We start from the raw sequence: 49,625 nt of genomic DNA, 5'->3' as shown, positions 1-49,625 counted from the left end.
ATGCGCTGTTTAACGCCACTATCTACGTCTGCCATTGGGATCCGACGTTCAATGAATACCTCGCCAAAAAGCGGGCTGAAGGAAAGCATTATTATGTTGCTGTATCTCATGCTGCCAAGAAACTCGTGAGATTGATATATCAGCTCGAGAAATCGCATCAGCCATACAACAAAGCAGCTTAACTAATTCCATACAAGTCTTCTTTCAAGAGCATCTCAGGCGATGCTCTATTTGTCATACAGTTTTCAAGGTGCTGATTACGATGAATAAGTCATCGTTGCTCTATTTTAAACTTTTCTGTTTCAAATCATTTTTTATTGACAATCTTTAATAGTTAGTCTTTTTTTATGAATTCATCGCCTTTCTGATGGCCATAGGTATCATTTACATGTTTAAGGCCGTTCAGGTCAAAAACGATGATTGCAAAATCTCCGGCATCCCCGGCAGATATATGCCTGTTCAGATCATCTTCAGCAGCTGCATAAGCATGCTTATTCTTTACGCCTGTAAGTTCATCCTTGAATGCCTTATCCTCAGCAGCCAGCAGGTTTACTGCATACTCAGCTTCCTTTTTAACCTGAGCATCAACATTTAGAAGTCCCATTATCAATTGAGGATTATTATTTTCATCAATGATCAGCGCCTTCATTTTTACATGTTTTGGCTCGCCATCAATAACAATCCTAAATTTGTGACTAAATGATCCCTTATTTGCAATCTGCGAAAAAATACTGATTTTTGAAACATTTTCAAAATATTCCTGAAGATCATCCTTATAGACCACGTTCTCTATTTTATGAAAATATGTATTGAAAAAATCCTCACCTTCAATTTTTGAACTCATCAAGGTCTGATCTTCATAAGTTTTGTACACCGTATATTCCCAGGTAGTCATGTTCACAGTACAGAAAGCTATATAATCACCGGCAAGAGCAGCAATCTTTGAGAAAAGACTTTTTTCTTCGATCATACGTCCCATTGCTTCCTGTTGTTTGATCTGACTATCTATATTATTTATTCCAACAATAATATGCTTAGGATCATTTCTTGCCTGAACTGCTTTAAAATTTACATAACATGGGTTATCACCGTCATATACTCTATAATTAAAAGAAAAAGTTCCGTGTTCATCCAGATTTTTTACAATATTATCTCTGGTACATGCCTCTGCAAACAGTTCTAGATCATCTTTATAGATTCGGTTTTTTACATCATTTTGTGCCTCATAGAAAAAATCTTCTCCATTCCTGGCAAGATTCATATCACGGTTCTTTCCATCGGAATTATACTCAACATATTTTCCCGTATCTATATTAACAAAATATAATCTTAAATAATCTGATGATAACGCCCTTGCAACATAATTATAGGTAAGTGCATCATACTCGTGTTTTTTCCCGGATATAGAAAGAACAACAAATGCTATGGCGCTCATACCTGAAACAGCATTATCAGCAAGCTTATAAAGAAGAATCTGTATAGTTTTCCCACTTGGAGTTACATCATCAACGATAAGCTTTTTACTTATTCTGGCACACTGCATAATGGAATTTATAGTATAGGTGCCATTCATAAAACTGGTCTTTTTTATATCCTCATAAAAATGCCTATGCTGTTCCTGGAAATTATTATTCAAAAACATTTTGAAATTTCTGTTGCAGCGCGTAATTCTGATTATATCCTGATCAGTCTCCAATATAGCTATAGGAAGAGCATCAAAATAATCATTCTGTGCACTGTCATCACTCTTGGTAAAAGACAGATCATTTAAACTTACTTTACTCACGATTGAATAATACTCAGATTCGTCCGGATTTTCAAAGCCTATCTGTGTACCTGAATTATATCTCTCAAAAACCTGATCCGCAGAAATCGGCTTGCAATAATAATACCCCTGAAGCATAGCACAACCAATTTCCTTGAAGAATTCAACCTGTTTTTTGTTTTCAACACCCTTTACCGCTGTCTCAATTCCAAAAGCTATAGCAATTCTGATAAGTTCGCTGACAAATACCCTTGTTTTTTCGGCAGACAAAGTCTTTCTTACTTCAAGCATATTTATCTTGACCATATCAAAATCCATCTTCTGCAATATTACAAGTGGCAAATTTCCACTGCCATAGTCATCAAGCCAGATTCGATATCCAAGCTTCTGAAGCTTTATAATTTTATCCAAAATATCATAATTATTCTTTGAAATTGCATCTTCGGAAATTTCGATAGCGATTCTATCTTTTGGAATACCAGAAGTGGTAACTATATCATCGATTTCTTTAACGATTTCTCTTGAATAGAAATCGCCATGGGAGACATTAACAGAAATTGGAACTATATAAAGTCCCAATGACATTTGCATTTTAATCTTTACAATAATCTGTTCAAGTACATAAGTATCAAGAGTTGCTGAGAGCTTTGCATCATCAAGAATCGGAATAAACTCATCAGGACTGATCTGACCATAAACCGGATCTATCCATCGTACAAGTGCTTCTTCAGCGCAAACTCTACCATTAGCAGAGCGAACCAATGGTTGATAATAAACCTCAATCCAACCTTCATGCAATGCCATTTCTATATTACTTAAAACATATTCTTTTTTATAAATAGCATCATCAGTACAGAACATCTACTATTGCCCTTCAAACAACGATATATCAAATACATTATATCACTTTACTGTACATGAGTGCATAGACACAAACCATCAATCATAACATCTAAGATAATTTTAATAAATTTCCCATTTCTTTTATACTTTCATATACTGCATCAGGCTTAACCTCTGAGTCGGGAATATCCTCAATTCCTGCTTCGCCGGTAAGAACAAGTATGCCTTTTGCGCCATTCTTAACGCCTGTAGCAACATCAGTATATAATCTGTCACCTACAAAACTAATTCTCTCTCTTGGAACATTTGTAGCATCCACTACCATATCAACGGTCTCTTTAAACGGCTTTCCGACATACTTAGGTTCTTTTCCTGTAGAAAGAGATATTGCGGCACATATAGCACCACAGTCTATAATAAATCCACCTTTGACAGGGCAATTAATGTCAAGGTGTGTAGCCAGAAAAAGCGCTCCATTTCTTATGTAAGTACATGCATTGGTAAGCTTCTCATAAGTAAGTGTTTTATCAAATCCAACTACAACAATATCGGGAATATTTGCTGTATCTGCCGGAACGAAGCCCTCTTTTTCAGAAATCTCAGGAACAAACAAATCGATTCCACCCTCAACAAAGCTATCCACAAGTGCTTTTGTACCAAGAAGATACACTTTTTTCCCGGGATAAACGCTATTCAAATACCTAATCATAACATCTCCCGACGTCATGATCTGATCTCTTGTGATATGGCAATTCATCCTCTTTAATTTCTCAATATATAGCTCGGCAGATGTAGATGAATTATTGGTAAAAAAAATATACTTCTTACCACTATTCTTTACCGCTTCCAAAAAATCAAGCGCACCATCCAATATATCGTTATCCAGATAAAATGTACCATCCATATCAAGTACAAACAATTCGGTCGTTTCAAGTACATTCTTTTTTGTTTCTATATCGAACATCTAGTTTTCTCCCTTATACCAATACATCTATCTCAAATTAGCATATAAACACAATTATAAAATTAGATAATGAATAGTATTTGTAATCTAATTCATAAACTTATTATAAAAGTTCATTGGTCAAATGCTTCTCATATAAAAGAACAGTATCACCAGCCTTAATTACAAGACTTCCTCTTGGAATTATTGCTTTTCCTCTTCTTCGCAACATAAAAATATAGCTCTGTCTTGAAATATCCAAATCCTTAATTGCTCTTCCATTCCAGGAATGACCTTCATTTATTGTAATTTCCTTAAGATCTATCGGCTGAAGTTCCTTTATCTTTTCGGAGCACATTACGATAATATCATCATTTTCAAGAACGGTCTGCCCTCGAGGAATGATAGTATCTTTTTTGCGCTGCACTGCTACTATCATGACATCTTTAGGCAACCCTATTTCTGATATTTTCTTGCCTGTCCATTTATCATGTGTAGAAAGTCTCACTCGGATAAAATGAATATTTTCTTCTTCTGCATAATCTCCAACAGTCTTAAGTCTCTGATATTGTTCCACAAAACCCGCAGAAATAATACCTGTAGGGATGGCAACCATTCCAACACCAAGGAAACTGATGAATATTCCAAGAACTTTACCGACTATTGTGATTGGATAAATATCTCCATAACCAACAGTCAAAAGCGTTGAAGCTGACCACCATATTCCGGAAAACGCATTCTGAAAAACCTCCGGCTGTGCTTCGTGTTCAACACTGTACATGCAAAGACTTGCTGCCATCATAAGTATGATAATTATGAAGCCTGATGCTAAAAGTTGCTGGCTCTTACTGGCAATAACCTCTGTTATAACATTTAATTGATCGTAATAGGAATTTATCCTGAATAGCCTTAAAATCCTTGCAATACGGAACATCCTAAACACTGATGCTCCTGCTGGAAAGAATACCGGAAGATAATATGGTAAAAAAGATAATAGATCGATTATCCCGGAAAAAGAGAATATATACTTTACTATAGATTTTGCTCCTGTTTCCTTTGGGAACAATTCATTGGCAGTGATAAGCCTAAGAACATAATCTATAGCAAAAAAGAAAGTTGTAATAGCTTCAATAGCAAGGAGGAGCCCTTTATAGTGCTCCTCCATATAATCAAATGTAAATGCAAATGCTGCAAAAAGATTGAGTGCCAGGGCAACAATGCTGACAATATCATAAAAACGGTTTATAGGTTCATCGATCACACCTGTACTGACCATATTAAAAATCTTAGCTCTGATGCGATTGACTTTAAGACTTAAACTGTTATTATTTGTCATTAGTTCCCCTTATTTCCTGCGTTTGCCGAAACTCTCCATAACAAAGTTGCTAACATCCTGCAGGTAGTCAATACTTCTTTTTTTATTCTCAGATTTAATAGCCTTTTTTTCAGCCTTTGAAACATTCATGGTATCTGAGTCTTCATTTTTCCTCTGAGGCTCATCCCCCATGTACCAGGCCTTTGTGGATCCTTCACCCTTGATATTAATACGACCGACATTTTCAAATCCATCATTCTTAGAATGTGATTTTCTGTCATATTTCTTAGCATGGTCATTATAAGATGATTCAGATGCTCCACTATTATTCTTATCTCTGTCAGCCTTAATGCTTGCAATAAGGCTTTCATCCAATCCAACATTTCCCAACGTACTATTATCAGCTAAAGGTTTTGACTTTCTGCGAGGCTTTGGAAAAAGATCCTTTTCTTCTGCTGATTTCTTTTTAGAATAGTCACGCTTTTTATTTTCATGAAAATCTTTTTCTGAATGTCTCTCATCACGAGATTTTCTTGTTTTATCAAAAGATTTGTCAGATCTGTTACCATCATGAATACGGCTGCCTTTATCCGAGCGCCTTCCGTCGCGGTTTCTTCCTTCTCTGTCAGAACGTCTTGAATCCCTTGAATCGCGTGATTTTCTTCCATCACGTCCACGCTCGCCGCGAGTCTTGAAATCTCTTCTTCCTCGTTCACTCTTCTCGAAAAGAACTAAATCTTCCAGTTCCTCACCCATCTTAAGCTTCATAAATCCGGCAGCAAGCTGTTCAACTGTGTACTCGCCTTCTTCAACCTTCTGATTTACAAATTCGAGTGCTGATGAGATATCATTATTCTCAATTATATCGATTACTTCAGCAAAAACTTTCTGTGACTTAACTCTTGTGATCTCTTTTGCAGAAGGAACCCTTCTTTCCTCAATCTTTGTGTGGCAAACTTTCTCAATTTCACGAAGTTTGTACATTTCTCTGCCACCGACTAAAGTAAAGGATTTTCCACTTCTTCCTGCACGGCCTGTACGACCTATTCTATGAACATAGTATTCAATATCCTCAGGAATATCATAGTTAAATACTGCCTCTACACCGCTGACATCAATACCTCTTGCTGCAACATCTGTCGCAATAAGAATATTGATTCTGCCATTCCTAAAGAGATTCATGACTGTATCTCTCTGGTTCTGAGAAAGATCACCATGAAGACCATCTGCCAAGTATCCTTTACCTTTAAGACTTTCTGCAAGTGCATCAACCATTTTTTTCGTATTGCAGAAAATAAGTGATCTTGATGGATTATAATAATCCATAAGTCTGCAGAGCACTTCTTCCTTCAACTTCTGGGGAACTCTGTAGTATGCCTGTTCGATTGCTGCTACAGTTATCTCCTTAGGAGTCATTTTAATGTACTCAGCATCTTTCTGATAAGTTCTTGTAATCTTCAGGATAGGTTCAGGCATTGTAGCTGAGAACAAAGCTGTCTGACGTTCCTCAGGCATTCCCTGGAGAATAGTTTCAATATCTTCTCTAAAGCCCATATCAAGCATTTCATCAGCTTCATCGAGGACAAGAACTTTGACATCCTTCATTTTCATTGTATGTCTTCTCATATGGTCCATAACTCTTCCGGGAGTACCAACCACAATCTGAACGCCATTTGATAATGCCTTTATCTGTCTTGAAATATCCTGACCGCCATAAACAGCCAATACCTTAATTCCGAACATATACTTTGCAAAGTCTCTGATATCGTCAGCAGCCTGCATAGCAAGTTCTCTTGTAGGACACAAAACAACAGCCTGAAGATGTTTATTTGAAGGATCAACCTTCTGGAGAAGCGGAATTCCAAAAGCTGCAGTCTTTCCTGTACCAGTCTGTGCCTGACCAATAATATCCCTGCCTTCGATCATAACAGGTATAGCCGCCTTCTGAATGGGAGACATATACTCAAATCCCATTTCTGTGACAGCGCGGATGATTCTCTCATCCAATCCGGACTCGTCATAACGAATCTTTTCATCAGATTCTTTTTTTGATTTTTTCTCTGATTTCTCTTCCGCGATAATTTCGTCTTCTTTCTCTAAATAATTTTCTAATTCTTTTTCTAAATCTTTACTCATATACTCTCTTAATTCTATAAAACTAACACACGAAATAATTTTCTTGTAAATTGAATTATTAAATGTTCTCAAATCAAACTAATCCAATCAAGAAAAGTGTTATATTTCGTTTACATCTCGCCACTCATGACATCTTTATTCTTAATCAGGTAATCTACCAATGAAATGATTGTAAGCGCAAGTGCAACCCACATGATTATCTGTGTAAAAATGTCATAAAAAGGAACAATTTTTCCAAGATCAGCTATCATAAGGATAACCATGATCATCTGAAAAGTTGTCTTAAACTTTCCCCAATAGCTTGCTGCAATAACTCTTCCGTTATCTGCAGCAATAAGTCTGAATCCACTTATCACAAACTCTCTTGCAATAATTATCACCACAATCCATGATGGAATCTTACCAAGCTCAATGAGACATATCATCGCACTGCAAACAAGAAGCTTGTCTGCCAACGGATCCATAAATTTGCCAAAATCAGTTATAAGATCATATTTTCTTGCAATCTTACCATCAAGCATATCAGTAAGGCTTGCAACAATAAAAATGCATAATGATATCCATTTAAACAAATCATTTCCAGGACTCAATAATAAAAATGCCACAAAAAACGGAATTAAAATCACTCTGCATACTGTTAACTTATTTGGTAAATTCATACTATCATCTCCCCAATCAAATCGTATTCATTAGAACCTGTTATCAGTACATTGACATAGTCGCCGGTCATTAATTCTCTTTGAACACCGGAAATAAACAAATATCCATCAATATCCGGCGCATCCTTATATGTTCTTGCCACATAGGACAGACCATCCTCATCATCTGCATCAGTAATTCGCCCCTCTATGACAGCCTCAACAGTTTTACCAATCATATTCTGAGCATTTTCAAAAGCAATTTTCTGTTGCAATCTCATAAGCTTGTTTCTTCTGGTATTCTTGACACGCTCTGTCACCTGATCTGGCATGGTGGCCGCAGGTGTATCTTCTTCCTGGGAATAAGTAAATACACCTAATCTGTCAAACTTTAAATCTTCCACAAGAGCATAGGTCTCATTGTGGTCTGCTGCAGTTTCTCCAGGGAATCCGCTAATAAGAGTCGTTCTGATACAAATATCAGGAATTTCTTCCCTGAGACGCGTGATCAAAGAACGAATCTCAGCATTATTTGTACGCCTACCCATTTTCTTAAGAATTCTGTCAGAGCCTGACTGAATCGGAATATCAAGATAATGACAAATCTTGGGCTCTTCCTTAATAGTCTGAATCAATTCTTCTGTTATTTCTTCCGGATAGCAATACAGAATTCTGATCCATTTTAAACCGTCTATCTCGCAAAGTTTATGAAGCAGCTCCGGAAGCATCTTTTTGCCATAAAGATCTGTCCCATATAATGTTGTTTCCTGTGCAACAAGCAATAATTCTGTCACACCGGAATCTGCAAGATTTTTGGCATCTGTGAGAAGTTCTTCCATAGGAACACTTCTGTAATTACCTCTAACCTTAGGAATGATACAATATGTGCAGTGCTTATCACACCCTTCTGCAATCTTAAGATAATTGTACAATCCACCAGTCGTCATTACTCTCTTCATACCACCAAGAGGACGCTTATTAATGTCCTCAAAATAGTTCTTATGTGAAAAGAGCTCATTTCTTTTTACAGTTTCATCAACTGCTTCAATTATTTTTTCTATAGCAGAGATACCTATAATCTCATCAACTTCAGGAATTTCTTTCTGAATTTCTTCTTTATATCTCTGTGCAAGGCAACCTGTCACAATCAGAGCCTTAAGCTGACCTGATTTGCGCCTCTCAGCCAATTCAAGAATAACTTCTATACTTTCTTCCTTGGCATCATTTATAAAGCAGCAGGTGTTAACAACTGCTGCTTCTGCCTCTGCTTCATCATCAGTAAAGCTATACCCATGGCTAGCCAGCATTCCCAGCATAACCTCAGTATCAACTCTATTTTTGTCACATCCAAGTGACACAAACAAAATCTTCATATATCACTCAATCTTTCAGGCTTCCTGATCTTCACTTGTTTCTTCAGTAACATCTGCTTCTTCAGAAACTTCAAGTGCTGCTTTTTCCTCGTCACTAAGGATTCTAAGCATATCCTGGTTCATTTCATCAACAGCGATTGAAAGAGGCTTCTGCTTATCCTTTACTCTTACCATTGGCTCGTCGCCTGCAATAATCTGTCTGGCTCTTTTTGCTGTAGCCATAACTACAGAATATCTTGAGCTGATAACAGGTTCTTCGCCTTCCTCAACTCCTTTGTTAACTACTTTCATAAGATCTACATAAGAAGGATGTATCATTTTTTTCCTTTCCGCGGTATATCCGCAAACAAAATTATATATTAACTAATGTTTAGTAATATGCAACAAATCACTCATTACCTGCCACATCGTTCAACTGCTTACGCATATTTTCAATAAACTCCATATTTCTGTCAGGAGTTCCATGCGCTGCTGAAATTATTCCATGTACTCTTTCAACTGCATCTTCAAGCACATCATTGACAACTATATAGTCATAATTTTCAATTCCAACAGCTTCTTTACAGGCAGTCTGAAGTCTCTGTCTGATAACTTCATCAGATTCAGTACCTCTTCCTCTTAATCTCTTTTCCAATTCTTCAGCAGAAGGTGGCATTACGAATAATAATACTGCATCCTTGTACTGTTCCTTAATCTGTAATGCTCCCTGTATTTCAATCTCAAGGATTACATCAATACCAGCATTAAGCTTATCTTCAACAAATTTCCTTGGCGTGCCATAATAATGATTAACATATCCGGCATGCTCTATAAGTCCATCTTCTTTAATAAGTTTCTCGAACTCTTCATTACTTACAAAGAAATACTCTCTGCCATTTTCTTCACCGGGTCTGGGATCACGTGTCGTTGCAGAAATTGACAGCGCATACTGATCATACTTTGCTGTAAGAGCCTTCATGATAGTTCCCTTACCAGCACCGGAAAAGCCTGAAACAACTATAATAATTCCTTTACGTTTCATCTAATACATTCTCACTCTCTGTCTGTGTTCTAGCACATATAGTTTCCGGCAAAAGAGCTGATAACACAAGCATGCCATTTTCCATTACAATAACAGCTTTTGTCTTCCTGCCCTGTGTTGCATCAACACTAGTGCCATCTTCTCTTGCCTTTTGCACCATACGTTTTATTGGTGCAGCCTCAGGACTGACAATACTTATTATCTTATCAGCATTTACAATATTGCCAAATCCAATATGAATGAGTTTACTCAATGTTCTGAATCTGCTCCCTTACTTTTTCAATATCTGTCTTTAGTGCGATACCGCGGTCAGAAATCTTAAGATCTGTTGACTTTGATAAAATAGTATTCGCTTCTCTGTTCATTTCCTGTGCAAGGAAATCAAGCTTTCTTCCAATACCATCTTTATCATCACCTGATTTAAGTGCATCTTTGGTTGCAAGAACATGACTGCGAAGTCTTGTAAGTTCTTCATCCACACAAACTTTATCAGCAAATATCGTAACTTCCATTGCAAGTCTGTTTTCATCTACCTGCTTGTCATCGAGTAAATCCTGAATCTTCTCACGAAGTTTATTTTTATATTCCTTGATAATTTCAGGTGAACGTTCTGTAATATACTCAACATTCTCAAGCATACCATCCAATTTAAGAGCAAGATCATTAGAAAGAAATTCTCCTTCTTTAGCTCTTGAATCTAAAAATTGTTTGCCAGCGCCTTTAATAGCTTTCTCGAGACCACTCCAAACTTCTTCCTCATCAAGTTCTTCCTCTTCCATTGTAAACACTTCAGGAAATCTTGATAAAACAGAAATTCTTACATCATTATCCATTCCAAAATCTGATGCCATTTCACTAAGATATTTGTAATACTCCTGTGCAATAGCTTTATTATACTTTACTCTGGAATCTGACTCAGAAAAATCCTCATAGCTTATGTAAACGTCAACTTTGCCACGTTTCATATAATTCTTGAGTTCAGAACGAATAGAAGCCTCAAATGCATTGAATTTCTTGGGCATCTTGATATTGATATCAAGATATCTGTTATTAACAGATTTAATTTCAACTGTATATTTGCGTTGTCCTTCAATGACTTCGCATCTGCCGAAGCCGGTCATACTACAAACCATAATGCACCCCCATGGGTAAATATACTCGAATCGACATTTATACAGCTAATACAAAAGCCCAAAATGTGCAATTCTAAATAACAATATAACGCAAATATAAGGTCAATGTCAACAAAGCCCATTTAGCGGTCTTTTTGACATTGGCCTTAATATAAGTCAAAAACTTAATCAATTAAAGAACAGATAATACTAACAAGAAGGCAAATATTACAACAATACCAAGTAATATAAGCAATCCAACAATTGCACCTTTCTTGCAAACCTTATAGTTCTTAATATAATTCTTCTTTCTGAAAACGAAAGCTGCTATAAGTCCAAGAATAGGAAGGAAGAATGACAAAATGCCAAGCCAGATATTTCCTGTATCATGAATTGGAGCACTTAATATCTCACTGGTGTCAGAATCGTCATGTCCCATAAACTCAGTGTTCTTTGCCATCTGCTTCTTTGCTTCTTCAGGATCAATCTTTACAGCCTGAATTGGCTTATCTTCAGCACGAAGCTTTTTATATTCCTCGATTTCCTTCTTATTACCATATACGAAATGATCATGTCCAATATTAACAAGTTCAGGCTGATCCTCTGAATAATCATGAATTGAAGGATCATAAGTATAAAGAACCTTGTTCTTCTCAAGTCTTGGATCCGGAATTGGAATTGCGGATATAAGAGACTTTGTATATGGATGAAGAGGGAATTTGAACAACTCTTCAGTCTCTGCTATTTCTACGATATTACCTTTGTAGATAACACCGATATGGTCAGAAATAAATCTAACAATAGAAAGGTCATGAGCAATGAAGAGATATGATACTCCTCTTTCCTTCTGGAACTTCTTGAGCAAATTAAGAACCTGTGCTCTGATTGACACGTCAAGAGCTGAAATAGGCTCATCTGCAACAACAAGTTCAGGTTCCATAACCATTGCTCTTGCAAGACCGATACGCTGTCTCTGACCACCAGAGAACTCATGAGGATAACGAGTAAGATGCTCTGGAAGAAGACCAACCTCCTCAATTATTCTCTCAACTTTCTGTACTCTGTCAGCCTCATTTTCAAATAAATGGAAATTGTAAAGGCCTTCAGAAATAATGTAATCAACAGTAGCACGCTCGTTAAGAGATGCAGCTGGATCCTGGAAAACCATCTGAATATTTCTGATAACTTCTCTATCCAGTGATTTGGAAATCTTACCGGAAATCTTCACACCTTTATACTGAATCTCGCCGGCTGCACAAGGGTTAACTCTGATAACAGCTCTACCAATAGTAGTCTTACCTGATCCAGACTCACCAACAAGAGAAAATGTTTCTCCCTTATATATGTCAAAGCTTGCATTTCTAACAGCTTTAACAGCGTCATCGCCCTTTCCAAATGTGATATCTACATTTTTTACAGAAAGGAGTATTTCTTTGCCTGTCTGTGGATCAATTGGTCCATGCTCAGGAAATGAATTATTAGACATTCTCTGAAACCTCCGTTATATCGTAAATCTTTAAGAACTTCTCATGAATATCCCGGATAATTTCCGGCTTTTCAATCTTTGGTGCCCTTGGATCGAGAAGCCATGTCTTAGCATAATGAGTATCGCTCACCTTAAACATAGGTGGTTCCTCAATAGTATCAATCTTAAGGCAATATGGATTACGAGGAGCAAATGCATCGCCTGTAATCTTATTGTAAAGTGATGGTGGTGTACCTGTAATTGAATAAAGTTCTGTATCCCTCTGTGCAAGCTGAGGAAGTGATGAAAGAAGTGCCCATGTATATGGGTGTCTGCTATCGTAGAATACATCTTCTACACTTCCAAGTTCAACAATCTGTCCACCATAAAGAACTGCAACTCTATCTGCGATATTTGCAACAACACCAAGGTCATGTGTAATGAATACAATAGTGTAATTGTATTCTTTCTGAAGATCCTTGAGAAGCTGAAGTATCTGAGCCTGAATTGTAACGTCAAGCGCTGTAGTAGGCTCATCACAGATAAGAATCTTAGGCTGACATGAAAGAGCAATAGCAATAACTATACGCTGTCTCATACCACCTGAATACTGGAATGGATAATCATCGAAACGCTTCTCAGCATTAGGGATTCCAACCTTCTTCATGATTTCTATAGCTCTTGCTCTTGCTTCAATTTCAGAGCAGTTCTGATGTTTCATTATAATAGACGTAATCTGCTTACCAATAGTAATAATTGGGTTAAGAGACGTCATAGGATCCTGGAATACTGTAGCAATCTTCTTACCACGAGTCTGTCCCCAGTCATTAGGATCTGTAACTCTTGCAAGATTGATATAAATCTTACCATGGAGCTTTGTCTCAGCCTCATCAAGAAGTTTACAGTACATGACATTGTCAAATATTTTAATCTTAACTTCCTCATCGCTGATATCCTCACCCATCTTGAGCGCCTGTCTGAAATCCTTAAGGAGCTTTTTAATATACTGCTTTCTTGCTCTGAATGGGAATCTCCCTACTGAAAGATAAATTTCCTTAGCAAGAACAGTATTTCTATTAATCTGCTCCATAGTTACAGGTTTTGCAACTTCTTTCTTGTACTGTTCCTTTAAAGCTGCAAGTTTCTGATTATACTCAGCAAGATAAGCTGTATCAGCAGCCACAGCAGCCTTATGCTGCTTTATAATATTTTCTCTCTCAAGCTCAATCTTTTTGATTGCTTCTTCAAACTGCTTAATCTTATGCTCAGACTCTTTAATCTTATCTTTTTCTTTCTTTGTATCAAAAGTCTGCTTTAAGTTAAATTCTTCTGTTTTCTTGAACTTAAGTTCATTGATCTTTTCTGTGAATTCCTGGTCCTTTTCATCAGAAAGAGTTTCTTTTGCTCTCTTTTCTGATTCAAGTTCAAGTCTCTTCTTATATGTTTCAGCACCAAACTCAAGTCCTGAATAATAGTTGAGCTTATCGATTATACTATTTAATTCCTTCTTGCCACTGGCATTGAGAGTAACGACAGTATTAGAAAGCTCTTCATCATTAAAGATGATATCACCATTGCTGATAAAACCGTTAGTTTCAAGCATACCTGCAAAAGTCTTTGTAAATACAGATTTACCAGAACCTGACTCACCAACGATAGCAATTGATTCATTTTCATAAATATCAAGTGAAATACCGCGGATAGCTGTAAGGATACGGCCTCTTACACGGAATTTTACTTCCAAATCTTTTACTGATAATAATACTTTCTTATCTTCCATTTTCTTACGTTTCCTTACATATGTGTTCTAGGATCTGATGCATCACCCAAGTTCTGTCCTGTAACATAAAGAGTTACTGTAATAATAGATGCAATTACAACAGGACTCCAGAACTCAAATTCCCAACCAGGTGTAACCATCGCACTTTCAGCTTCGAAAATAATTCTACCAAGTGACATATCAGACATAGCCATACCGATATAAGCAAGGAACACTTCATATGAAATATAAGAAGGAATCTCAGCTGCTAAAAGTGTAACAATAACTGATGTCATAAAAGGCAAAATGTTCTTAGTTGCAATACGTGTAATTGGTGTACCAAGACATCTGCTTGCAAGGTTATATTCTCTGTCTCTGATGATAATAACCTGTGTTCTTATAAAGTAAGCGATAAACAACCATCCTGTAACTGTCATAGCAAATACAAGTGTCCAGAATGTAGGTGACAGAATAAGTACAAGAACTGAAATAAGAAGGATTGAAGGCACGTTACCAACAATGTTATATACTTCCATCATGAAAATATCGATCTTCTTACTAAATCCCCAAATCGCGCCTAATAATACACCCAATGTCATATTGATTCCGGCAACAATAAGGGCAAGTGAAATAGAAATTCTTGATCCAAACCATATAGCATCAAAAGTTGACTGTCCTGATGCTCCACTTCCAAGAATCCAGTGGATGTTATAACCGAACTTCTTCATAGCAGCCATAGGTCCAAGGTGCTTGGCAGCCGGGTCAAGCAGGTTTCCAAATCTATCATAGTTATTAATTGCAGGATAGATATATGCAAACATAATTACTATAGCAAGAGCGCCAAGAATAAATATATTTATTCTTTTCTTGAAGAACACTCTAAAAACAGAACGCCAATATGAATATCTTGGAGCTGTAATTTTCTCAGAATCAAGACTGTTGTGGTCTACCAAAGAAAACAGTTCTTCATCTGACATTCCCTCTACGGTAAATAGAGAATCTTTATTTTCCATTGTTAACTATCTCCTAATTTATTTAGTAAAAATCAAGTCTTATCTTGCCTTTCCTGAATAGTTGATTCTAGGATCTACAATTGAAATAAGTACATCACCCATAACCAAACTTATAACAGAAAGGAGTGCATAGAACAAAGTAACACCAACAATTACACCATTATCATACATACTGATTGCAACTGTAAGAAGGTTACCGGCACCGGGAACTGTATATACACGCTCTGTAACAATAGCTCCTACCAATGCTCCAAGAATACCTCCGGGTATACCATGAACAATCGGGATTGATGCATTCTTAAGAATGTGCTTTCTAAAGATTTCACCCTCTGTAAGACCACCTGATCTTGCGAATTTAACATAATCAGAGTTCATCTGGTCAATCATATATCTTCTAAGCCATCTCATAAGAGCTCCGATAGACTGAAGTGAAAGTGAAATGATAGGCAGAACGTATATCAGCTTACTTGAAGATTCCATATCAAAAGTTGTTGGAAGGCCAAGCTTACCACCAATTGCCTTGAAAAGGAAAATATATGCAAGTGAAGGAACCGCAATAATAAATACGATATAAACAGTACCAATCTTGTCAATAAGCTTATCTTTATTCTTAGCCATAGCAATACCCATAGGAATACCAATAAGGTAAGATAAGAATACTGCTATAATACCGATAGTAAATGAATAACCCATCTTTGATTTACCTGATTTAACAGTATTAACTCCTGTATAATCATCAGTAAATCTGTCTGCATTAACCTTATTTGTCTCTCTTGAATTAGCAACAAATACCGCTGTATGAAGATCATCTGCAGATTCTTCTGTAAGACCTGTTGGGAATGTTATTGATCTGAGCACATAAGATCCCTGTTTTTTAACCATTGTCTCTGATACATCAACGCCTGCATTAACAGCATATGATTTACCAAGATTTATGGTCAGAACATTCTGATGGATAAACGGGAATTTATCATCTACATATAATAAATACTTATGATATGTACCGTTACCAATAATAGCAGGTGCAAATTTATTCCCACCATACACCGGATCATGGAGAGTAAATGTAAGCTTTCTCTCTCCTATATCAATATCTTTGTCTACATAATGAATATTATCTACACTAAAGAAACCTGTAACATATGTAATCAGTCTGTGCGCAATAGGAAGATCCTTAGACGCAAAGAGCTGCTCTTTTCCACCATTAGCATACTTCTTAGGAGATACCATTACAGCATTAAGTCTTACAACAGTATATCCGTTAGCATCACAATAGTCCTGATATTTCTGAATATAAGCAGCAGTCTCAGGCTTGTCACTTTCTGGCTTTCTGCCAATTGTTGACACACTCTTTCTTGTTTCCTCATCAATTTCGCCATTTTCCTGTAGCATGAGGAGGTAGTCCTGATATGAGAAAAGGTCTATATAACCATATTCTTCCCAGGTTCTGTACATATAAGCTGTTTTTTCGTTGTTACCCAAATTCTTGAAAACAGGATCCTGTGCAAAAATAAGATTCCTGTCCAGCATGGTGTAAATCATTACCATTACAATACCAACAACAATGATTGATGAAATTAGTCCATGCAATAATCTTTTTAATACATATTTAGTCATAGCTCTTTCCCTTTATGGAACGTTTATTTTGCTTGCATAACATCTAGCAAACGTTACACAGCCCCAACATTATACAATATAATGGAGAAAGTGGGAAGAGTTTTTTCCCACTTTCTCCAATTTTTTTTGCGATATATGATTAACACAAATCACAAATCAAAATCAGAAACACAGAGTATAATTAGAATACTCCAAGGCTCTTAACCATGTATCCTGCATAATCAGGAAGCATTGTGTCAAGATATGTCTGAGGATCACCATAGTCAGGACCCCATCCGGAAACATCCATCATATCAGCGTTCATCTCATAACCATAGTCAGGATAGTATCCAGCATAGTACCAGTCATCAGCAGCTTCACACTTGATGAGGTTGATAACAACACTTCCGTCAAGTGAAGATTCAAGAGACTGCTTAAGAGCATTTGCTCTGTTTGTGTATGTCTCAGAACCTGAGAAATATGGAAGATCAATCTGGATAGGCTGATCCTTTGAAATCTCAACGCCCTGCTTAGCAAGTTCTTCAGTAGCTTTTGAAAGGAACTCTTTTGCAACAGTTGGGTTGTACCAACCATCAAATCCGTCAGATGAACCAACGCCGTCATCTGCTGTAGCATCCCAAACTTTAACCTTGATACCGTCAGCATCGATCTGAGCCTGTTCAATCTCACCGAATCTTGTTCCTGCAGCAAATGTTGTAGCTGTTCCGTTGATGTCAATTGTAACATCCTCAGGAAGTGATACAAATGTACCAGGTGTATATGAGTTTCTAAGGTTGTTAAGCTTAAGCTCCTCACCCATTGACTGAGCATTGTATGAAGCTCTGTCAAGTGAAGTAACAATTGCAAGTCTGAAGTTCTGGTTCTGCATTGCGATTGAAGTTCTCTGTCCATCCCATACAGTCTTCTCAGACTTAGCTGTTGTTGAATCATTGAAGTTTACAAATGCCTTACGGTTTGTGTTAAGGAATCCGCAGAATGTTGTTGCATCTGTTACAGTAACAACTGCATATTTATCAAAGTTTCCATCAGACTTAGCTGTCTCAATTGTTGATGTATTGAGAGCTGCTGAATCAATTGTACCTGCAAGGCAGTCTGTGTATGTCTTAGTTACATCAGAACCATCTTCGAATACCCATGTCATAGCCTTGATTTCCTGGTTATCTTTGTTCCAGTAAGAAGGGTTAGCCTTGAAGATGATTGAGTTCTTCTCTGTGTGGCTTGTGATAAGGAAAGGTCCGCAGTATGCGATGTGGTCAGGATCTGTACCATAGTTGCCAGCGCTTGTGCCCTGTCCAAACTGACCGCCCTGTCCTTCATAATATGTTCTTGACAAAGGTGCGAATACACCATAGCTAAGCATTGTCATGAAGTATGGTGTAGGCTGTTCAAGTGTATACTCAAGTGTATAATCATCAACTGCCTTAACTCCAACATCACCAAAATCTGTTGTCTCGCCATCGATGTAAGCAGAAGCACCTGTGATAACACCATTTACAAGATATTCAAGACCTCCCATAGCGTCCATCATATGCTGCATACCAGCAACAAAGTCATCTGCTGTAAGATCAGCAACTTCTCTGCCCTGTGAATCAACCCACTTAACACCTTCACGAATCTTGAATGTGTACTTAAGTCCATCATCAGATACTTCCCAGCTCTCAGCAAGTGCAGGCTGCTGTACATCTTCAACGTCATACTCTGTAAGTCCGTCATAGAGGTTTACAAGAACTTCTGAATCAGCTGCTCTTGATGTTGCAAGAACATCCCAAGTCTTAGGATCAGAAGTATAACCTGTGTTTACTGTGTCCTTAAGAGTGTATCCCTGTGCAGTAACATAAGCCTTAGCTTCCTTCTGGTATGTACCAGTTCCCTTAAGCTCGTTAAGTTTTGTCTTAAGTTCTGTATATGTGTCCTTATCAACAAGTTCAGTTGTGATAAGAGCATTGTGTAAACGATAGTCATCATTGCCCCACAATGTGCCTGTTACAGAACCAGGTAATGTACGTCTGATAGCATAGTTACCACCACGTGTTGTAAGTGGAATAAATACACCAGACTCAAGCATCTTTGCTTCAGCAACAGCCATAAGAGCATAACGCTCTGAAATGTTGTCTACAGCAAGAGCCTTCTGATATGCTTCGTAGTACTCACCGAGAATTCTCTGATAAACCTCAGCAGATTCTGTCTGATAGCTGTCTGTATCCCAAAGTTCTGAATAAGCGTCAGCAGCAAGACGTGTGTCAGGCTCAACGCCTACAAGTGATGGCAGGTTTGCATCAACCTCTGTTGTTTCAGCAGCTTCAGATGTCTCTGTTGTAGCTGTCTCTGTGCTTGTTGCTTCTGTTGACTCAGCAGTTGTTGTTGTGTCTGTCTGAGTAGTTGTGCTTGTGCTTGCATCGTTGCCGCAGCCAGCCATAAGTGTAGCTGTCATTGAAGTAGCAGCAAGTAAAGCAATCACTCTGTTATACTTCTTCATAATTGTCCTCCATTTCTTTTTAAGAAATTATATAAAAATAGCTATCTGTACCGAGAAAATACAAATAGCATTTTTATCACTAATAAATATTTTTCCGATATTCGTTAAAACGTCATTGTTTTAACTTTTCTTCAACTTTGTATACAATTATACTCTTTAGATTAAAAAAAATCAACTAGTGATTAATATCAATCTTTATAGATTTTTCATAGCTTTTGTTAAATAATAATTTAACAGTTTAAAGTGCTGTGCTGTTACAATGATAAACCATATTATTAAATTATTCTATACTTTTTTATAAATTTATAATAATTTATTCTTATAGCCAAAAATAAGCTCAGTTTATTAGTGAAAAATCACAAGAAAATGGCTATTCACCACTTAAGATGAATAGCCATGAATATTTTTATTTGAATCTTAACTCACTAATTTAGATATAAATTATAAGCAACTTGCGTAAGCTTTTTCTGCGCCTTCTGCATGAATCATCTTAAGATCATCAATAACCTTTTGTGTCAGTCCATTGATATCATTTAAATCACGATCCCACATTTTAGTATTTCCAAGCACTGCCTTTACCAGTTCTTCCTCTGAATCATTTCTATGTTCAAAGAAGAATTCAAGAGCCCATCTGTCATCTGATACTGTATAGGTGTTACCAAGAGGTCTCTTACAAACAAGTCCATTTTCGCCAAGTTCCTGAATATCATTTGAATAAAATGCAATATAAGCAGCCAAAGACATTGTCAGGCAAACAGGAAGCTTATCATTCTTCTCTATATATTGAAGGAATGAAGGCATATTTCTGGCTTTCCACTTACTGGTTGAATTAAGTGAAATAGACATAAGCTCATGATTAACAAAAGGATTATTGAATCTATCCTTAACCGCTGCTGCAAATTCATTTAAATCATTTTCATCAAGATGGTCTGTCAGAGTTGGGATAACCTCCTCGCTAAGCATCTTATTCATAAAGCCGGAAACATTATCATTATGCATACAGTCACGTACAATATCAAAACCGGCAAGGTATGCACCAAGCACAAAGCCAGTATGAGCGCCATTCAAAATTCTGACCTTTCGATGCTTGTATGGCATAACATCAGGAACAACATGAACATTTACACCTGCTTTTTTGAATGGAAGTCTATCTTCCAATTCCTTTGGTCCTTCTATAATCCAAACGCCAAATATTTCTCCGACATCAATAAGTTCATCATGATAACCATTTACTTCTTCTAATTTTTCAACTTCTTTTGCATCACGGATTCTTCCGGGAACAATTCTGTCTACAAGGGTTGAGCAAAAGATATTATTCTGATTTACCCAAGTTTTGAACTCATCTTCCAATTTCCAAAGTTCAATATACTGATTAACACATTTAAGCAGTTCCTTACCATTATTATCAATAAGTTCGCATGACAAAACCACAACGCCTTTTTTGCCAGCCTTGAATCTTCTAAAAAGAACCTGTGTCAGTTTTCCTGGGAAACTTGCAGCAGGAACATCTTCAAACCTGCAACTATCATCAAAAGCAATACCTGCCTCTGTTGTATTTGATGCAATAATATCAAGATCTTCGCTTTCAGCAATCTCCATCATCTTGTCAAAATCTGACTGAACATATGGATTAAGGCAGCAATCCACAGAAGAAATAACTCTCTTTTCGTCAACTTTCTGGCCCTTTTCACTTCCACGAAGGTAAAGGGTATAAAGGCCTTCCTGCTTGTTTATGAGATCTGTAAGTCCTTGGGAAATAGGCTGAACAAGTGCGATTTTGCCGTTGAAATCAGCTTTTTCATTACTAATATCAAAAAAGTAATCCACAAAAGCTCTCATGAAATTTCCCTCGCCAAACTGCAGAACCTTTATTGGCGCTTTCTTCTGAATGAAGCCTGAATATCCGGTTTTATTCAACACTTCATAATTTAATAACTCCATAAAAAGAACCTCCTATATATGTAACCGCTTACAATTATTATCGAACGGCTTTCTTCTTAACAATGTTATAACACAGAAATGTAAGCGTTTACAAGTTGTATTTTCATTTTTTTTAAAAAAATGTCTCACTACCCACAAATAGCATAAAATGTTATACTACTTAATGTTTTTAAACTTACGTTAATAATAATCATAGTGAGGATAATATGGCTTTTGACGGTATAACAATTGCAAACTTAACCAAAGATTTCAACGACTACCTTACCGGTGGACGTATATATAAAATAGCTCAGACGGAGAGTGATGAGCTTTTTATTACTGTAAAGCTTTCTTACGAGAACACTGAGAAATATAATATGAAGCAATGCAAACTTGTTCTCTCTGCAGATGCATCTCTTCCACTTGTATATATTACAGATGAGACTAAGCAGTCACCAATGACTGCTCCAAACTTTTGCATGCTTTTAAGAAAGCATATACAAAACGGCAGGATTATTTCTATAACTCAGCCCTGTGGTCTTGAGCGAATAATCCGTTTTGAAATTGAACATCTCGATGAAATGGGCGATCTTCGCCATAAAGTTCTTTTGATTGAAATAATGGGCAAATACAGCAATATCATCTTTACAGATGAAGATGATATCATCATAGACAGTATCAAGCATATTCCTGCATCTGTCAGTTCTGTAAGAGAAGTGCTCCCCGGAAGAAAATATTTTATTCCTTCTCAGGATAAAGCCAATCCTCTTTCAACATCAGCCGATGAGTTTTCGAGCTGTGTGCTCAGTAAGGGAATGCCTTTATTTAAAGCAATTTATTCAAGCTATACCGGAATCTCGCCTATAATGGCACAGGAAATATGCCTACGAAGTCATATAGACGCAGACAAGTCTGCTATTTCATTAGATACAAAAGAATCAATTTCAGTATATAAAGCATTTGATGAACTCATGGAAACAATACGTAATGGTAATTTTCATCCATCCATTATTTATGAAAACTCAGTGCCCAAAGAATACTCTTCCATCCCACTTAGTATTTATGGCGAAGACCTTTCCGGCGCAGATTCCGTCCAGACTAATGACTCAAATCTCATAAACAGTGAATCTTCAGACCAGAACAGTTATTCTTGTGAGTATATTGACAGTATTTCTTCCCTGATTCAGCAGTATTATGCAGAAAAAAATGTAGTCACAAGAATACGCCAGAAATCTGTGGACTTACGAAAAATAGTTCAGACTGCACTTGAACGAAACGTAAGAAAATATGACCTTCAGCTCAAGCAGATGAAAGATAGTGAAAAGAAGGAAAAATACCGAATATACGGCGAACTGCTGACAGTTTACGGTTACAATGCTGCTCCTTTTGCCGATAAGATCACAGTAAATGACTATAATACAGGAAAAGATGTCACCATCCCTCTTGATCCTACTTTAACCGCAAATCAGAATGCAAAAAAGTATTTTGATAAATACACAAAGCTAAAAAGAACTGCTGAAGCCTTAAACGATCAGTTAAAAGAATCAAAAGAGGCAATAGAACAACTGGAATCAATACAGACATCACTTGAAATTGCGCAAAAGGAAGCTGATCTTTTACAGATTCGTCAGGAACTTATTGATAGTGGATACATTAAATCACATTTTACCGGTAAAAACGGAAAGCGAGAAAAAGTTACAAGTAAACCTTTCCATTACCAATCAAGCGATGGTTTCGACATTTATGTAGGAAAAAACAACATTCAAAACGACGAACTTACCTTTAAAACTGCTAATGGCGGAGACTGGTGGTTCCATGCAAAAAAAATTCCGGGATCTCATGTTGTACTTATAACAGGCGGCAAAGAAGTTCCCGACAGAGCCTTTGAAGAAGCCGCAGCTCTTGCTGCATATTATTCAAAAGGTAAGGTTCAGGAAAAAGTTGAGATTGATTACGTAATGAGAAAAGAAGTAAAAAAGCCCAATGGCGCAAAACCAGGTTTCATGGTTTATTACACAAATTATTCCATGTCAATTTCACCGGATATTTCTTCATTAAAGCTCATCAGCGATTAAAAAAGACGATGCTACATCTCGCAAAATGTAGCATCGTCTTTTTATTGAATAGTCTTTGTTCTAAATTCATGAAACATATTTGATAAGAAGTCTAAGAACATTCTCAGCGCCATCACGATGACTTCTCTCATATCCGTGAGATGCATATACACCGGCGCCTATAAGTCCGTGCTTTAAGTCATTTCCTGAACGCAATGTTGCCTCAACATCACTTCCATAGTGAGGATAAATATCGATTGCATAATCAGCTCCACTTTCCTTAGCTGCGGCTACAAGTCCCTGAACTATTTCATAGCTGTATGGGCCACCGCTATCCTTTGCACAGATCGACACCTGTTTCTCAGTACATGTAAGACCTTCGCCGACGCATCCCATATCAACAGAAATAGCCTCAGTACAGCCTTCAGGAACGCTTCCGCATCCGCCATGACCAACTTCTTCAAAAACAGTTATATGCGCATAAAGAGCTCTCTTAGGAGTAATCTTCTTTTCCTTAATATATTTAGCAAGGCCAAGAAGAATTCCAACGCTTAATTTATCATCTAAGAATCTTGATTTAATGTATCCTGTTTTCGTTACTCTTTCATTAGGCTCAAAGCATACTATATCACCTACAGAAATTCCAAGTTTTTCTGTATCCTCTTTGGAATTCACATCTTCATCAAGAACAACCTCACAATTCTCCCAGGTTCTCTTGGTCTCATCATAATCGCCATTTACATGTATAGAAGCATTATTAAGCTGGAATGTTCCCTCATAAATACCGCCAAACTTGGTTACCACTCTCACATTCTCAGTCTCGGCATTATTTGGATTCATTCCTCCAAGATTTGTAAGTGTCAGTCTGCCATTTGATTTTATAGTTGCGACCATTCCTCCAAGGGTATCTACATGTGCTTCGAGCAATAGTCCATTTGATTTATCTTTTCCCGTAAGATCAACAACTACTCCGCCTTTATTTGTAAATTCCGCTTTAAAACCAAGACTTTCAAACTCATTCTTAACCCACGCAGCCGCCTCGCTAGTATAGCCGGTTGGCGAATCAATATTTAACAGCTTAGTAGTTTCTACAACTATAAAATCTGTATACTTGGTAAGATCTACTTTTTTCATATTCTGTCACTCCTTATAATATCTTTATTTTCTTTAGAAGATTTGCCAAAGACGTTCCCTTGGGAAGTCTCTTAATATCTTCTTCTGTTGCTCCGCCCGTCTTTATCAAAACAGTAAAATAGACAACCACGGCTAAAATGATTGAAATCATTGATGCAACAAGATTAACGAAATAGCTGCTATACATATAATCTTTAAAAGAAATTTCAATCAAAGCTGCATTTAGCCTTGAAACAATGTAAAACAGAAACGTAACTACGACATATGACAGATACGCAAACACTCCCATTACTAATGCTGATAAAGCAGGCAGAATAACGATTGTCTTATAATCCGTATCAGTCTTAATGTTTTTTCTCAATGAATAAGCATTAAGAACACACATCATAGCGGAATATACAATTGTCACAATGCAAAGTGCTTCATCTGTAATATTTGTAAAAAGAAGCAGTCCACTTAATACAATCGTCTGAATAACAAGCGCAATAACCGCATTTACAACAGGAACATGAACTCTGCCTATTCCCTGCAATACAGCATTTGTCAAAGTAGAAAGTGAATAAAACACTACTGTAACCGATAATATTCTAAGCAGAAGCGCAGCTTCATCAATAGAAACCCTCTGCGGGAACAATATCATTATGATTGGTTTTGCCAAAAACAGAAGTCCTGCCGCACATGGAATAGCTATCAAAAGGATTACCTTAACAACTTTTGAAACTGTTTCACTCGTTCCCTCTTTATCACCTTTTGCAAATAAAATTGATATTTCAGGAATCATTGCTGCAGCTGCTGCGCTGGCTAAAGAAATCGGAAGATTTGTAATTACCATAGCTTTTCTTGTAAAAATGCCATACATTGCAACAACAGTTGACTCTTCCATCTTCTTAACATAAATGAGTATTCTGCTGAAAAGTGTCCAGTTCAAAAAACTAGACAGATTATAAATTGATGAACTGATAATAAACGGTGTCACTATCAGAATGATAAGTTTGAATATTTCCTTATCCGGCATAATATCATGTGTGTCATTCTGAACTCTTCTGGTAATATTTTTCTTATTGGCATAATATACCAAAAGCATAAACAGTAAAGCAATCAGTACACCCGAGCCTGTTCCAAGTGCACTTCCTATTGCTCCATAAACAGCTCTTTTTGATGGATCTTCATTCCCCGCAATCCCTGTAAGAATATATGCTCCGGTAACACTTACGATTGCATTTATAATCTGCTCCAAAAGCTGAGATATGGACGTTGGTATCATCGTTCTGTGTGCCTGAAAATAGCCTCTTAGAACGCCCAAAAAACCAAATAGAAATATCGTTGGAGCAAAAAATCTAAGAACAGTGGCCGATCTACCCGCCACCAAAACATTAGCTCCAAGAAACAAAAGCAAACTGCCAAGCAAGCCTACAATTGTTACATAAATCAGCGCACAGTGAAAAATTCTATGAGCATTTCTATATTCCTTAACCGCAAGTTTCTGTGAAATAATCTTAGACATAGCAGAAGGAATACTATATGAAGAAATAAAAAGAACTATTGTATAAATCTGATAAGCAGCTCCGTAATAGCCATTTCCTTCATCACCTATAATAGCTGCCAAAGGGCTTCCATACAAAAGCCCGATAACCCTGCTTATCATACCCGCCATAGCTAAAATGCCGGCCTGCATCAAAAGTCCTTTTTTCTTATTACTTTTTTCAGTATATATATTCATTTCCTGGAAAAATACCTGCCAATTAGTTTAAATATTTTATTGATACTCTGATATAGTGTCTTGCTCGTCTTATATTAATCGCAAACACAAATAGTATTATGCTTTAGAACCAATATAGTGTCAACATCTTAACCAACAAAAGAGTCTGTATGAAATCATACATTCGCTTGTCTGTATTGTGCAATAAAAAAGAAAGGTCAACTACTTAGCGATACCAAAAGTGACCTTTCTTCGTTTAGTAATTATTATAACTTTATTATGGCTTTAGCCAATCATACATTTCCTGATACTTCTCTGCAGATACTTTCCAAGAAAAATCTACAGCCATAGCTCTGTCGATCATCTTATGCCATTCACGTTTCTGATCGTAATAAACATGTTCTGCTTCTCTTATAGTACCAAGCATTTCATGCGCATTGTAGTTAAGGAAACCAAATCCTGTTCCTGAACTTTCAAATTTATTATATGGCTCTACTGTATCGATAAGGCCACCGGTCTGTCTTACAATCGGAATTGTGCCATATCTCAAAGCCATGAGCTGAGATAATCCACATGGTTCAAAAAGCGAAGGCATAAGGAACACATCCGAAGCAGCATAAATCTTATGTGACATAGGCTCTGAATAGTAAATATTTGCAGATACTTTGTCATGATACTTCCAGTCAAAATGTCTGAAAGAATTCTCATACTGTTCAGTTCCTGTACCAAGTACAACAAGCTGAATAGCATCCTGACAAAGCTCATCCAATACATAGTTTATCAGGTCAAAACCCTTCTGATCAGTAAGTCTTGAAACAATACCGATCATCATTACCTTTTCATCTTCTTTAAGACCAAGTTCTTGCTGAAGTGCCTTCTTGTTCTTAACTTTTTCCTTACGGAAGTTTATAGCGTTGTACTGATAAGGAATGTACTTATCTGTCTCAGGATTAAATTCATTGTAATCAATACCATTTACAATGCCTCTAAGGTCGTTTGCTCTGGCTCTCAAAAGTCCATCAAGTTCTTCGCCATAAAACTTTGTCTTGATTTCCTCTGCATATGCTTTACTTACAGTAGTAATCGCATCAGCGTATACAATTCCACCCTTTAAAAGATTTGCATCCTTGTATAAACCAAGTTTATCAGGTGTGAAATAATAATCAGGAAGTCCTGTAATATCCTGAACAGCCTTAATATCCCATTTACCCTGGAACTTAAGGTTATGGATTGTCATGATAGCCTTTATTCCGCGATAGAATTCGCTACCCTGAAATCTCTCTTTTAAATAAACCGGAACAAGACCGGTCTGCCAGTCATGACAGTGAATAATATCAGGTCTGAAATCAATAACAGGCAAAATAGATAATGCAGCCTTAGAGAAAAATGCAAACTTTTCAATTTCAAAGAGAACATCATCACAATATGGCTTCATTCCGTTGAAGTAGAATTCATTGTCAATAAAGTAATACTTTATTCCATCAACTTCAGCTTTAAAAATTCCAACATACTCATTTTTCCAATGGAAATCCATATAGAAATTTGAGACATATTCCATCCCATCTTTTAACTTTTGATTAATACATTTATACAGAGGTAAAATAACTCGTACATCAAAATACCTCTTATCGATATCCTTGGGAAGTGAGCCCACAACATCAGCAAGCCCACCTGTTTTAATAAATGGTACTCCTTCAGAAGCTACAAACAGGATATTTTTCATTAGTCGTTCATCTCCTCATACTTTGCAGATTGCATAGCAATAAGCTCTTTATCATCAAAGTAGTTGATTCTCATTGCATTCTTAACATCAGCAAGAGTCTGTGCTGCAACTTCCTCAGCCACCTGACTTCCCTTTCTAAGTACTTCATAAACGTAAGGAATATCTTTCTGGAACTCTTTTCTTCTGTTACGAATAGGCTCAAGCTCAGTCTGAAGAACATTATTAAGGAACTTCTTGACTTTTACATCACCAAGTCCGCCTCTCATGTAATGCTCTTTCATTTCCTGAAGATTCTGATATTCTGGAGCAAATTCAGCAAAGTGCTCATCCCTTGCAAAAGCATCCAGATAAATAAATACAGGATTTCCTTCAACTTTACCAGGATCCTCTACTCTCAAATGGTCAGGATCCGTAAACATACTCATAACTTTCTTTTTGATAGAATCAGGCTCTTCCGACAAATAAATGCAATTACCTAAGGATTTGCTCATCTTAGCTTTTCCATCAATTCCTGGAAGTCTAAGACATGCAGCATTATCAGGTAAAAGAATTTCCGGCTCAACCAAAGCCTCTCCGTATAAAGAATTAAACTTTCTGACAATCTCTTTACACTGCTCAAGCATTGGCTCCTGATCCTCACCTACAGGAACAGTTGTAGCCTTAAATGCTGTAATATCAGCAGCCTGGCTGATAGGATAAGTAAAGAATCCAACAGGAATACTTGTCTCAAAATTTCTCATTGCAATTTCAGACTTAACTGTAGGGTTTCTCTGAAGTCTTGAAACTGTAACAAGATTCATATAATAAAATGATAATTCTGTTAATTCTGGAATCTGTGATTGAATAAATAATGTTGACTTTGCAGGATCAAGGCCGGCTGCCAGATAATCCAGTGCAACCTCAATAATGTTCTGTCTAACCTTTTCAGGGTTATCAGCATTATCAGTAAGAGCCTGCGCATCAGCAATCATAATGAAAATCTTATCGAACTCTCCGGAATTCTGCAGTTCTACTCTCCTCCTGAGTGAACCAACATAATGTCCCACATGAAGCTTACCGGTAGGACGATCTCCGGTTAAAATAATCTTACTCATACAAAAAACTCTCCCCAATTATTAATAAATATAATATAGAATACTCTATTTTAACTTATGTGACAATGAAAATTGTTCCTGCGACACTTTTACAAGAACATTTCTTGTATTCACAGTCTGACCAAGCAATCCGAAAGAATCTGAAAATAGTGCCACTCCAAAGTTAATCTTCCCTCTGCTTCGCTCAATGCCATATTCATTTATGGCAACCATGATACTATTCATTACCTTATCCCTAAGTCCCCAATTTGTCAAAAGAGATAGTATTTCATCACAGGTTGTACACTTCATTACAGTCCTGACCTGAATAGCAGAACCTCCAACAAGCGCAGTATGTGAAGCAAAAATTTCTCGTCTCCCATCAGAAGAAATTGAATGTGTGTTTGAAATTCCTGCTGCAAGTTTAACAAGTTTCCCAATATTGCCCACAAGGAGCATATTATCTATCCCCATCTCAACACAGGTATCTATTGCAAGCCCCGGGAAATTATAACAAAGAGCTGCTGTTGTAAGTGGTACATGAAGTTGCTGATTAATCTTATCAGCACAGTAAAAACCGGGAGCGATCAAAATACTCTTAACCCCAAGATTTGCCTGACGCTCAATCTGACCTCTTATTGAATCTGTAATCTCTCTTTGATGTATTTTTGCGCTCTCGCCACAGTTTCCAACAATTTCTATTCCACCGGAAAATACACTTTGTCCTACTGTATTCTTGGCAGCAAGCATTACGCCATCAGGACAGCTTATTGTGATCATAAGAAGCTGCGCACCATCCGAAGTATCACAGGCATCGGCAACTATTGAGAAGATCATTTTTCTGACTTCCGGTTCAATTAATGCCTGGCCTTTTTTAATTCCTGAATAGTTCTCCTGGGACTGCCCAATTCCTTCACCGCCGACCATAAAAAGATTAGGATATCTTATATCTATATGCGCATTATCGCCTATTTCCGAAATATCGGTAATATAAGATATTCTTACTCTTATCTCTGCTCGTTCTCTTATATCCGGAGGAGCAGCACCTTCTATGATAACGCTGTATTCAGTCTGATAGTTAGTGCAATTCGCGTCAATTCGGGTAACCGGGTATGTTCTGGATTTATTAGCGTGGGTTATTTCAACTTCGTCATAGTTAATTCTAAATAATAGATTGGCAATGGCAGCCTTTGCCGCAGCTGCAGCGCCATCTCCTGTGGATATTGGACATACAAGGCTATTACGTTCGTTAGAATAATTCTTATCCATATAAATCTCCATCAAAATAATAAAATATTATTGAAAGAATAAATAAAACAGGGCATACTTCCATAAATCTATTATACAATATTCCGTCACATGTTATTTATTATTTCGACTTAATTTATTTTAAATTTATAAATCGTCCATAATTTGTCCAAATTTAGAATTTATTATATATCATATCAGAGGTGAATAACTTCTGACTCCCCCAACAAAACTTTTTTCATACCGGGTCGATCGGCTCCCCACTGGTCGACCCCTCCTCCCAAATTTTAACCACCTATTTATTTTAATAGGTGGTCTTTTTATGCGGTAAGAACTTCCTCTATTTCAGGAGTTAAATTATTTTCCTGTTCATTTTCAGCAAGAACATTATCTGTTTTTCTGGGGCCACGTATCCCAAAACTTCCTGTGTAACGTAAATCCTTAAGAATCTTCTTCACATTCTTTAATTCTTTGTCCATATCTTCCAATCTGGGACATACGACAGTTGGAACTCCGCTTCCATTAAACTCAACTTTAAATCCGGCATCTTTAAGTGTTTTAAAAGCCTTGAGTTTGTCTGTTGTACTAATTTCATCTACTTCTTTAATATTCTTAGCCATATCTAGTGCCTTTCTTTTTTATAAACACAATATAACACATTTTTAGTTTTTTTACAAACGTCCGTTCTGACATTTATGCACAATTTTATATTCATTATTTCGTATATATTTTATCAGTAAAAAATATTCAAAAAAATGTTAAGTTTTTCATTTGTTCACCGATATAATTAGTGAGAATAAAAATTCTCACTCCCCCAACAAAACTTTTTTCATACCGGGGCTGCCTAACTCCCCATTAGGTGGCCCTCCTCCCAAAAAACCGAGTAGGAATTCCCTACTCGTTTCTTTTTGCAAAGTAAAATATATTCACATCCATAGCGGAGCTTTTTTTATTTCATAAAAATGCGGAAAAATCATTCATTGGGATTATCCTTCGTATATGCTTTAACAAAGAAATCCCTGTCATCCTGCATTTTCATACTCATACCATCTTCAGCAATATAAAAACTGCATCCGCTTGCATTGTAATTATTATGTATATTACCTGTTAAATTATTCCATTCGTCATAATTTGGTTTGCTGATATGATCCGACGCATTTTCAAAAACAAGTTTTCCGGCATTTTCAGGTTTTACCAATATAAAGAAAGTATCTCCTTCCGAAAGCGTGATTTCTTCAGGAAGTTCAAAAGTATGATACCCGCCGCTTATCGCTGATGCTTTCATTTCAACATCAGCTTTTTTCAAATCTGAGAAAAGAACTCTCCCATCTTCGACTACAGGATTTACAAATATTTTGAGCTCATACTGTGAATATGTCTCAAGACTCATAAGTCCTATAGCTTCCAATTTTTCATCCTTACATGCTGTATAAAGCATTCCGTAGGGATTAACCGACTCACTGAAAGCAGTAATATAGTTATCGGAATCCTCCAAAGTACTTGTCATATTCGTAATAAAACCTGCCGCCTGATAATTGTGGTCATAATAATTGTCATCCCCGGGTCTGGCAGAACTGTAGGCTGCAGCATTATTATTACCAATCGTCTCATCATAATATGACAGATAAAAATATCCATCAATTCCCGTACTAGTTCCCCAACTGTTACGGCACATCCATGCTCCATTCGCAGGTGGTTTTATAGAAAAGTTATCCGCGCTGTAATCGTCATCCCAACCAACAATCAATATTTCATGATTTGCTGTGGGAATATCTTCGCCATCAAAACAGGAATAATTAGCTGAATGCCTGTTTTTCCAAAACTTTTCATCAGAATTGATGCCCGCAGTCACACTGCCATGCTCCATGATCATCTGCTTGATCATCATATTGTTTGCGTAATTTGCCGGAATCTCATTAACATTCTGTACATGATATTCACTTGTAAAAGCAGATGATGGAATCACCGAGTTATCTTTAAATAATTTCTTTTCCCCATAGATACTTGTAAAAGCATCATTTTCTTTTTCAGAAACTGGGCCCTTCCAGGCAGTTAAGAGGCTTATGCAAAAATCAGCAACACCACCGGTAGCGATATAATTAGTGTCATAATCAAAAATCCATGCATCTTCTTCATCATCTGCATTCACAAATTCTCTGTAATCCTCGTCAATGTAACCTCCTACAGAGCCTTCGCATTTATGCATATTGTAATAGGCAAGATGTTTTTCAGAAAGATCCATCTCGCTTCTTGAAATATCAGGATTATGCTTTAAAATATCACTTTCCACAGCTCCAAGAGCCGCATATGTCCAGCAAAGATATGAATATCCCTGGTCTTCAACAGCAGTAATATAGTTTTTCCCGCTCACATTCCTTGAATCATACTTGGAAGGTATATTTTCTTCTGAAAAAGAGCTAATATCTACTGGAGTAATATCAGTGAACTCATCATTTCCATAGAATTCTCCCTGATTTCCTTCACTGATTGCTACTGCTTCCGGTATCAAAATAACTTCTACACTTTCAACATCCTGCGAAACAGGTTCGGTTGCCTCAATTGACTGTAGTGAAGAATACGCTTCTTCATCTTCCTTTTCTCTTTTTTTAGCTGCTTCAGATTCTAGTTTCTCTGATAAAGCATTATCGGAAAGCATTTCATCATCGCCGCTAACGCCCTCAAGGTCTTCATCAGAAATACTTCCTCCCTGAACCATCTGTCCATCTCTTCTCGATGGATTAACGTTTTTCGAGGAATTATGCAGATATAATCCTGTAGTTCCGGCCCCACATAGCAGAATGATTATCAGTATAATTACTATTTTCTTGTTCATTTTTACTCCTAAAACCACTCTAAACAAGACAAATCATTTTAAAACAATAGTATTAAATGAACCAAATATTGATTGTGTAATATCTTTTGCAAAAGCTTCATAGTCGATATAATGATAGCCGCTCTTCCATCCATCAATTACTCTGAGCATCGGATAATTCTTTTTCCCAATACGCCAGATACAATATCCTGCCACGACAACTGTATGATCCTTGTAGTAACCTCTGGCAATATTCAGGATAACCGGCCTTCCTTCTGATATTTCTTTTACAACCTGTTTTTCAAAAGACCAGATATAAACACCTTTACACTTTGCCTTTATACCATATTTTGCAAAAGCCTCTCTTGCAATACCGGATATAAAAAACGGAATAGTGCCAATTTTGTCATTATATCCATAGCTGATGGCTATCTCTTCAACCGCTTTATATGTATCAGAGATTTCTTCCGGAATACCGACTATTTTTTTAGATTTCCTATAATAATCCAAAACTCTTGTAACTGCAACTACAGAACAGTTTCTTGTCTTCCGACCGCTAATTACTTCCATGGAAGTAGGATTCATATCAAGGTAAGAGCCTCTATCAACAAGAACACCTTTTTCACCATATTGATCCGCTAAATACTGAGGAATATTGCTTATTCCACCATAGGGTTTTCGCTTCATTATTATTTTCCTGTATCTATATAATTTCCAAATACTCTTACATATGAATGTTGATTAGTTCCTTCATATGCAACAAATCCCTGATAATCAAAGGGCTCATAATCCAATCTGCTACAGCCGTCATGTTCTATTCTGATCTCATCATCATTTTCTCCTACTGAACACAGATTTCCATCTGAAGCAAAAAAAGCTCTCTTTTCATATGCATCATAAACCACACCGGTATAAGTATTATCAACTGTTGTGATCAGAGATTTTTTACCATTTCGATAAGAGTAAAGATTCTTGTCATAATCCACAAACCAGAAAGTTGAAAGATCATCATTAACTGCATAAGAATTCATATCAATATCCGGTATAGAAAAATCTGCGCTGTTATATTTATCCCCATCAAGAGTTGTTTTCTTTAGATCAAGACCTGATCTGGATATGATAGTGGCCTTGCCGTTATCAATATGACACTTGAATGAGAATATTTTTTCATCAATTGCGATAGGCTTCTTATCTGCATCATAAAACCAAAACATTCCATCAGTAGTTACCATAATGCAACCTGTCAAAGTGTCCTGATCAACTATCTTTGTATCTGAATAATCGCCTTCTTTTCCAATAGCCTTTTTGTCAAAATAAATGTCATATGCTCTATCGTCAAAAAGCTTTTTACCTTTATTCATATCCATGGCAAAATAGCCGGTTCCGTCCGATCCGCCATATATCACTTCAGAGCAGTCATTATTTATATCGTAGTGGTAATAATCTCCTTTGTCGATAAGCTTAAGCTCACCGTCATTGTAAGCATAAACCGCATAATCACCACCATCGTACATCTGTAAAAATACTCTTTTACCATCATCTGAAACAGCAATCGGGTACATTGCCTTATCAATTATCACAGTCTCATCCCCATCAAGATTATGAACACTAACTTCCTGTTTGTCATAATCCAGATATGCAACGTATTTTCCGCTTGGGGAAATCGAGCAATAGTACATTGATGAACACTTTTCTGTGATAGGAATATTGGTATCCTTTTTTGCATCATATACAAAAAGAGTGTTCGAACTCTCGTCCATATAAAGAACATATCCACCTTTTTTGCACATAACCGCCACGGATAAAGAATGATCGTTTATCAGTACCGGTTCCAATTTACCATCAACATAATAGCATTTGCCCTTCATAGAAACAGCAGCCTCAGTCCCTTCAAAATTCTGGCTGAAACTGATAAATTCTTCTGAATTGAAGGTATCCAGCACCGCTCCTGTACTGCTAAACAAAGTGCCTTTACAATTTACAATTGTTGCATTCTCGGCATTCTTATTATCAACTACAGTCTTTTCTATCTTATTTTCAACTTTATTTTCGATTACAGTATTGATTTTATTATCAACAACATTTTCGATTGGCTCATCATTTGACTTAACACCGGCAAATATCAAAACACATGCGACCACAGCCAGTGCAGTTACAATAACAAATGGCTTAGCGTTAAAATCTTTGGTATAAACCGGTTCAACTTCATCAGGGTTGAACTTCTTTATCACCCTTTCGCTTTTTTGTTCCTTTTCTTCTTGTTTCTTTTCATCTTTTAAAGTCTCGCTTCCGCAAACACTACAGAATTTATCATTCTCATCTATTTTGTTCCCACAAACTTTACATTCCATATCTCTTCCCCAAAACCTTTCTTTCATGATGCTTTTTATGGTTTGCTATACAATAATACCACAAAATGTTGTTTTTTCACTTTACTTTTATTCCCCCGCCACAGATAATATTATTTATGGAAAAAAAAGAGTATCTATCAATTAAAGAAACTTCAGAAATTCTTGGAATAAGTACTGCTACAGTTAAGAACTGGGTCAGACTAAAAAAGCTTCATGGGCACTATGATGGAGCTTCTGTTTTGTTAAAACAAAAAGATATTCTCACCCTTTCTAACTCCCTGGATTCTTCTTCTCTGCTAAAGCAAAGAAGAAACAAAAGCAGGCTAAATACAAACTTCATTCCCAAATCCTATATAAGTAATTCTTCAGTAAATTATAAAACAATTATTACTTTGTTAAATAATGAAGAATTAACCTCATATAAATCCGAACAAATTCTCTATTACTATGCAGAAAGCCTTATGTCATCTGTGAATCTTAACAAAACCGTTCAGCGTTCACTTTTGGCGGATTTACCTGCATATAATAAAGAAACTGCCGGCCTTCTTGATAAATATCACCTTACATATATCGAAGGCGAAGATACTCTAGGCATGCTATATTTGTCTTTGCGTCAACTTAAAGACAAAAAATCAACCGGTTCATATTATACACCGTTTTTTGTAGTTGATACACTTATAAATGAAGTATTATCAGGTATTCCCAAAGAAGAATACACTTGCAAATCTTTTTTGGACCCTTCATGTGGTACAGGAAATTTTCTCTTAAGACTACCTTCCAATATACCGCTCAAAAACATTCACGGATATGACATCGACAAAACTGCCGTTACGCTATCAAGAATTAATATAGCAATAAAATACAAGATTACAAATGCCACTACAGTTAAAATGCTAAAAAGTAATGTCAAAGCAAATAATTTTTTGCTTTCAGACGATATTCAGGCAAAAGAAAGATTTGATTTTGTCATTGGAAACCCACCCTGGGGATACTCTTTTACAACAAATGAAATCAACCAGTTGCAAAGCACATTTTTAAGCGCAGGAAAAAGCGGAAAGCCTGAGTCATTTTGTCTTTTCCTTGAAAAAGCGCTTTCCCACAAAAATATTGCTTTTCTGCTTCCTGAAACAATACTAGGTTCCAAGCACTACACCGCAATCAGGAACCATGTTATGAAAAACAGCTGCATAAAAGGCATCAGTTATTTAAATGAAGTGTTTGATAATGTTCAGTGTCCATCGATAATACTTCATATTGGTTCTTATAAAGACGATTCAATGATAAAAACAGTTTTTTACAGTTTATCTAAAAAACTGTCCAATCCATTAAGTATAAAAAGATGCTTTTACATACCTCAGAGTCGTATTACACATGAAAGTTTTAACATACTTGCAGATAATGAAGAGTTTGAGATCATCAAAAAAATGGATTTGGCACCACATTTCTCACTTAAGGGCAATTGCGAATTTGCCTTAGGAATTGTCACCGGCTCAAATAAAACTCTTTTGCACTCGGAACAGATTGCTGGTTCTGAACCCATATTAACAGGAAAACACATCGATAAATTTTGTATAAAAAGGCCCGAAAAATACATAGTTTATTCTGCTGACTCATTTCAGCAGACTGCTCCTGAAAAAATATATCGCACTAAAAATAAGCTTTTTTACAGATTTATAGCTGCAGAACCTGTAGTTGCGCTCGACCAAAAGGGTCTTATATCACTTAATAGTGCAAATATCATGATTCCGAATAAAGATGGTTATTCCGCAGCCTATGTAATGGCAATCCTGAACTCTTCTGCAGCAGGCTTTTATTACACCCGCACCTGTAAAAACATGAAAGTACTGAGGAATTCACTAGAAAAAATGCCGATTCCCTTATGTGATCATGATACTATGGAGACCATTTCAGAACTTGCCATCAGAGTTCAGAACTTAAATGAAAATAATGATAATAATTCTTCGCAGAAATTGATAAAAACATTGGATAATATGGTCTCAAACCTTTATAATTTAAATTCACAGGAAAAAGTTATCATTATGAAAAAATAAGATTTACTTTTGCAGTTTAAAGTGCTATAGTATGGAATTAGTTTTAATATGCCAGGAGGAATTATAATAAATGTCTTTTGAATACATCAAAAAGCTCCCTACTCCAGATGAAATAAGGGATGCTTTTCCATTAACCAAAGAACTCGCAAATATAAAAATAGCCAGAGATAACATGATTTCTGATGTCTTTACAGGAAAAAGTGATAAATTTCTCGTAATCGTAGGTCCCTGTTCAGCAGATAACGAGGATTCTGTATGTGAATATGTTTCCCGTCTTGGAAAACTTAACGATAAAGTTAAGGATAAACTTATTCTCATTCCTAGAATCTACACTAATAAGCCGCGTACTACAGGTGATGGTTATAAAGGTATCACTTCACAGCCTGATCCTGAGGGTAAAACCGATTTCCATGCAGGTCTTATAGCAATGAGACATATGCAGCTTAAGGCAATCGAAGTATCAGGTCTAACTGCTGCTGATGAGATGCTTTATCCTGAGAACTGGGGTTATGTAGCTGATATCCTGTCCTATGTGGCAATAGGTGCCCGTTCTGTTGAAGACCAGGCTCATCGTATGACTGCAAGTGGCTTTGGCGTACCTGCCGGCATGAAAAATCCTACAAGTGGAACTTTAAGCGTCATGCTCAATTCAGTTTATGCAGCACAGCAGTCTCATTGCTTCGTTTACAGAGGCTATGAAGTACAGACCAACGGTAATCCGCTCGCTCACTGTGTACTTAGAGGCTCCAGCAACAAGCATGGCCAGTCAATTCCTAATTATCACTATGAGGATCTCCGCCTTCTTCTGCAGCTTTATAACCAGAGAGAAATTATAAACCCTGCAGCTATTATTGACTGCAACCACAATAATTCTAACAAACAGTTTAAAGAACAGATTCGTATCGCAAAAGAAGTCCTTCATTCAAGAAATCTTGACAAAGAAATCAAATCTCTCGTAAAGGGAGTAATGATTGAAAGCTATCTCGAAGAAGGAAGTCAGAAAATCGGCGAAGGTATTTACGGCAAATCGATCACAGATCCTTGTCTTGGTTGGGATGATACAGAAAGACTCATCCTCGAGATTGCAGATCTTACATAAAATCAAAGGGACAATTTATACCGGATAATAACGCAAAACCGGTATAAATTGCCCCTTTCTTTATTAAATATGATATTTCTTAATTTCTGATTCTGGCCCATTCGTACGGGTCCTTATGCTTATCTTTGCCTTTAATATATTTCTTAATAGTCCCGATATCGTTATATCCAAGCATTCCCTTAAGAGTCTTCTCATCTGCCCCATTTTCGATCAAATGAACTGCAAAGGAATTACGAAGCACAAAAGGTGTAACATCCAGGTCGATGCCTGCCTTAACAACATAAGCCTTGATAAGTTTCCATAGCCCCTGCCTTGACATTTGGTCTCCCTTATAATTAACAAAAACCAGCTCCGATGCATCTCCTTCATCGGGAATCATCTGCTCTCTTGCGAACAAAAGATAATCATTTAGTGCTTCTTTTGCTTTTTTTCCATAAGGAATAACCCTGTCCTCGTCTAGCCTGACGCAATTAAGGCTAAGATCAATATTCTTTAGTCTTAAATTCACAAGCTCTGAAGTTTTAAGCCCTGTCGCATAAAGCAGTTCCAAAATAGCCTTATCTCTTTTCCCTTTAGAATCATTAGGAAACTCCTGTCCCAAAAGGCTTTCCACTTCATGTGCATTTAATATTCTCGGCTTTCTTTTTTCTGCCTTTGGAGCCTTAAGATTTTCCGCAGGATTATCAGATATATTACCATTTTCTACCAAATACCTGAAAAATGATTTAATCGTAGTAATATGTCTTATCATAGATGCTGCCGCAAAATGCTGCTCACTAAGACTGCCTACATATCCAAATAGTTTATCCTCTGTAATACCGGAAATTTGCGCCACTCCACAATTTTCCATATACTTTATCATTTTTTGAAGATCACGTTTATAGGACATAAGCGTATTATATGAAGTTTTCTTTACTTCGCTTAAATATATCTCAAACTCATCAATCAGTTTTTCCATTATAAAATCCTAAATCAAGCCATAAAGGTATAGTCATTACCAAAGCATATCCATATCTGAAATCAACAACAGGTGAAGCTATAAGAAGCGTGCATATCAAAAGGGCTAATAAAAGTTTTCCAAGAATATATTTCTTTTTACGAAAAGATAAGAATAAAGAAATAACCAGTAACCATGTATAGGTACCAATGCTCCAAAGCATACCGTAAACCGGTATAAAACTTCCAAGTTTAATTGCTATTTCTTTTATCTTAATAATCACCTTGCCTGCAATTAGCGGATTCCAATATAGCCCATAATCATTTGCCATTATTCCGTCAATATCACCAACAGCATATGAAACGTCAGGATAAATATACCCGCCAGCAAGGTCATACCAGGCTGCAATGGCACATTTTGGGTGTGAAAGAACCATATGAAGCCAAAGCCTGAAATACTGAGCTTTATTATTTTCAATTTCTTCCGGATGCCCTGCTCTTACAAGTTCCTTCATATTATCAGCAAAATCAGCTGCATATAGCTCATGAATGTATGTCGTATCGATAGCTTTTTCAATCAAAGCCATACTTTCATCATCAATCTTTTCGTCATCCACAAGACATCTTGCCACCTGCTGTATTGGAAGAGATAACGACTCCACAAAATCAGGCTGTTTTATATCTAGTGAATTCATCAATGGGCCTTTGATCATTATCACAACCAGAAAAGCTGTAAAGAGAGACACACCTGCTCTTTTCAGATCATGCCTGAAAGTATACAGCACAAATGGAATCCATACCACAAATGCATACCATGCATTTGATCTAAACAGTGCAAAAAATATGCACAAAACCGTAAACTCAACCCATAAAAAGCTTTTTGGTCTTGACACATTTGTACGTAAATCCAACAGCTTACATAATAAAAGCATTGTTATTCCGGCAAAAGGAATATCTTTCCATATGGTAACTGCAAATACCCCATTAAACGGAACCAGACAATAAAATGCAAGTGAACAGCTCTGCAATAATCTATTTGGCAAATGACACACAAGTTTCCCAACGCAATAAGCCATGAAAATCATTTGTGCCAATGTATACGTTGCAATTCCAACTTGTTTTTCAGCACTGATCAAAAATCCAAGATCATAAAAAATTTTGAACAAAAAAGTATGCACAACGGGATGATGATTCGAAAATGGTGCAATACCAACAACCTGCTCATACTGAACCAATGAATCTGCAGTCATTATCCCGGGAAACTCATATAAAAAATAAGGAAGCCAGAAAACAAAACAAATTGTCGAAACACTTAAGACTCCTTTTGCTCCGGAAAAGAATTTGCCTGTCCCATCATTTTTTATTTTCCCTATTGAAAAATTGACACATTTTAGCTTTTTCTTGCAAATAACTGTGTTTATTATCCCTGCTACACCATAAAAATCCAGGAATAGACCAACAACCAGGATACCCACACTCAGTAGCTTAAATATTCCATTATCAAATGAAGCAATAATACTTTTGTACGTTAACAGCGAAAACAGTATTGTAAGCACAGCTGATATTATTTTTGAAATAATCCCCTGTTTTTCTATAATACTGTATATATATGCTATCAGCACAAAAAAGACTACCGTCAGAGGATTTCTGACGGTAATCCCTAATATTTCCTGGATAGCCCAGCACCCAACAAGTGCCTTAAAACCAATTAATACTTTCTCAAAGTTAAAACCTGTCCTGACTTGCACAGATTAAATCCCCTCATTTTTAAGTATTTGATCAAGCTTGCCGAAAGAATCAAGGCAGTCAAGTGTACTAAAGTAATCCCTTGGAGTTTCAGCTCTTCTTATCATCTGAACACTACCATCTTCTTTTAATAATAATTCAGCGCACTTCAATTTTCCATTATAATTATATCCCATTGAGAAGCCATGTGCTCCGGCGTCATGAATAAACAAATAGTCGCCCATCTCAATCTTAGGAAGCTTTCTCTCTATAGCAAATTTGTCATTGTTCTCGCATAAAGAACCTGTCACATCATACACCTGATCAAGAGGCTCATTTTCTTTTCCCAAAACAGTAATATGATGGTACGCGCCATACATCGCAGGACGCATAAGATTTACTGCGCATGCATCAACACCTATATACTCCTTGTAGATATGTTTCTCATGAATCGCCTTGGTCACAAGCGCACCATAAGGCCCCATCATAAATCTTCCCATTTCAGTATAAATCGATACATCTCCCATGCCGGCTGGAACAAGGATTTTTTCAAACTGCTCTCTTACGCCCTCACCGATTTTCCTGATATCATTAGGTTCCTGATCAGGCTTATATGGGATTCCAACGCCACCTGAAAGATTTATAAACGCAATCTTGCAGTCTGTTTCTTTTTGAAGTTCAACTGCGAGTTCAAAAAGCTGACCTGCCAAAAGCGGATAATACTCATTTGTAACAGTATTGCTGGCAAGGAAAGCATGAATTCCAAATCTCTTAGCTCCCTTTGCCTTAAGTACCTTAAATGCATCAAAGAGCTGCTCTTTTGTCATGCCATACTTGGAATCACCGGGATTATCCATAATTCCATTACTCATCTGAAATACTCCGCCCGGATTGTATCTGCAGGAAATAGTCTCAGGAATTTTACCTATTGTTTCTTCCAAAAAATCTATATGCGTGTAATCATCAAGATTAATAATAGCTCCAATTTTGTCTGCATACTTATACTCCTCAGCAGGAGTATCATTTGATGAAAACATTATATCAGAACCTTTTGCCCCAATTGCTTCACTAAGCATAAGCTCAGTCTGTGATGAGCAATCGAAACCACAGCCGATTTTCCCAAGAATATCCATAAGCACAGGATTGGGAGTCGCTTTCACGGCAAAATATTCTCTAAACCCTTTATTCCAGGAAAAAGCCTCATAAACAGCTTTTGCATTATCAATAATTCCCTTTTCATCATACAAATAAAAAGGAGTTGGATAAGACTTTGTAATTGTCTCAACCTGCTCTTTAGATACAAATGGTTTTTTCATAAATGTTTTCTCCTCAAATAGCAAATATAAGATTTAGTGCAATTTAATATACACTTTAACATGCTAAAACATCAAATTGCAAGTGTATTAATAATTATTCATAATTTTATCATAAATATGCAACTAAATATTCTCTATCTGCCAATCAATACCTGAAATTCCATTTTTTTCCAGGAATTCATTACATCTGCTGAAATGCTTGCAGCCAAAAAAGCCTCTGTAAGCAGAAAGCGGACTAGGATGAGGCGCCTCCAAAACCAGATGCTTGGGATTATTAAGCATACTCTTTTTCATCTGTGCAGGTTTTCCCCACAGCATATATACTATTGGTCTATCCTGCTCATTCACAGCCTTTATTATCGCATCAGTAAAGTTTTCCCAGCCTCTTCCCTTATGAGAGTTAGCCTGATGTGCCCTGACTGTAAGCACCGTATTGAGCAATAATACACCCTGATCAGCCCATTTTTTTAAATATCCATTATTGGGAATATAACAACCAAGATCATCATTTAATTCTTTATAAATATTCACAAGTGAAGGTGGTGTATCTGCTTTTCCCGGAAGGACAGAAAACGACAACCCATGCGCCTGCCCGGGCTCATGATAGGGATCCTGCCCCAGAATCAGAACCTTTACATCTTTAAGCGGAGTCAAATGCAGTGCATTGAATATATCATCTGATGGAGGATAAATCACATGAGTGCTATATTCCTCCTTAACAAATGTGAATAGATTTTTGTAATACTCTTTATGAAACTCTTCCTGTAACGCCGGAAGCCAGTCATTATTTATCATAGACATAAAATCATGCCATCCTTATCAACTATATTCTTACAGATACGCCTTTCTCGGCTAAAAACCTCTTAAGTTCATTTATTTCCAATTCTTTATAATGGAACAATGAAGCAGCTAAGACCGCATCAGCTTTTCCAGCAGTCAATGCCTCATAAAAATGCTCTTTTGTTCCGGCACCGCCTGATGCGATCACAGGCACACCAACAACCTCAGCTATACTCCTTGTAAGTTCAATATCATAGCCAGCCTTAGTTCCATCGCAGTCCATGCTTGTTACAAGAATCTCACCTGCGCCTAGTTCCACACCTTTTTTTGCCCATTTAATGGCATCAAGGCCAACATCGATTCTGCCACCATGCTTATACACATTCCAGCCACTGTTATCCTCACGCCTTTTGGCGTCAATTGCAAGAACAACACACTGACTGCCAAACTTCTCCGCCGCCTCAGCTATAAGCTGTGGTCTGTCGATAGCAGCGGAATTAACCGCCACCTTATCGGCACCTTCTCTCAGAACAGCCTTAACATCCTCTACTGTTCGGATTCCTCCTCCAACTGTAAAAGGAATAAATACTTTCTCAGCAACTTTTCTGACCATATCAACTACAGTCTGGCGCCTTTCATTAGATGCTGTAATATCCAAAAAAACAAGTTCGTCAGCTCCGACCTTCGAATATGCTTCGCCGACCATAACAGGATCTCCCGCATCCTTAAGATTAACAAAATTAATACCTTTAACAACTCTCCCATTATTAACATCAAGACATGGAATTATACGCTTTGTAAGCATCTGCTCCTCCAATCAAAAGTCAGGTTAAATTTCCAAAAAGTTCTTTAATATCTGCATACCAATTTCTGAGCTTTTCTCAGGATGAAACTGACAGGCAAAAACATTGCCGCTCTCTACAGAGGCATCAATAGTCGTTGAATATTCCGTAGTGGCTGTAACAATGCTCCTGTCTTCAGCCTTCAGATAATAAGAATGAACAAAGTAGACAAACGCATTCTCATCAATCCCTTTAAAAAGGCGTCCATTCTTAGGAAAATTAAGACTATTCCATCCAATTTGAGGAATCTTATACGAATTTCCATTCGAATCATTTTCGGGAATTGATATTATTTTTCCACGTAAAATGCCCAGGCCGCTCACTCCTTCTGATTCCTCACTGGCATCAAACAGAAGTTGTTGGCCCAGGCAAATTCCCAAAAACGGGATATTTTCTGATACAACCTTTTTAATTGTTGCATCAAGACCATATTCATTTATTCTTTTCATGGCATCGCCAAAGGCGCCAACACCCGGCAATACTACATGATCAGCTCTGAAAATTTCTTCAGAATCTCTTGTTATGATTGTATCAGCTCCAAGATAATCAAAAGCTTTTTCAACACTTTTTATGTTGCCTGCATCATAATCAATTATAGCTATCATACGGCATCAACCTCCCTGAAATAATGTCGATGCCCTCTCTATCATGATTGCAGTGTCCCAACAATCTGCATGAGTCTGATAGTATAATCTCTGTCTTTCTTGATAGAGTTGATTTCTGATATATCAGTCTCCGTCAGCCCATAATTTTCCGAAAGCAACGATTCTATACTATCGTACACACTCTGCACTTGAATTTCAACATTGAATTTGGTAGCTTCTTTCATAAGACTATCTTTATTGCGCATTCCCATAAGCAGCATATCAAGCGCTTCTTCCTTCATGTTCATGGCAACATAATTATTATATCCTGAAATATACCTATTTGCCCAAGCCAGTACTCGTGCCTGCTCATAGACCTTATTTTGTTCCTCGGTCCTTGCCTTTGCAAAAAGCATCTTATATGTTGAAACATATTGCTGGCTATTATAGGCTGTTGAAGCTCTCTCAGAAGCAATCCTCTCAGGTAGCACAATTACCGGAATCATAAAAAGAATTCCTATACTTGCCGCAAATATTGCCGCCACAGCAATCTTCTTTGGAGACATTGCTTTTTCCGGAACACCTGGATCTTTCGGTGGTTTTGGTTTCTTTTCCTTTTTGGGTTTCGGAGGTTTTTCCTTCTTTGGTTTCTTCTCTTTTGGAGGTTTCTTCTCCTTTGGTTTCTTTTCTTTCTTTTCTTTTTTCTTCTTGCCTTTCTTTTTATCTTCTCCTGCAAGTTCATTCAAAACAGCCTGATTCTCATCTGTGAGACTTGCAAGCTGCGAATTCTCTTCATCTTCGTCTTCATCGGTCAAGGTATGGAATAATTTAGCAAAAAATCCTCCCAGTCCTTTTTTACCTTTCTTTTCTTTCTTTCCCTTCTTATCCTTTCCGTCTTCGTCAGGCTCTTTGCCGCCTCCGCCCCCTCCGCGCTTTCGCTCCGGGATAGAAGCCAGATCATCCAACGAGGCATCCATTTCCTCTTCTAAACCGGCTTCTTCAGTGAGGGCTCCTAAAATATCCTCTTTGGGAATTTCATCCTCCTGATTTGAGGCTGCTTCTTCCTCTTTTGCAAGGGTATTTTCATAATCCTCAATTTCATCATTGGCAAGGCTATCCATTAAGGCATCAAGGTCCGGAACTGAAAGATCTTCAGCATCTTTATCTGATATTGCTTCACCTGAAGGAGCTTCGCCTGCCAAGCCACTGGCTGATCCTTCAGATTCAGCCGGAGAATCACTTTCCCCACCTAAAAGATCATCTAAACTTGCTTCTAAATCGCCAAGATTAAACTCTTCATCACTCATAGGCTCTGTTCCTTTAGTATCATCTTCACTGGTTGCTACTTCATCATTACTATTTGCATCAGACAGCATATCATCGGAAGTAATCTCTTCCAAAGATGGTATTTCTTCAGCAGTAGGCCCACTTAGGTCTTCTGCTATAGCTGCTGATTCTTCAGGAAAAAAATCTTTATTGTCACCTTCTTCTTCGTCTATTTCAGAATCTGGTATGACTCTATCCATTTCTGCCATAAGATCATCTAAACTCTCTGTTACTTCTTCTACCTCATAAGAAGCATCCTTTTCTTCGTTCAATGCAGAAGTATCAGCAGTATTTGATGATTCAGTGCTATCATCCTGCACAACATCATTTTCAGCATCCTGCTCAGAGATATCAACAAGATCATCCATCGGCAAACTATCAAGAACTTCATCCAGACTGTCCTGTACAGGTTCATCCGGAACGTCCGTGAGATTATTCCCGGGCATATCATCTAATAACCCCGTAAGAATCTCTTCCGGAGTTTCTTTTGCATCAGATGTTCCATTATTTTCTAAAGAAATAGTATTATCCTCCGGAAGCATAACCTCCGGAGCCATTTCTAAAAGAGCGTCGTCATCCTCTCCAATATCAACTATAGGCGTTTTAAAAACTTCACTGACAGGAGGCGCTTCATATTTTCCACTCTGAATTTCAGCATCCATTCTTTCAGCATCAGCTATAGCTTCGTCCAATGCAATCTCTTCAGGATCCCTTGTATCCAAAGTTGTAGGATTATCTCCCACTGTAAAAATAGGAATAGAATCATCGCTCTCTGCTTCAATTCCATCCAAAAGCGCTTCCATTTTGGTATCAAGGATTTCATTTCGATCGTGCTTGTTTAAAATATCACCAATCTCTGCCAAATCCTGATTTCCATTGGAATTATTAACCAGCTCCCCAATATCCCCTGAATCCTCTGATTGAGATTCAAGGTTGTCTTCCATTCCCTTATCCTTAGATGACATTCTGCTAAGCGCAGATTTAGGATCACTTTTCATTTGTGCGGAATTTAGAAGACTGTCGAGATACTCTTCTCCATTAGATGTCATAACCCTTTGCTCTCCTGCAAAACAAAATCAACTGAATTCATTTCCACAGATTCTGTCTTATCTTTAATCTCCGGTGTGTGGTGAAACAGTTTCTCATTTACACGCATTAAATGAGCTTTTTTATTAATAAAAGTAACCTTTTCAAAAGGCCACCTGATAACTGTTGGAAAATCCAGTCCTACGCCCAATTCTAACAGTAGCAAATTGGAATTAAGTGATCTGGATAAAAACTGTAAATAAATATTCCATTTATCAATATAAGAGCTTTCATTATAACTAACCTGGTTATAATCAGATCTCTTTTGGTTCAAATATAATTCCTTGCCATCAATTTCAGGTTTATTAAACACTCTGTCAGTATCAAACTCTCCATCCGAATCATTAATGATACTGTGGATTTCTTTTACCAAAGACTGAAATGAATCTGCATCCCTGATATCAAATAATCCATCCTCTGAAACTGCTGTCTGAAGATAATTCATATTTCCACAAGGATATACACTCTTTTCATCATCAAATCCATAATTTAGCGCATCATGTAAAACAATATCGCTTACCAAAAAATACTTTTTATCGCCTATAAGCTTTCTTAGTGCAACATATGCATCTTCTATACGCTTATCAGAATTAAAAACTGAATATTCATATTCGACTATAGGCAATAGCCATTTATTATCATCTTTATTGCAATAATCAATGATTTTTGTATATCTTGGATCATTGATCACTCCATTTCTAACCCAATTCCATTCCTTACCAATGCCAATAATAACCAAATCTGCTAATTTGATTGCTTCTGAAAGTGACTGACTCATATTTCTTCTCCATATCAAAAAAATTCTCCCCTTATTGAAACAGTTAGACACATTGTTTGTAACTGAGTCAAACAAGGGGAGCTTAAGTCAGTAAATATCAGCCTGCAGCATTAACCAGCTCATCAATTACAGCTACCAGATTTCCAATTTCTGGCTTGGAAAGTTGTCTGTCTGCGCCTAAGGATTCACCCTTTCTTCGCATTTCTTCATTAACAAGTGATGAGAAAATAATAAGTGGAATATCCTTTGTAGCATCATCGCTCTTGACAAGTTTCGTCAATCTATGACCATCCATAATAGGCATCTCAATATCAGTAATAATACACTTGATCTTATCAAGCTCATTTCTGTCCTTGCATGCCTTAATATAATCATAAGCAAGCTTACCATTTTCAAAGTGTCTTACATTATTATATCCGGCTTTGTTCAGGGAATCTACAATCAACTTGTTAAGCAGCTGTGAATCCTCAGCAAGAACAATAGGTACCTCATTTCTAGGTCTTGAACCAATATCACCAAGAGCATCCATATTAAGACCGGTATTTGGATTGATATCAGCAACAATCTTCTCGAAGTCAAGAATAATTATAAGCTGATTTTCAAATTTGATGATACCGGTAGAAATACTCTCTTCTGCCTTTGATATTGTGGCATTAGGTTTAATGATATCCGCCCATGAAACTCTGTGTATTCCAACAACCGAATCTACATGGAATGCAATATCCAACTTGTTGAAATTAGTAATAATAAACAGTCCGCCTGGTTTAGAAGCTCCTCTTTGTAAACAGTTCCTAAGATCAATCGCAGTAATCATAGTATCTCTTGGCATGAATATACCTTCAATACTAGGATGTGAATTAGGAACCGGAGTAACTTCCTGATATACAATTATTTCTTTGATTTTTGCAACGTTGATGCCATAGCAATGGTCATCAATTTTAAATTCAAGGACTTCTAACTCATTAGTACCATTTTCAAGCAAGATCTTTGATTCCATTCTCTCACCTCACGAAATTAGAATAGCAGAGTTTTAAGGATTTCAAGGAATATAAATAACAATATACCGATTAAATATTATTTAAATATCCTAATTTAGTATAGCATAATTTACTCAAAATAAATATAAAAAAACTAAAAAGACGGTCATTTGACCGTCTTTTTAGAATTCATTTATAAGTAGTTTATATATTTTCAATTTCGTTTAAATTTATACCTTCAAAACCGAACACTGACTAATCTAAATCCTTTTTCCCTATACATCTTATCTTTTTGGATAAGCCCTCGACCTATTAGTACACATCAGCTGAACACGTTACCGTGCTTACACCTTGTGCCTATCTTACCTCGTACTCTCCAAGGGGTCTTACTGCTTTCGCAGGGATATCTCATCTTGAGGGGGGCTTCACGCTTAGATGCCTTCAGCGTTTATCCCTTCCGGACGTGGCTACCCAGCCTTATGCATCTGGCGATGCAGCTGATACACCAGCGGTCCGTCCATCCCGGTCCTCTCGTACTAAGGACAGCTCCTCTCAGATATCCTACGCCCGCGCCGGATAGGGACCGAACTGTCTCACGACGTTCTGAACCCAGCTCGCGTACCGCTTTAATGGGC

36 protein-coding genes, 1 rRNA gene and 2 pseudogenes are annotated in these 49,625 nt (G+C 37.0%); 4 read left to right on the top strand and 35 right to left on the bottom strand.

Features of this window, described 5'->3' with window-relative positions; all coding sequences use genetic code 11:
- Nucleotides 1-182 (top strand): annotated as a pseudogene (locus tag BM086_RS21295) (IS110 family transposase); the annotation flags it as partial.
- Between the two features lie 152 nt (nucleotides 183-334).
- On the opposite strand, the gene BM086_RS18680 reads toward BM086_RS21295, so the two are convergent.
- The 16 genes and pseudogenes from BM086_RS18680 to BM086_RS18605 all read right to left on the bottom strand — a co-directional run bounded on the left by BM086_RS18680 (nucleotide 335) and on the right by BM086_RS18605 (nucleotide 21,417).
- Nucleotides 335-2,626 carry a bifunctional diguanylate cyclase/phosphodiesterase gene (locus BM086_RS18680; protein WP_092331172.1) on the bottom strand — a complete coding sequence of 764 codons (2,292 nt, stop codon included), beginning with the start codon at nucleotides 2,624-2,626 and terminating at the stop codon, nucleotides 335-337.
- Between the two features lie 91 nt (nucleotides 2,627-2,717).
- On the bottom strand, nucleotides 2,718-3,572 hold the full coding sequence (locus tag BM086_RS18675; protein ID WP_175560374.1) for an HAD-IIA family hydrolase: 855 nt from the start codon (nucleotides 3,570-3,572) through the stop codon (nucleotides 2,718-2,720).
- 103 nt (nucleotides 3,573-3,675) lie between these two features.
- Nucleotides 3,676-4,887, bottom strand: a complete 1,212-nt coding sequence (locus BM086_RS18670; RefSeq protein ID WP_092331168.1) for an ion transporter — start codon at nucleotides 4,885-4,887, stop codon at nucleotides 3,676-3,678.
- A gap of 708 nt (nucleotides 4,888-5,595) precedes the next feature.
- Nucleotides 5,596-6,945: pseudogene (locus BM086_RS22140) on the bottom strand (DEAD/DEAH box helicase); the annotation flags it as partial.
- A 167-nt stretch (nucleotides 6,946-7,112) separates the two neighbouring features.
- On the bottom strand, nucleotides 7,113-7,661 hold the full coding sequence (gene pgsA, locus BM086_RS18660; RefSeq protein ID WP_092331158.1) for a CDP-diacylglycerol--glycerol-3-phosphate 3-phosphatidyltransferase: 549 nt from the start codon (nucleotides 7,659-7,661) through the stop codon (nucleotides 7,113-7,115).
- Nucleotides 7,658-9,013 (bottom strand): 30S ribosomal protein S12 methylthiotransferase RimO, encoded by a 1,356-nt coding sequence (gene rimO / locus BM086_RS18655; protein ID WP_092331154.1) that lies wholly within the window; start codon nucleotides 9,011-9,013, stop codon nucleotides 7,658-7,660. The genes pgsA and rimO overlap by 4 nt, the downstream gene beginning before the upstream one ends.
- Nucleotides 9,014-9,028: 15 nt before the next feature.
- Entirely contained in the window at nucleotides 9,029-9,304 is a 276-nt protein-coding gene (gene rpoZ / locus BM086_RS18650) for a DNA-directed RNA polymerase subunit omega (RefSeq protein WP_330391651.1), read from the bottom strand.
- 97 nt (nucleotides 9,305-9,401) lie between these two features.
- Nucleotides 9,402-10,034 (bottom strand): guanylate kinase, encoded by a 633-nt coding sequence (gmk, locus tag BM086_RS18645; RefSeq protein ID WP_092331147.1) that lies wholly within the window; start codon nucleotides 10,032-10,034, stop codon nucleotides 9,402-9,404.
- Nucleotides 10,024-10,287, bottom strand: coding sequence for a DUF370 domain-containing protein (locus tag BM086_RS18640; protein WP_092331142.1), 264 nt, complete (start codon nucleotides 10,285-10,287; stop codon nucleotides 10,024-10,026). The genes gmk and BM086_RS18640 overlap by 11 nt, the downstream gene beginning before the upstream one ends.
- Nucleotides 10,280-11,167: a YicC/YloC family endoribonuclease gene (locus tag BM086_RS18635; protein WP_092331138.1), complete on the bottom strand. Its 888-nt coding sequence runs from the start codon at nucleotides 11,165-11,167 to the stop codon at nucleotides 10,280-10,282. Before BM086_RS18635 ends, BM086_RS18640 begins: the two co-directional genes overlap by 8 nt.
- Before the next feature lie 172 nt (nucleotides 11,168-11,339).
- Nucleotides 11,340-12,632 (bottom strand): ATP-binding cassette domain-containing protein, encoded by a 1,293-nt coding sequence (locus tag BM086_RS18630; RefSeq protein WP_092331132.1) that lies wholly within the window; start codon nucleotides 12,630-12,632, stop codon nucleotides 11,340-11,342.
- Entirely contained in the window at nucleotides 12,625-14,391 is a 1,767-nt protein-coding gene (locus BM086_RS21855; RefSeq protein WP_092331127.1) for an oligopeptide/dipeptide ABC transporter ATP-binding protein, read from the bottom strand. Before BM086_RS21855 ends, BM086_RS18630 begins: the two co-directional genes overlap by 8 nt.
- 14 nt (nucleotides 14,392-14,405) lie before the next feature.
- On the bottom strand, nucleotides 14,406-15,383 hold the full coding sequence (locus BM086_RS18620) for an ABC transporter permease (protein ID WP_092331122.1): 978 nt from the start codon (nucleotides 15,381-15,383) through the stop codon (nucleotides 14,406-14,408).
- A gap of 39 nt (nucleotides 15,384-15,422) precedes the next feature.
- Nucleotides 15,423-17,000, bottom strand: coding sequence for an ABC transporter permease (locus tag BM086_RS18615; RefSeq protein WP_092331118.1), 1,578 nt, complete (start codon nucleotides 16,998-17,000; stop codon nucleotides 15,423-15,425).
- A gap of 181 nt (nucleotides 17,001-17,181) precedes the next feature.
- A complete protein-coding gene (locus tag BM086_RS18610; protein WP_092331114.1) occupies nucleotides 17,182-19,476 on the bottom strand; it encodes an ABC transporter substrate-binding protein in 2,295 nt (764 codons plus the stop codon).
- Nucleotides 19,477-19,917: 441 nt separating this feature from the next.
- A complete protein-coding gene (locus tag BM086_RS18605) occupies nucleotides 19,918-21,417 on the bottom strand; it encodes a tagaturonate reductase (RefSeq protein WP_092331109.1) in 1,500 nt (499 codons plus the stop codon).
- Nucleotides 21,418-21,623: 206 nt separating this feature from the next.
- Here BM086_RS18605 and BM086_RS18600 point away from each other — a divergent pair, with 206 nt between their 5' ends.
- On the top strand, nucleotides 21,624-23,471 hold the full coding sequence (locus BM086_RS18600; RefSeq protein WP_092331106.1) for an Rqc2 family fibronectin-binding protein: 1,848 nt from the start codon (nucleotides 21,624-21,626) through the stop codon (nucleotides 23,469-23,471).
- 66 nt (nucleotides 23,472-23,537) lie between these two features.
- Here BM086_RS18600 and BM086_RS18595 read toward each other — a convergent pair whose 3' ends face one another.
- The 9 genes from BM086_RS18595 to BM086_RS18555 form a co-directional block, all read right to left on the bottom strand.
- Nucleotides 23,538-24,584 carry a M42 family metallopeptidase gene (locus BM086_RS18595; protein WP_092331101.1) on the bottom strand — a complete coding sequence of 349 codons (1,047 nt, stop codon included), beginning with the start codon at nucleotides 24,582-24,584 and terminating at the stop codon, nucleotides 23,538-23,540.
- Nucleotides 24,585-24,597: 13 nt separating this feature from the next.
- Complete coding sequence (locus BM086_RS18590) at nucleotides 24,598-26,304, bottom strand: putative polysaccharide biosynthesis protein (RefSeq protein WP_092331096.1); 1,707 nt, start codon at nucleotides 26,302-26,304, stop codon at nucleotides 24,598-24,600.
- A 256-nt stretch (nucleotides 26,305-26,560) separates the two neighbouring features.
- Complete coding sequence (gene glgA / locus BM086_RS18585; RefSeq protein WP_092331093.1) at nucleotides 26,561-28,006, bottom strand: glycogen synthase GlgA; 1,446 nt, start codon at nucleotides 28,004-28,006, stop codon at nucleotides 26,561-26,563.
- Nucleotides 28,006-29,100: a tryptophan--tRNA ligase gene (gene trpS, locus BM086_RS18580; protein ID WP_092331089.1), complete on the bottom strand. Its 1,095-nt coding sequence runs from the start codon at nucleotides 29,098-29,100 to the stop codon at nucleotides 28,006-28,008. The genes glgA and trpS overlap by 1 nt, the downstream gene beginning before the upstream one ends.
- A gap of 45 nt (nucleotides 29,101-29,145) precedes the next feature.
- A complete protein-coding gene (locus BM086_RS18575) occupies nucleotides 29,146-30,348 on the bottom strand; it encodes a cobalt-precorrin-5B (C(1))-methyltransferase (protein ID WP_175560373.1) in 1,203 nt (400 codons plus the stop codon).
- 299 nt (nucleotides 30,349-30,647) lie between these two features.
- Complete coding sequence (locus BM086_RS18570; RefSeq protein ID WP_092331080.1) at nucleotides 30,648-30,947, bottom strand: hypothetical protein; 300 nt, start codon at nucleotides 30,945-30,947, stop codon at nucleotides 30,648-30,650.
- 353 nt (nucleotides 30,948-31,300) lie between these two features.
- Nucleotides 31,301-33,160 (bottom strand): C1 family peptidase, encoded by a 1,860-nt coding sequence (locus BM086_RS18565; RefSeq protein ID WP_092331076.1) that lies wholly within the window; start codon nucleotides 33,158-33,160, stop codon nucleotides 31,301-31,303.
- A 33-nt stretch (nucleotides 33,161-33,193) separates the two neighbouring features.
- Nucleotides 33,194-33,826 carry a C39 family peptidase gene (locus BM086_RS18560; RefSeq protein WP_092331071.1) on the bottom strand — a complete coding sequence of 211 codons (633 nt, stop codon included), beginning with the start codon at nucleotides 33,824-33,826 and terminating at the stop codon, nucleotides 33,194-33,196.
- Between the two features lie 2 nt (nucleotides 33,827-33,828).
- Nucleotides 33,829-35,490, bottom strand: coding sequence for a zinc ribbon domain-containing protein (locus tag BM086_RS18555; RefSeq protein WP_092331067.1), 1,662 nt, complete (start codon nucleotides 35,488-35,490; stop codon nucleotides 33,829-33,831).
- A gap of 116 nt (nucleotides 35,491-35,606) precedes the next feature.
- On the opposite strand from BM086_RS18555, the gene BM086_RS18550 reads away from it, so the two are divergent.
- Both BM086_RS18550 and BM086_RS18545 read left to right on the top strand, forming a co-directional pair.
- Nucleotides 35,607-37,541: a TaqI-like C-terminal specificity domain-containing protein gene (locus tag BM086_RS18550; protein WP_175560372.1), complete on the top strand. Its 1,935-nt coding sequence runs from the start codon at nucleotides 35,607-35,609 to the stop codon at nucleotides 37,539-37,541.
- Nucleotides 37,542-37,611: 70 nt separating this feature from the next.
- Nucleotides 37,612-38,640, top strand: a complete 1,029-nt coding sequence (locus BM086_RS18545; RefSeq protein WP_092331059.1) for a 3-deoxy-7-phosphoheptulonate synthase — start codon at nucleotides 37,612-37,614, stop codon at nucleotides 38,638-38,640.
- A gap of 79 nt (nucleotides 38,641-38,719) precedes the next feature.
- Here the strand turns inward: BM086_RS18545 and BM086_RS18540 are convergent, their stop codons facing one another.
- From BM086_RS18540 to BM086_RS18495, 10 genes are all read right to left on the bottom strand, one after another.
- The gene (locus BM086_RS18540) at nucleotides 38,720-39,598 is read right to left on the bottom strand and encodes a tyrosine-type recombinase/integrase (RefSeq protein WP_092331056.1); all 879 of its coding nucleotides are present in this window, start codon (nucleotides 39,596-39,598) and stop codon (nucleotides 38,720-38,722) included.
- Complete coding sequence (locus BM086_RS18535; RefSeq protein WP_092331051.1) at nucleotides 39,582-41,324, bottom strand: DUF6020 family protein; 1,743 nt, start codon at nucleotides 41,322-41,324, stop codon at nucleotides 39,582-39,584. The genes BM086_RS18540 and BM086_RS18535 overlap by 17 nt, the downstream gene beginning before the upstream one ends.
- Before the next feature lie 3 nt (nucleotides 41,325-41,327).
- On the bottom strand, nucleotides 41,328-42,617 hold the full coding sequence (locus BM086_RS18530; RefSeq protein WP_092331047.1) for a diaminopimelate decarboxylase: 1,290 nt from the start codon (nucleotides 42,615-42,617) through the stop codon (nucleotides 41,328-41,330).
- 123 nt (nucleotides 42,618-42,740) lie between these two features.
- Nucleotides 42,741-43,418, bottom strand: coding sequence for a uracil-DNA glycosylase (locus BM086_RS18525; protein WP_092331042.1), 678 nt, complete (start codon nucleotides 43,416-43,418; stop codon nucleotides 42,741-42,743).
- A gap of 22 nt (nucleotides 43,419-43,440) precedes the next feature.
- Nucleotides 43,441-44,202, bottom strand: coding sequence for an imidazole glycerol phosphate synthase subunit HisF (gene hisF, locus BM086_RS18520; protein ID WP_092331037.1), 762 nt, complete (start codon nucleotides 44,200-44,202; stop codon nucleotides 43,441-43,443).
- Nucleotides 44,203-44,226: 24 nt separating this feature from the next.
- Complete coding sequence (gene hisH, locus BM086_RS18515; protein ID WP_092331034.1) at nucleotides 44,227-44,844, bottom strand: imidazole glycerol phosphate synthase subunit HisH; 618 nt, start codon at nucleotides 44,842-44,844, stop codon at nucleotides 44,227-44,229.
- Nucleotides 44,845-44,885: 41 nt separating this feature from the next.
- The gene (locus tag BM086_RS18510) at nucleotides 44,886-47,198 is read right to left on the bottom strand and encodes a hypothetical protein (RefSeq protein ID WP_092331028.1); all 2,313 of its coding nucleotides are present in this window, start codon (nucleotides 47,196-47,198) and stop codon (nucleotides 44,886-44,888) included.
- Nucleotides 47,195-48,013 (bottom strand): hypothetical protein, encoded by an 819-nt coding sequence (locus tag BM086_RS18505; RefSeq protein ID WP_092331024.1) that lies wholly within the window; start codon nucleotides 48,011-48,013, stop codon nucleotides 47,195-47,197. Before BM086_RS18505 ends, BM086_RS18510 begins: the two co-directional genes overlap by 4 nt.
- Nucleotides 48,014-48,110: 97 nt before the next feature.
- Nucleotides 48,111-49,010, bottom strand: coding sequence for a chemotaxis protein (locus tag BM086_RS18500; protein WP_092331020.1), 900 nt, complete (start codon nucleotides 49,008-49,010; stop codon nucleotides 48,111-48,113).
- 272 nt (nucleotides 49,011-49,282) lie between these two features.
- Nucleotides 49,283-49,625, bottom strand: a 23S ribosomal RNA gene (locus tag BM086_RS18495); the annotation flags it as partial.

Origin of the sequence: Butyrivibrio sp. YAB3001 (genome assembly GCF_900112195.1) — a bacterium.
Taxonomy (GTDB): domain Bacteria; phylum Bacillota; class Clostridia; order Lachnospirales; family Lachnospiraceae; genus Butyrivibrio.
Note: the sequence above shows the minus strand (reverse complement) of the source record. Positions and strands in the feature narration are given on the sequence as shown.

Coding starts and splice junctions, on each gene's coding strand:
- BM086_RS18600 (WP_092331106.1), top strand. CDS start 21,624: ATGGCTTTTGACGGTATAACAATTGCAAACTTAACCAAAGATTTCAAC.
- BM086_RS18560 (WP_092331071.1), bottom strand. CDS start 33,826: ATGAAGCGAAAACCCTATGGTGGAATAAGCAATATTCCTCAGTATTTA.
- pgsA (WP_092331158.1), bottom strand. CDS start 7,661: ATGAATTTACCAAATAAGTTAACAGTATGCAGAGTGATTTTAATTCCG.
- BM086_RS18675 (WP_175560374.1), bottom strand. CDS start 3,572: ATGTTCGATATAGAAACAAAAAAGAATGTACTTGAAACGACCGAATTG.
- hisF (WP_092331037.1), bottom strand. CDS start 44,202: ATGCTTACAAAGCGTATAATTCCATGTCTTGATGTTAATAATGGGAGA.
- BM086_RS18510 (WP_092331028.1), bottom strand. CDS start 47,198: ATGACATCTAATGGAGAAGAGTATCTCGACAGTCTTCTAAATTCCGCA.
- BM086_RS18670 (WP_092331168.1), bottom strand. CDS start 4,887: ATGACAAATAATAACAGTTTAAGTCTTAAAGTCAATCGCATCAGAGCT.
- BM086_RS18595 (WP_092331101.1), bottom strand. CDS start 24,584: ATGAAAAAAGTAGATCTTACCAAGTATACAGATTTTATAGTTGTAGAA.
- rimO (WP_092331154.1), bottom strand. CDS start 9,013: ATGAAGATTTTGTTTGTGTCACTTGGATGTGACAAAAATAGAGTTGAT.
- rpoZ (WP_330391651.1), bottom strand. CDS start 9,304: ATGAAAGTAGTTAACAAAGGAGTTGAGGAAGGCGAAGAACCTGTTATC.
- BM086_RS18545 (WP_092331059.1), top strand. CDS start 37,612: ATGTCTTTTGAATACATCAAAAAGCTCCCTACTCCAGATGAAATAAGG.
- trpS (WP_092331089.1), bottom strand. CDS start 29,100: ATGAGTAAGATTATTTTAACCGGAGATCGTCCTACCGGTAAGCTTCAT.
- BM086_RS18570 (WP_092331080.1), bottom strand. CDS start 30,947: ATGGCTAAGAATATTAAAGAAGTAGATGAAATTAGTACAACAGACAAA.
- BM086_RS18540 (WP_092331056.1), bottom strand. CDS start 39,598: ATGGAAAAACTGATTGATGAGTTTGAGATATATTTAAGCGAAGTAAAG.
- BM086_RS18605 (WP_092331109.1), bottom strand. CDS start 21,417: ATGGAGTTATTAAATTATGAAGTGTTGAATAAAACCGGATATTCAGGC.
- BM086_RS18555 (WP_092331067.1), bottom strand. CDS start 35,490: ATGGAATGTAAAGTTTGTGGGAACAAAATAGATGAGAATGATAAATTC.
- glgA (WP_092331093.1), bottom strand. CDS start 28,006: ATGAAAAATATCCTGTTTGTAGCTTCTGAAGGAGTACCATTTATTAAA.
- BM086_RS18550 (WP_175560372.1), top strand. CDS start 35,607: ATGGAAAAAAAAGAGTATCTATCAATTAAAGAAACTTCAGAAATTCTT.
- BM086_RS18505 (WP_092331024.1), bottom strand. CDS start 48,013: ATGAGTCAGTCACTTTCAGAAGCAATCAAATTAGCAGATTTGGTTATT.
- BM086_RS18680 (WP_092331172.1), bottom strand. CDS start 2,626: ATGTTCTGTACTGATGATGCTATTTATAAAAAAGAATATGTTTTAAGT.
- BM086_RS21855 (WP_092331127.1), bottom strand. CDS start 14,391: ATGGAAGATAAGAAAGTATTATTATCAGTAAAAGATTTGGAAGTAAAA.
- BM086_RS18635 (WP_092331138.1), bottom strand. CDS start 11,167: ATGGTTTGTAGTATGACCGGCTTCGGCAGATGCGAAGTCATTGAAGGA.
- BM086_RS18630 (WP_092331132.1), bottom strand. CDS start 12,632: ATGTCTAATAATTCATTTCCTGAGCATGGACCAATTGATCCACAGACA.
- BM086_RS18610 (WP_092331114.1), bottom strand. CDS start 19,476: ATGAAGAAGTATAACAGAGTGATTGCTTTACTTGCTGCTACTTCAATG.
- BM086_RS18620 (WP_092331122.1), bottom strand. CDS start 15,383: ATGGAAAATAAAGATTCTCTATTTACCGTAGAGGGAATGTCAGATGAA.
- BM086_RS18575 (WP_175560373.1), bottom strand. CDS start 30,348: ATGGATAAGAATTATTCTAACGAACGTAATAGCCTTGTATGTCCAATA.
- gmk (WP_092331147.1), bottom strand. CDS start 10,034: ATGAAACGTAAAGGAATTATTATAGTTGTTTCAGGCTTTTCCGGTGCT.
- BM086_RS18565 (WP_092331076.1), bottom strand. CDS start 33,160: ATGAACAAGAAAATAGTAATTATACTGATAATCATTCTGCTATGTGGG.
- BM086_RS18615 (WP_092331118.1), bottom strand. CDS start 17,000: ATGACTAAATATGTATTAAAAAGATTATTGCATGGACTAATTTCATCA.
- hisH (WP_092331034.1), bottom strand. CDS start 44,844: ATGATAGCTATAATTGATTATGATGCAGGCAACATAAAAAGTGTTGAA.
- BM086_RS18590 (WP_092331096.1), bottom strand. CDS start 26,304: ATGAATATATATACTGAAAAAAGTAATAAGAAAAAAGGACTTTTGATG.
- BM086_RS18530 (WP_092331047.1), bottom strand. CDS start 42,617: ATGAAAAAACCATTTGTATCTAAAGAGCAGGTTGAGACAATTACAAAG.
- BM086_RS18525 (WP_092331042.1), bottom strand. CDS start 43,418: ATGTCTATGATAAATAATGACTGGCTTCCGGCGTTACAGGAAGAGTTT.
- BM086_RS18500 (WP_092331020.1), bottom strand. CDS start 49,010: ATGGAATCAAAGATCTTGCTTGAAAATGGTACTAATGAGTTAGAAGTC.